We start from the raw sequence: 57,671 nt of genomic DNA, 5'->3' as shown, positions 1-57,671 counted from the left end.
GTGGGATAACATTCTGCCAGCCGAGTCTGCGGAAGCACATAAAAATCTGATCGCACAGCTACTGGCTGGTGACGTGACGCCAGAGGAGTTCTGTAAACAGATGGCGCAGCTGAAACCAACGGAGTTAAGTCTGTAGGCTAGACAGGCAAGCAAGTATAGGCTTATGCTGCATGCGCACTCTTTCGAAGTTTCTACGAAGGTTGAAAGCATATACACTTGTAAACTAGCTCTCTCTGCCACCTTCTATATAAATTGAACTATTCCTTTACACTTGAACGGAGAGGACAGAAAAAACCTGGAAAAGCGAAGCGTTCGCCTTTATCACCGGATTTTTCCCTTTAGAAAAGGGATTCGAAAAATCTGGGGATAACAGCGATTGTAAGGTTATTCTGTCATCGGAGTGGATTGTGTAAAATCATTGGTTCAACTTATATAACCATCAAAATAATGCCCAAACGAGGCGTGATCCGGGAGTTCCCGGTCACGCCTTTGAGAGGAGAAGTACAATGAACTCTGTATTTTCCAATAAAGGGACGATTGCCGTTTTTGTATTACCTACACTGATATTGTTCTGCGGCATTGTGCTGATTCCGATCTTTGTCTCCAGCTATTACAGTCTGCTTGATTGGAATGGTGTTGGGAAAGGCGCGTTTATCGGTCTGGACAACTATGTGGAGATGTTCAAGGATACCCGAGTAATTAACTCGATCAAAAATTCCCTGCTATTTGCAGGTGCCTCTGTATTCATTCAGTTGCCAATCTCACTGGTGCTGGCGCTGATTCTGGCCTCTAACATCAAAGGCGAGGGCTTTTACCGAACCGTATATTTTATTCCTGTACTGATCTCCACGGTCGTTATTGCCCAGTTATGGTCGAAAATTTATAATGCCGATTACGGTCTGTTGAATGTGCTTTTACAAAACATCGGTCTCTCCAGCTGGGCGCAGGATTGGCTGGGTCAGAAGGAAACAGCATTGACGGCCTCCTTCATTCCAACGCTCTGGCAGTACATGGGATACCATATGTTGCTGATGTATGCTGGCGCAAAATCCGTTTCCCAGGATGTACTGGAGGCGGCTCGAATCGACGGTGCTTCCCGGATGCGTGTGGCTTGGTCCATTATGATCCCGTTGATGAAGCCGATTCTGAAGGTGTGTCTTGTATTTTCCGTAATTGGGGCGTTTAAGGTGTTTGACCTGATCTATGTACTGACAGGCGGCGGGCCGTTTTACAGTACAGAGGTGCCGAGTACGCTGATGTACGCTACGATTTTTGACACGTTCCGGTACGGATACGGCAGTGCCATTTCTGTTTTTATCATCGTGGAATGTCTGGTGTGTACGATCCTTATTAATTCGTTGTTCAAGACAGAGTAGAGGGAGGGAAGACGTATGAGTACGGTTAACAATATCATGTTGCAAAAAAAGTCCCAGCCTCGGCGCTCCCTCACCGGAGCTATCGGCAAAGTGTTATTGCAGGCGTTTCTGATCCTGATCGCCGTCATTCAGATCTATCCGCTGATCTGGCTGGCACTGTTTTCCCTAAAGGACAACAGTGAAATTTTCAGCGGTGACGTGGCAGGACTGCCCAAAGCTTTTCTATGGAGCAACTATACCAAGGCACTTTCTGATGGGCATGTCCTGAACTATTTTATGAATAGCGTGCTGGTCACGGCGGTCTCCATTATTCTGGTGCTGATCCTGTCCTCGATGACGGGGTACGCGATTACAAGAATGAACTGGAAGCTCAGCGGGCTGACGATGACGTTGATTCTGCTCGGGATGATGGTGCCGATTCATGCGGCGCTGCTGCCGTTATTTATTATTTTGAAAAACCTGAGTCTGCTCAACAGTTACTGGGCCTTGATCATTCCTTATGTAGCCTTCGGCATTCCGATGGCGGTCTTCATCCTGGGTAGCTTTTTCAAAGGCATCCCGAGAGAGATGGAGGAGTCTGCCGTTATGGACGGATGCGGGATTTACCGCACGTTTTTCTCCATTATTCTGCCACTCGTAACTCCGGCGATCTCCACGGTAGCGATATTTACATTTTTGTCGTGCTGGAATGAGCTGATGTTTGCGGTCACGTTTATTAATAACACGGCGTACCAGACGCTGACGGTGGGCATGATGTCCATGGTTGGAACGTACATTACGCAGTGGGGCATCATTGGCGCGGGTCTGATGATTACGACCGTACCGACGGTTGTGATCTATCTGCTCCTGAACAAACAGGTGCAGAAGAGTATGATTGCGGGCGCGATCAAAGGCTGATCCTTGGGGCGAACTTGCTTCGCGGAAAAGGGACAGAGGACGCAATGGTATTCAGATCACCACTCCATAAAATGTGACGACTACACTAGACCCCGGCTTACAGCCGTGGAATAATAAGGGAGAGTTGATCCGAGCAGTCCGAGAGGGGAATGTGGTTACATGATGGCGCAGTTAGTTGAGCAGGTATCTGTACAGGAAAAGGTTGTAGCTTTTACGTTTGATGATGGCCCACATCCGGTATACACCCATCAAGTGCTGGAAATCTTCCGCCGCGCAGGCGGGCATGCGACATTTTTTATGATTGGCAAGGAGATGGAGGCGTATCCGGATATTGCGGCAGAGGTGCACCGTGAAGGGCATGAGATCGCCAATCATACATACACCCATCCGAACCTGACCGAACTTACGCTGGAAGAGGCCGGGGAAGAATTGCGGCAAGCAGAACGCCTTGTTCAAGAAGTCACGGGCAATGCTGCCCGCAGCTTCCGCCCGCCTTATTTTGGCGTGAATGAGGACATTCTGGCTTTGGCTGCGGAGCGTGGTTACCGGACGATCGGTGCGGTGAACGGCGGTGCACAGGATTGGGACAATCCCGGGGTTGAGCACATTTTGGAGCATACCCGTTCCGTGGTAAAACCCGGCAGTGTATTGATCTTCCATGACGGATACGGCGATCGTTCCCAGACTGTTGAGGCCGTGCGTATGCTGGTAGAAGAACTGACGGCAGAGGGATATCGGCTGGTTACGGTGAGCGAATTGTTAGACATGTAATACGTTAAAGTGAATATACAGGTATCAAAATAAAACCCGAATACTCCCCACTGAAGCGGACAGGTCATCGTAAACATGATCTTTACACCGTTCATGGGGAGTATTTTAATTTATTGTAGCCTGCCCTGTTCGCTGCCCTGTCTGTTCACAGTAATTCTGGCATGAATATATGGAGTCGATCAAAGTCAACAGCTCGGTTACAGGTGTACGTGGTCTGGCGGACTTAACCTTTGACGGATCGAAATATCCCATGTGCAGTGTACCGTCGACCTTTTGCCTGGCTTCGCTTTTAAGTCGTTCGGATTCACCCAGTGTTGTGTACTTACTGGTTATTGGTTATTGGTTATTGAACATGGGCTCTGTCCGCAGCAGATAGTTGCCTCTAACCTCAGCCGTCCAATTGGCAAAGACCTCTCTCCACTGTACACTGTTGAAAAAATCATCAACGGACTGGTTGTCAGAATCCCAATCGACGAATATGTTAAGTGGGGTAATCCCCCCTGCCCAGATACCGTTGCTGACGTCCGTTCCTGTCTCTCGTACCAGCAGGATCGGGATGCCGAATTGGAATGCCATGGCAGGTTCAATCTGCGAAAAGGTGGAGCCTTCCCAGAACGGTGTTGTCGTTGGCGGATCGCCTACATTGGAGCGAAGAATTTCCACATAAAATCTACGGAAATTGATAGCAAGCAGACCATAGCTGGAAAATACCAGCCGCCGGATATTCGTCAGAATATTTTCCGGGTATTGTTCACTAACAGGCAGTGTGCGCGGGAATAACAGCGCATCTTCAATCTCTAATACGAGACGGTTCAAAAACTGGCCCTGTACATCGTTGACTGTATTGGTTGTACTCAAAAAGATTGGAATACGAAAAGCACGATCGACACAGGTCTGGATCGAAGAAGGTGCGTCCTTCACCACCGATATCGATTTGCTGCGCGGGGTGGAGGCAAGAGCAGATGTCCGCACCTGTCCACGGATGGGCGGCAGTTCGGTTACAAAGCTGACAGGCGAATGATTTTTCATCGGAACCTGCTGTGTTTTGGTGGTTTTCACCTTACCTTTGGATTGATTCAATGTTCACATCTCCAATGCACAAGATTCGGGTTCAATTGTTAACCCCAGCCTATGCACATTAGCCCATCCGTGTGACCAGGCAAGGAATTTTACTTCGTACAGGAATCTACTCTATAATAGTAGGCTAAACTAGACTGCGTCAGGAGGAAGTTATGGATTTTATCAAAAAACAGTTAACGGAACTCGGTATGACTGAGCCTTCCCTTGGATACTTTTCCAGTGTAATTATGATTATCTTTATTGCGTTGATCTCGATGATTGCTAATTATATTGCCAAACGACTTGTACTTAAGGCCGTGCATCGGATTGTGAGTCATAACCGGTTCAAATGGGGGCATATCGTTGTTCAGAAAAAGCTGTTCCAGCGACTATCACACCTTGTACCGGCTATTATCATCTATTATACGGCTTACATTTTCCCGGGTTATCAGGCTTTGATTGAAAAAGCGGCCATGACCTACATGATTGTTATCATGATTACGGTGCTGAATGCATTGCTGAACGTGTTCGATGATATCTATCGTACCTATGAAGTGTCTAAAATCCGCCCGATCAAGAGTTATATTCAGGTAGCCAAAATTGTGCTGTTTATTATCGGCGGCATTATCGTCATCTCCAGTCTGGTCGGACAGAATCCGTTGATTATCCTCAGTGGACTGGGGGCTTTATCAGCAGTATTGATGCTCATCTTCAAAGATTCCATTCTGGGTCTGGTCGCGGGTGTGCAACTGTCTTCCAATGATATGGTGCGAGTAGGCGACTGGATTGAGATGCCGAAATACAATGCGGACGGCGATGTGATCGACATTACGCTGAACACAGTGAAAGTCATGAATTTTGATAAGACGATTACCATGATTCCGAGTTATGCGCTGATCTCTGACTCGTTCCGAAACTGGAGAGGCATGCAGGTTTCCGGTGGTAGACGGATTAAGCGGAGCATTTTTATCGATATCAGCAGTATCCGATTTTGTGACGAAGAGATGGTGGCTGAATTCGAAAAAATCCACTATCTCACCGATTATGTCACGTCGAAATTAAAAGAAATCGAAGCGTACAACGTAGAGCATCAGGTAAATCGGGAAAGCAACGTAAATGGCAGACAACTCACTAACATCGGTGTATTCCGTGAGTATATTCATCAATATTTGCGACATCATCCGAAGATTAATAAGGATATGACGATGATTGTGAGACAGCTTGCTCCGGAGGATCGCGGACTACCTCTCGAAATTTATGCGTTTAGCAATGACACCAACTGGGCTGTATACGAGAATGTGCAGGCAGATATTTTTGACCATATCTTTGCAGTTGCATCAACGTTTGGGCTGCGTGCCTTCCAGAATCCAACAGGGCATGACATTGTACAGCTCAAGGAAAATAAAGAATACGTGCGAGAATATTAATGGGGTATCCTATCCATCAAGCACTTTTTGGGAGTGACTCTCCAATTCTTGCATCGTTTCATGATGTAGCTCCAAATAGCTCCAGTAAGTAGCGCTAATATAGTTACACTACGTAGTTCAGAAGATATTTAGAATAGCCATGAACCTCTCCGGTTGATGGCTTTTAGTCTGTGATATAATAGGGCATATTTTAAGGACATAGAATGAGGCGAGTATGGGAGGATGATGAGGAATGCTAACGTTTCCCCTGAAAATCGCTATTGCTTCAATATACAGGTAAAGAATAACTCACTTCATAGAATTCGAGATACAGTACACGTACAGACAGGGGGGATGTTGATGGAGAGGATAATAGATTGGAATGCTTATATCGAGCAGTGGAGTCGAGCGACTGCACATTTACAGTCTATTCAGTCATATCATGTGAAGGGTAATCCAGCCCCTAATTTGTCCGAGCTCAAGCTTGAGGCAAGCACAGGTTTTTTCTTTATTCTTACGCGTGGAGAGATCGAGATCGGGATGTCCGATAAAATATATCGATGTCGCGCACCTTACATTTTCCACGGAGGAGCCGATAACAACATGAGTTTTGTAGTACCCAATGACAATCAGGAATGGGCTGGTTATTTGGTTTTATATACAGAGCTACCTGCATCGTCGGAGGATCAGGGGAACCTAGCTCTGTCTTACGGGTTTACACCCAATGCTATGCTGCCGATTCAGGAAAAATGTGAAGCGGTGGGAGCTCTGTTGAAAAGCAGTGAGTCGTTAGAACGGCTGCAAGCCCAATCCATTTTTTTGCCTTTGGTATACGAGGTTTTGAGCCAAAACCTCCAGACACTTGCACATACAGAGCATACTAAAATCAACATAGTGACCGACGCTATCAAATATATTCAAGCGAACTATAGGGAGTCTATTACAGCGGAGAAGCTGGCTGCTAGATATGAGTGCAGCACGAGTTATTTATCGCGTTTATTTCGCAATCAGATTGGACTAGGGCCGATCGAATATCTGATTCATGAGCGTGTTCACCGTGCCAAACAGCTACTTCTGAAGTCGGATGCACGGATTCAGGATGTTGCAAGCAAGGTAGGTTATGCAGATGTCTATTATTTCAGTCGATTATTTAAAAAACACACCGGTCAATCCCCGCTTCAATTTCGCGCGGAACATAAGCCGCGAGCCGCTGAGGTTCAGAATAATCCATTACGCCGTTTGGAATCGTCCATTGCATACCTTCCTTTTGATTCTCATAATGAGAATGAGTCTTATTATCAATTGAGTGAGGAAGGGGATACATCCATGTTTCGATTTTCAAGGCCTGCTTTTGGAGCGATGATGGTGTTATGTACATCGTTGATTCTTAGTGCATGTCAGGCAAGCAATTCCACAGGAGGGGCTGCGGCAGCTCAAGAGCCTGCAAGCCAAACAGCAACGGCGACCGCATCAGATAGCACTGCCGCGGAAACGAGAATTTATAAACACCTGAAAGGTGAGACCAACATCCCTGTGCATCCACAGCGTGTTGTCAGTTTCTTTCATCTTGGTGAGCTGATCGCACTCGGTGTGAAACCGGTGGGCACAACGACATATGTTCTGGACAACCCGCATATTAGTGACAAAACAGGAATTACCGATATCGGCATTCCGCCAGATGCGGAGAAGATTCTGTCCCTGCAACCGGATCTGATTGTAACAACACCTGCATTAGCCGAGATTGTGGAGGGTGGGTATGATGCACTGAGCAAGATTGCCCCAACCATTGTGATCGAGCAGAATAACGAACCCATCAAAGATATAGAGATGTTTGGGGATATCCTCGGAAAACAGGAAGAAGCCAAGCAGTGGAATGAAAAGTTTACAGCCAAAATCGCAGCGTACAAAGCGAAAATTAGCCCTTATGTACGTGCGGATGAAACGTTCTCTATATTAAACGTGCGTCCAGATGCCCTTTTTGTATACGGAGATACCAATATGGGTGGCAACATTATTTATAAATATCTTGGACTGAAGCCGGCAGCCAAGGTAGAGTCGGACGTCATTCATGGCGAAACGTGGGAGGTCTCCACCGAAGTCATTCCCGAATTTATCGGTGACCGTCTGTTCCTTGCGGTGAATGAGGGAGCGGAGGACAAGCTCAAGGATGTACAGAAGTTGATCGGTGCCACACCAGCGGGGAAATCAGGCCATGTGTACTCTATTGATTTTGATCAGTTCCTTCCAAGTGACCCTATTGCGGTAGAGAAACAGCTGGACATCATTACAGATCTAATTATAGGGGATGGAAAATAGAACTGGGGATGCGCCTTGATTGATTCAAGCCGACGTGAAGGGGTAGAATAACGAGAGAATGCTTTATATTTCCAGTCATGCTCAGGAAAGATCATACCGTCTTTTACAAAGGAGAGTTCTCGAATGAATCATATCCCGGAGTACACGTTGAATGATGGCTTGAAAGTGCCTGCGATTGGGTTTGGTACGTACGGCTTGAAAGGGGAAGCAGGAGTTAAGTCCATTGCGTCTGCGTTGGATGCAGGGTATCGCTTGATTGATACGGCGTATAACTATGAAAATGAAGCTACCGTTGGTAGAGCGATCAAACAAAGCTCCATCGCGAGAGAGGAACTGCTCATTACCTCTAAGCTGCCGGGCAGATATCATGCCCATGACAAAGCGCTGGTAGCGATTCAGGAATCGCTGTACAGAGCCGATCTGGACTATTATGATCTGTACCTGATCCACTGGCCTAATCCGAAGAAAGACATGTATGTGGAGGCGTGGCAAGCTTTAATCGAAGCAAAAAAACGCGGATACATCCGCTCCATCGGTGTCAGCAACTTCCTTCCTGAGCACAATGAACGACTGATCCAGGAGACGGGGGTCGCGCCAAGTCTGAATCAGATTGAGCTGCATCCGTTCTTTGACCAAACGAAGCAGCGGGAGCAGGATACCAAGCATGGCATTGTCAACGAGTCATGGAGTCCCATCGGACGTGGGAATGATGCTTTGCAGGATATTTTGAAGGACGAGAATATTGTTCGCATTGCAGAAACGCACGGCAAAACGCCTACACAAGTTATATTGCGCTGGCATATTCAGCTTGGCTCTATTCCAATTCCGAAGGCAGGTTCCTTAGAGCATCAGCAAGAGAATATCAAACTATTTGATTTTGAGTTGAACGATGAGGAGATGCAGGTCATTGCCTCGTTTAATCGTGCAGATGGGCGGTTGTGGAATCAAGACCCGAGTGAGTACGAGGAATTTTAAGAGATTACCGAGATTACGAAGTATTAAAATAGAACGCATAGAAAAAGGAGTGCCCTCGTCCATAAGGACAAGCGGCACTCTTTTTTTAATTAGAACGATAGTTTGCTAGAAGCTAAAAAGATTCCCGAAGCCATCTATACTCACACATCTTCTAGGGTTCACCAGTTTATGACAAGCTTGCTCTGCCAGATGCCCTATACGCGCGGAATACGGAACGTCAGAATCTCGTAAGGCTTGATGTCAAAAGCAATGCGAGCATTCTCCACACGGCACTCTGCTTCGATGTTCTCCAGCAAATCACATGCGTACGCTGTGACGCTTGTTCCTTCAGGCAATTGCAGGGAGGCACGACTGCGGCGGCCATGGGCTTCATAGACACGGATGATCATGTCATCGTTGTCCTCGGCTTTTTTGATCACCTCTAGCACGACATTCTCCTGATCTACGGATGCAAGTGACCACGTACCCGGCAATGTTCCGGTTTGTGATCCTAGTTCCAGACCAACCAGTGGACGGTTGAGATCATAAGCTGCCTGGATAACTCGTCCCTCACGGAAATCGCCCTGATGCGGGTAGAGGGAGTAAGTGAACACATGCTGCTCTTTGTCGGCATTTTCATTCGGATAGGTTGCGCTCTTGATCAGGGATAGACGCATAACCGAATTGTGAATGTCATATCCGTATTTGCAGTCATTCAGCAAGGCAGCCCCGTAGCCGCTCTCCGCCAGATCCGCCCATTTCTGACCACATACCTCAAAACGTGCCTGATCCCAGCTTGTATTGCGGTGTGTCGCGCGCTCCACGTTACCGTACTGGATTTCATAGACGGCTTTTTCACTCCAAATATCAAGTGGGAAGGCAACTTTGAGTAGCAGATGCTCCTGCTTCCAGTCGATGAAGGTGCGGAAGTCGATCCGCCGTGTATGTGCATAGAAAATGATGGTTTGCTCAACGACAGAGTCCAGGAATTGTCTTTTCACTTGAAGCACGGAACGCACCGGGCCGCTTTCCACCCATTCCATCGACTGTAGATCATTGATCTCCCACATATGCTGTTCGTAAAAATCATCAATGTTCCATGCCTCATACTCCGCAGGGCGATCCTCGAATACTTGCAGTACGTTGCCACGCTCGCCGGATTGAAGCAGTTCACGCCCCTCCAGCTTGTCCCACACGGATATAAATTCAGCACTTTCATTCAGGTGAATATTATACCAAGGGGTCTCGATGGACTGCTGCTCGGATTGCCACTGGGCAACCGATACACCTGCACTGCCAAGATCAGCGGCGGTATCCGGCGTGATACGGAACGTTTTGTATCCTGATGCAGGCACGTTCTCGGCAAGGAACACAAGTCCGCCTTCTGGCGTGTACTGACTTGGTACAGGACGCTCTCCATCATGTACCGTTACTTTTTTCGCAAAAGCAGGCAGCTCCACCACATCTGTCCGTGCAAAGCCGGTGCTGTTAAAGACAACAATGGCTTCGCTATCCGACGTAATCTGGCTTACAATGCCATTCAAGGCGCTGTTTTTCAACTCGTCCGTGACACGCAACACCTCTTCATATTGCTCCTGTGAATCGATGTATACTTGCTCAATGGAGCTACCTGGCAGAATATCATGGAACTGATTCAGCATCGTCAGCTTCCAAGCGTGCTCCAATGCATCGGTTGGATATACAGCCTGTGCATCCGCTTGACGTTGAATCATGGAGAACAGCTCGGCATCCGACAGCGCAAATTCGCTGTGACGGTTATACTTTTTATTACGAGCCATAGACGTGTACGTACCGCGATGATATTCCAGATACAACTCGCCTGACCAGCGCGGGACCGAACGTACGCCGTCTAAATTCTGCTCTAACTTTTCAAAAAACTCACGCACGAATGTGCGCTTCACTGTTGGTACGCCGGGGAGTCCTTTTTCAAGTCGTCTGCCGTGTTCAAGCATTTCCTCGGTTGGCCCGCCGCCACCGTCTCCGAAGCCGAAGCATTGCAATACATCGGTGTTGATGGTTTTGTTCTGGTATCGTTGCCATGTGCCCTTCACTTGGGAAGCATTGAACCGTCCGTTGTACGTCGTTTCGAAACGGTGCTTTCCGAATTCAGGGTGAGGAATATAGTCTTTAGCCGTAATAAAATGTGTCAGAACCTCAGAACCGTCAATGCCTCTCCAGTACATCGTGTCGTTTGGGATCTGGTTGGTATCATTCCAGGCAATTTTGGTCGTCATAAAATAGTCGATCCCGCTCTTGCGCATAATCTGCGGCATCGCTGCGCTATACCCGAATACATCGGGCAGCCAGAGCACACGGTTCTCTACGCCGAATTCTTCCTTGAAGAAACGTTTGCCATAGATAATCTGACGGATCATCGATTCACCCGAGATCAGGTTACAATCGGCTTCCAGCCACATCGAACCTTCTGCTTCCCAGCGTCCCTCGGCAACTTTTTCTTTGATTTTCTCATATAAAGAAGGGAAGTCGGCTTTCAAATATGCATAGAGCTGAGGTTGGGAGGACATGAAGGTATACTCCGGAAATTTATCCATCAGATAGAGCACGCTGGCGAAGCTGCGGATAACCTTCTCCTGTGTCTGATCCAGCGTCCACAGCCATGCCACGTCAATATGAGTGTGACCGATGCAGTGAACGGTCGGGATATGGTCACTGTCGGGGCGAGTTTCTCCGTAGATATGGTTTTGCAGATACTCGCGTGCTTTCAGTACGGATGCGTGAAAAGCCGCGCTGTTTTCTTGGCGTAAATCGAGCAGATTTACGGCTTCGTTAAGCTGTTCGATCAGCTTCAAACGCTCCAGATCATCCTCTCGCAGCAGGTCTGCCGCATCCAGAGCAGCCTTCAGGTCATAATATAAATTCGAAACGGGCTCATGATGCTCGGCAATATATACGTTCAGGAAAACATCGGCCGCGGACGTGCTGCAATAGGCATACAGCGCCAGCTCAAATTCTTCCCCTTTGACAGCGGAAGGTGTCAGGTCGATTTCAGTATGATTCACATCCAGACCGCATATCAGCTCTCCGTTCAGGAACGCCAGAAACTGCGGATTATCATAGTTCCAAATATCTGTGGCACCGGTAACGATGGCGCAGACGACCTTTTTTCCCTCCAGATGGTCGGGAATGCAAATGCGGGTTTTGAAGCAGCTGTGTACATCTTTGCCGCCCCAGCCGTCACCTTTGCGGAATACGTTCCATGAGGAAGGGTCTTCATGCACGAGATCCCATGTATGGTATCCGCTCTCTTTATGATAAAGCTCGGGTATATATGTCTTTGACGTTAATCGCGCACTTTCCAAGTGTTTCACAATCGTATGGATTCGGGTAGACAAGGAATTCAATTTCATATGTGTTTCCCACCTTGGTATTTAGTAAGTACAGGCTGTAAAGGTTAATCAACAACATTAGAAGCTTTGACTTGAGTTTTGAAAACGCTGACATTTTACTTCATCATATCAAATGAGAAATAATCGAAACTACGTAATGTATGCTGGAAATGCCGTATTTTTATTGCATTTCATGCTAAAATGAAGGTAGTAGTGATTAGGGCGTGTCTTGAAATCTACTGAAGTGCATCTTTTACCCCCTTTTCGCCCCCTGCTACGTCACTTCCCCTTGACGTGCCCCGGCACGCCTGCGGGAAACTTCCTTGCTTGGAACGAAAATTCGGCAAAATCTGCTTTCTTCAGCGTTTTCAGACACGCCCTAGGGAAGGAGCATGTCCATGACATCATCCGTTTTGGCATATGAAAAGGGATATGCGATCCATGTGAACCAGCCGGGGGATTCGCTTTATTATTACCTGGATTATGACGAGCGTTCACATGATCTCAATATGGAGTTTCAGCATTTTCACGATTTTTACGAAATTTGCATTCTGCTCGATCGCACGGCTGCACATATTATTGAAGGCAGTTTATACGAGATGCAGCCCTATGATATTGTGTTGCTTCGGCCTGCTCTGCTTCATAAAACCCAATATCCGAAAGGTGTGCCACCCAAAAGGTTAATGATTAATTTTGCTATGCCTCGCAGTTTACCTGGACTTGAGAACGGTTACAGCGAGCTATTTACAATATTTAATGCGCAGGTTCCCATTTTCCGCTTCTCGGAAGAACGGCGTAAGGAAGTTCTTGCGCCCCTTAACGACATTTTTGCGATATCACAGCAGTTATCTCCCATTCAATCGGTTGTTATTCATCATAAATTTGTCGAATTTCTATGTGGCCTTCATCGTTATGCTTCGGAGAATAGTTATGTACGTGAGGAAAAAGGATCTTCCATGACCCAGCGAATGTATGCTATTGCATCGTATATTCACAGTCATTATCAGCAGGAGCTGTCACTGGATGAGGTGTCCAGACGTTTTTATGTCAGTGCACATCATTTATCGCGCCAGTTCAACAAAGTCACAGGCTTCACGTTTACGGAATATGTGCAGATGACCCGGATTCGAAATGCCCAACAAATGCTGATACATTCGAGTGAGAAAATTACGGATATTGCTGCCCAATGCGGCTTCACCAGCTTTTCGCAGTTCAATCGCATATTTAATAAACAGAATGGAATGTCGCCTAGCGCCTATCGACGCAGTAGACCTGCGCAGGACGAGCGGGAGATGGTACTTGTAGGTGAAAGGCATAAAGTGACTTAACCCAGGTGAGCGGCGGGAGTGAGTAGATTAGTCTAACCTGAATTCGTTCCCGTCGGGTTTAATTTAATTGTTATGTTAACTTAAAATAGAAGCACGATAAGGCCTCCAATTCGAATTTGTTTGTGACTATTTTTCTCTAAAAAATATTGCAGCTTTACCGATTCTGTGTTCCCCACTCGCACAAATCTTCCAGCACGGGTAAGAGTGTCTGTCCTTTGGGTGTCAGTGAATATTCTACTTTGGGCGGGATCTGCGGGAATTCCTTGCGCTTAACTAATCCATCAGCCTCCAGCTCTTTGAGCTGTGCACTTAAAACCTTGTACGTAATCGCTCCAATCTGCCGTTGCATTTCATTAAACCGAACCGGTTGTTTAGCAGCGAGCAGATATAAAATAATCATCTTCCACTTTCCGCCGATGACTGACATGGTGTAGCCAAAGGGTGTATCTTGAATAGCCATATTCTCACCGTTAAAGTCGGATATGCCCATGTTTACACTATCCTTTCAGATAGTACCTATCTTTATTGTGCGTACTATCCTGATCTTTTTGCCCAGTCTATACTAGCCTTAATTTAAAGTAAAGGGGTTAGTACTATGACTACGATTCAAACCTATAATCATGATCTCTGGGATCATGGCATCTCTCAAGGCTACTGCGTCAACAATACGCTGTACATCTCTGGACAATTTTCTCACAACGTAGAAGGCAGCTTTGTTGGGGAGGGGGATATTCAGGCACAAGTATTACAAACATTAGAGAACTTGGATACCGTATTAGCACAGTTTGATGTAACCAGGTCTAATCTTGCATATGTTGAAATTTACTTGACTCAGGCGCAGAAGCACGGGGAAATCGCCATCGAAATTTTTAAAGAATATATTGGTGAGCATCGACCGGCAGGCAGTCTGATTGGGGTAAATTATCTGGCATTCCCTGAACAGTGGGTGGAGATTCGAGCTGTTGCCCATGTTGGTTAACGAAAGAAAAGCAAAGGGCTTAGCGTTAACAGGAATAAAAGGCATGTGCCTCAATCCACCCGCCAATCTTTTGCATTCAATATGGGAAACAGGTAAGAGAACGGAGCGATCACGTCATGAAACATTTGATCATCAATGCCGATGATTTCGGTCTGTCTCCAGGCGTGAACCAAGGGATTGTTAAGGCATACCAAGCTGGAGGGATCAGCAGTACAACGTTAATGGTTAATATGCCTGGCTTTGAAGATGCTGTAAGGCTGGCACGCTTACATCCGGAACTTGGGGTTGGTTTGCATTTCAATCTGACCTATGGTCGGCCAATATCTGATGTGAGGCTTGTGCCGTCTCTCGTTCAAAGAGATGGCTGTTTTTATCCAATTAGCGAGATCAGCAGCAGAGAACTGTGCGAGATCGAGATTGAACTGTTGGCCCAGTGGGAGCGGTTCATCGCTACGGGCCTGTATCCAACACACCTGGACGCGCATCATCATTTGCATCAAGTTTGTCCAGAAGTATATGAAGCTATGGCACAGTTAGCGTTCAGAGAGAACATCCCGATGCGACGATTACAGCAGCCACATCACTTGAATGGGAATCCAGCTTTGCTGCCGATAACTGCGGACCAGGTTCTGCTGGACACTTATGACGCGGATAATGGGTTACAGAAGTTGCTCTGTTATCTTCATAATCTGCCACATGGTTCGACTGAAATCATGTGTCACCCAGGATATGTAGACGAGCCATTGCGATTGATCTCCAAACTAACTAAAGAACGGGAGTTTGAGTTGGCCGTATTTTGTAATCTCGCAGTCAGCAGAACCATTCAGGCCCTTGGTATTCGTCTGATCCATTACGGTCTGCTCCAATCTGCCATGAAAGGACCTGTACCTACACGATCAGGTGCCGCTTCCGATACAGGTATTGTGCCTCCCCTTGTACCAGTACTGTCCCCGAAGCCGATCAGAACAATAGCGAAACGGAAAAGCTTTGGGAAGCGAAAGCTCAAATTCCGCTCATTGCAAGGGAAAAAGGGGCGTCAGCGGGCTTTCCCCCGAAAAAAGACACGAATGGCTATGAGGAAAAAGGAGAAAAACAGGTGAGAGCCTCGTTCTGGATTATATGATAGATGCGTGTTGGATATAAAAACAAAAAAGCAAACCCGCTAATAAACGGGTTTGCTTTTTCTAACTCTACTATGACTGTATAGGTATACGTAAAAATAGTGCTCTCTTTACACCAAATCTTTCGGTGCAAGCTCAATGGCGGAACGAATGGCGGCCAGCATGCTTTTATCGTCGGCGATGTTTTTGCCTGCAATATCAAAGGCTGTGCCGTGGTCAACAGAAGTACGGATAATGCCACCCTTCAGGCCAACCGTGATGTTCACGCCTTCCTCAATGCCCATCACTTTGATTGGGGCATGGCCTTGGTCGTGATAGCAGGCAACGACGATGTCGAAGTCGCCGCGGCCTGCGCGGAAGAAGAGTGTGTCCGCTGGCAGTGGGCCAACGACGTTAATGCCTTCCTGCTGCGCACGCTCAATGCCGGGCTGCAGCTTTTCTTCTTCTTCCCCGTTGCCGAACAGGCCGTTCTCTCCGGCATGGGGATTAATCCCGCATACCGCGACGCGTGGATTGTCAAAGCCTGCTTTTTTCAACGTATCATGAGCCAGCTTCACGACTGTATAGGTTCTTTCCGGGTTAATGCTCGCGATGGCATCAATCAGGCCCATATGTGTGGTCAAGTGAATAACGCGCAGATTCGGCGTAGTCAGCATCATGGAGAAGTCCTCGGTGTCTGTCAGGTCTGCCAGAATCTCCGTATGGCCTGGATACAAATGGCCTCCCAGGTGAAGTGCCTCCTTGTTGAGCGGTGCTGTGCAGATGGAATGGATCTGTTTCTTTTTCGCCAAATCAATGGCTTTCGCAAGAAACTGAAATGCTGCATCTCCCGCGATAGCAGATACTTTACCGTACTCCAGATCAGCAGGCACGAGATTCAGGTCGATGACATCCACTGTGCCGAATTCATATTTTGCTTCCGCTGGCTCCTGAATCGCGTTCACCTTCAACGTGGAACCGATCACGGGCAGCACACGCTCCAATATTTTGGCGTCACCGATGACAAGCGGGTTGCACTGATCATACACCTCTTGATGGCCCAGCGCTTTCATAATAATCTCGGGTCCGATGCCTGCGGCATCGCCCATCGTAATACCTACTGTGGGTCTCATACCAGAATGCCCCCTTTTAATTTTTGAATCGCTCGGATAAAGACGTCCGGTTTGCCGAATCCGCCGGCTTTGGTAATCACATATAAATCTTCAATACCCATAAATCTGGAGATCGGCACGCCGATTTCAAGCTCGTCCAGCAGTTCAAAGCCGCTGATGTTCCATTTCAGGCAAATCTGTTTGGCGGTATCGCCGCCTGTCATGGAAACCCCTTTGAAGAGGCCCTCTTCGAGCAGTCTGGCGCAAATTTCGCCTATCGCACGAACGATTTCGTTGCTGACTTGGGTGTGATTCAACCCCCGATTCTCGCCCGTTGCTCGCGCGAGTTCAATATCGATGGATTCAGCGGTGGAGTAAAGCACGACATCTTGTCCCTCCAACGCTTTCGTTCTAACCTCATTGTAGACACGCTCCATCTCCGCAGTACGATCCGCTTCTGCCGATACGGCTTTGAACGAATGAAACGATACGGACGCGATCCGGGACTGACGGAGCAAACGATACAGTTGCTCACGAGAGTTTTTATTCACGCTGCCGACGACGGTCAAGATGGGACCCGTGTTCTCCGGGATCGTGAGTGCAGAGGATTTGGATTCCAGCTCATAGTGAGCCGGGAGATAGTTCGCAATCCCCGCTGAACCCGCCCAAGCAAATGTATACGGCATGTCCTGTGTCATCTGCAAAATCTGCTCCAAATGTGTTTCCTCCGTGGAATCCACCAGTACATACGGGATGTTGTTTTGGTTGAACTGCTCCAGTTTGGCGTATACGTGTTGTTGTCCGGCTTCCAGATCACCTACGGTAATCTCACCCACGTGGTATTTTGTCTGTTGCTTGAGCAGATCAGGCAGGTAAGAGAGCGTCACGGGTGTCTTCGGATCAAGAGCAATCTCTGTCTCCGCAAGTGGCACGCCGTTCAGGTAATGAGTGCCCTCCCGAATGGTGCGGTTATTTTTCGGATATCCTGGGGCGATCATCATAAAATCAGGTTGTACAACATCATATACTGCATCAATCTCGATCCCGATATTGCCTCGCATGGTGGAATCCATTTTTTTGAAAAGCGTATCGAACCCATTCTCCGTTAGCAGCTTGGCTGCACGATACACACGATCATAAGCTTCCGCTGCTGCAACAGAACGGCTGTCTGTATCAAAAACAACGGTATCATAAGAGGCCAGAGAAGCCTCATCCATATTAAATAGAACACTCGTCTTCAGGCCATGCCGGGCTAGCTGCACCCCGCTGTCATTGGCACCGGTCAGATCATCTGCAATAATGGCCAGTTTCATGCAGTCATCCCTCCTTTAGTTTTCGTTTGTTACATTTATGTGGTCGGTCGTTCATTATATTTGGCGACGCCGCCTGATTTCTCCAGCCGTTTGGAGAGGAAGCCGATAAAGATCGGCAGTAGAATCGCCGTGGTCACAACACTTGCCGCAATCTGCACCGTAGCAATCTCCGCAATCGGGCCGAATGAAGCGTTGGCAGCGACGATGGCAGCCGGTGTACCTACTGCGTTACCCGCTGTAGAGCCTTCGGATGCGCCGACAATGGGATTCCAGCCGATGGCTTTGAAGAGCAAGTATCCAACCCCGCCTGTAAGAAGTACGGTCAGCACGCCGAGCAGAATTCCACCAAGTCCACCTTGGATAATGGAGGAGAAGTTGATGCCCATACCGAGCGCAAAGGCAAAAAACGGAACAAGCTTGTCACTGCCTTTGTGCAGCCATTCAGCCATATTGCGATCCAGATTACCAATAATGACACCAACAATCAGTGGAAGCAATACTGCAACAAAGGACATCGGAGAGAACATGCCATTAGCAAAGCCCATCGCACCAAAGATCGAGAGCGCTACCATGGTTAAAAATGGTCCGTCACTAAGTGCGAGGAACGGGTAGGCTGCCTTGTCATCTTCTTTACCGTATTGGCCCGCAAGTGCAATGTAGAGGCCGCCGTTGGAATTGGTCATGGCTGCAATAATGGCAAGCGGAGCAAGTCCTAGAAATAAGCCGTTTGAGTCGGCGAATAAAATAGCGATAAATCCAAGGCCTGCGCCGATCGCCCATTTGAACGTAAGCAGGGTCAAACCTTTGCCGACAGAGGAACCAGCTGTTTTAAATGTGATCTGTGTACCGGCAATTAACAGGAACAAAGCAATGAGTGTGCTCGCACTGTTTACAAAGAGGGCTTCTGTAAAACCTCCGATGCGCAGCGCATTCGGGAAAAATGTATTGATCGTTGCACCTAGCAACAGGGGAACAACCATCATACCGCCAGGGATGCGATCGAGCGTAGCTTTAATGTTCATAATCATAGCTCCTTATGAAGTAATCGTTTTCTTAAGCGCTTGCAGAGACTATGTTAGCTCAGAATGTTTAAATTAGCAACATTAAATTATTGTAAATTTAAATTAATTTTATAATTGTTTAAAAATGCAACACATTATCATGTGCAGTCCATATCTATTAAATGAGCACATGGAATGCTGTTCTTGAAAAAGAAGCCCGCAAAAAAGGCCCATAAAAAAAGGCGTAAACTCAAAGTTAATCTTTAAGTTTACGCCATAATGTGGCTCGGTTAATCCCCAGACGCTCGGCGGCTTTGGATTGATTGTTATTTTCTTCCTGTAGTACCCGCTTGATGACTTCCTGCTCAATTTCTTTTAATGTGCCACCAAGCTTCATTGCGCTTGCATTTGCCGCAGACTGTTGATGAAGTAAACGGGTTAAGGTTTCACTCGTAATAACATAATCCGGTGCATTCAGCGCAGCTTGTTTGATCAGATGTTTCAGCTGATTGACGTTCATCTGTGCGGCCTGATCCCGAATTAACTGTAGTGCATCCTCCTTGATTCGTACGGCCGTCGTGCCGTATTTGTGATAATACCCGGTCAGAAAGTGTTGCATCAACGGTTCAAGATCCTCCGTACGTTCGGCAAGGCTTGGCATCATGAGTGTGTTCAGCTTCAGCTGGAGTGCCCAATTCGGATCAGGCACATGCTCGCTTAGAATAAACAGGCCGATGTTGTTTTGGAGACAGGCCTCGATGAAGGTAAGGAGCTCAGGATCGTTCAGGCGTGATTCGATCTGATTCAGCTCGACCGTTTTCACCTTGGTTAACGGAATTTTGTGCAAATGGCCAGAAGGAACCTGGGAGAGATCCATTTGCAACAAAAGTCCGCCGCCAGCATGCATTTGATGCATATGTTTGACCAGAAAGGATTTACCAGAGTCGGCTTCGCCCAATAAGTATATCGCTTCATGATGCGCATAGAGTGCGCGGATATTCTTTAATACGGCCTGCATGGCAGGTGATTCGGCAACGATAGGTTCCATCGAGGAATCGGTAAACGTGGTGATGCCGAATTGTGCAAAAGCGTAAGGTTCTCCTTTTTCCAGCAGATACACCTTGTAGCTCTTGTTATCCAGCTTGGTTTCATAAGCCTGCACCGTTAATTGATAATCGTTTACCATAAACACGTTTTGAATTTTGGATTGGTGGAACTCCAGGCTTGTGTTCATCAGATATAGGTGATTATCGGTGAGTGGATTATGATCAAAATCAGCCCAGTTTTCAAACACTACTTCGTCCTGTTCGCCTAAAATGAGCAGATTCGGATGCTCTTGGGTCACGAGATTATTGAGTATGACGGATACGGTCTGATTTTTGCTTAAATACCGGTAGACTAGCTGTGCGTCCTCCATGGCTCTGAGAATGGATTCGGTGCCCGATTGAATCAATAAACCGTCCAGACCGTAGGCCTTTGCGGTATTCACGGTAATAACGTCACCCACAATCTGCTGGTACCCGGAGGCCTTCAGCTCCAGTAGTAGCCTGGCGACTTCTTCGGAGCTATGTATGGTGTAAACTTTCAGCGGCAGATCCATCAGGTCGATGATGGACTGGGCGCCGGATGTAATGTTGGAGAATCCAACGATAGCCGTATGTCCGTTGAACTGGCTCGCCAGTGTGAGGGAGCGGATCATGTCATAGCCGGATAGCTGCACATCGATGACCGGAACGGTCACCGCTTGTTTAATGAGTTGCGCGGTTCCGCCGCGGCTAATAATAATGTCTGCACCGTTTTTTTCGGCTTGAATGGCCAGCTCTACCCCTTTTGCCAAGTCACCCACATCGATCTGGATGGATAGCTCAGGATAGCGCGGTATGCATTCTTCTATAATAGGAATCATCGATTCATAAGGAGCGATGAAGTGAACTCGTGTACGCATAGTTTTCCTGCCTTTTATAAAATCATTGATCCCTTTATTATAGCTAATTTGAAGAAGAAAGGCATCTTTGAAGGGGAGTGAAGCAAGGTGCGGAGAACGATGTGACGAACTGCACTGAATCAAAACAACATGTATTTCAAAATTAAAGCATTAAGGAAGGGATTTACCTGATTGTAAAGTTAGAGCGCGTTTGCGATTATCAAAGCTAATTTATATAAAGGAGTAGAGACATATGCCAAATATACATAAAGCCGCTGATCCGGATCACATTATCCAATGTGTGGTGGAGAGATTCCCTTGCAGAGTACTGTGGAGCGAAGGCCGTCCGTGCCTGGAGTATCAGCGGCAAGAGGATGTGGCAGTGATTACGGAATACGTGCGGACTGCATATGGCGTGGAGCTACTGGATGTCTTTTTTACAGCGGTGGAGAGCCTGCCTGAGGAGGTGTAGCCAGAGCTTAGGATCATTTTAATGAAACGTATGCGGTGTTATTCATGTATTATATTCATATGAACATACCCGAAGGAGGAACAAATGGTGGGAATCTTATCGAGGTTTAGAGACGTGATGAAGGCCAATGTGAATCATATGCTGAACCGGGCGGACGATCCGGAGAAAACGGTGAACGAGTACATGCGGAGCCTGAACAGTGATTTGGGACAGGTGAAAGCCGAAACGGCCGCGGTGCTGGCAGACGAAAATCGAGCGAAGCGGGCACTGGATGAGTGCCAGGCTGAGGTGAACAAGTTGCAGCGTTATGCGGAGAAATCGGCGGAGTCGGGTGATGTGGACAATGCACGGAGCTTTTTGGAGAAAAAAGTGAAGCTGGCTGACAAACGCAATGAATTACAAGCGGCATATGACCGGGCTTCCGCCAAAGCGCAGATGATGAAACATATGAACGACAAACTTGTTGCAGATTTGGGGAAATTGGAGGCAAGACATGCAGAGCTGAAAGGGCGCATAGCTGATGCCAAGGCACAGCAACAAACCAATGAACGTAATGCGTCTGCAAGTCGTGCTGAATCTGCGTTTAAAGCGATGGAAGATCAAGCGAATCAGGCATTAAATGAAGCGGAAGCACTTGCCGAGCTTCGTGCAGGCGCACAGGAAGATGATCTGGATGAACTGATTGCGCAGTTAGAGCGGGATATGAACGCGGATGCGGGTAATAGGGAGAGGGAGAATCCAAGTCCAAGCGCGGACGAGGAGCTGGCAGCGATTCAGGAGAAGCTAGGGAAGTAAGCTTAGGATTGACATCCAATTGAGACACGGAGGTGAACAAATGCCAGTAATCGAATATAAATGTCCCAATTGCGGCAGCGGCATGATTTTTGATAGTGTGTCCGGTGCATTATCCTGTCCGAGCTGCGGGCGGCAGGACAACATTGAACAGCTCCCCGATCCCTTGAAGAAGCAGGTGTTTACGGAGGGGGAAGTGAAGGAATATCACTGCAACAGCTGCGGAGCAGATATCGTGACCGAACCGGAGACAAGTGCAACGACATGCAGTTTCTGCGGTGCGGCGGTGGTGCTGAGTGATCGGCTGACGGGCAATTTGGCCCCGGCGATGGTGATTCCTTTTTCCATCAACAAAGATCAAGCGAAACAGGCGTTCAAAAAATGGTGCAGAAACGGTCTGCTCACGCCCGGTGGCTTCATGACCGCTGATCGCATCCAGAGCGTTACCGGCATATACGTGCCTTTCTGGCTTTATGATTTACATAACCGAATTGAGGTCCATGCTCAGGGTACCAAGGTACGAACCTATACGCAGGGTGACTACCATTATACGGAGACGCAGCATTTTGATATTTATCGTAAAATTCGGTTGGAATACGTGAATCTGCCCATCGACGCATCGGAAAAAATGAACGACGAGCTGATGGATAAGCTGGAGCCTTTTCCCTACAATGAGCTGAAATTGTTCAAAACCCCGTATCTGGCGGGATATATTGCGGAAAAATATAGTTATACCGAAGATGAGCTTTTTCCACGGGCCAAGGATAAAACGAGATCCTACATTGATTCTTACATTGCCTCTACCGTATCGGGATATACAAGCGTGAGCTACACCAATAAGAATATCGATACCACGCTCAAAAATGCAGACTATGTGCTGTTACCCGTATGGATGGTCAACTATGATTACAACCACAAACAGTACACCTTTGCCATGAATGGACAGACGGGTAAAGTGGTTGGCAAACCGCCGATCAGTAAAGCCAAAGTGGCTGGATGGTTTACGGGTGTGGCCGCCGTTTCACTGTTATCACTGAAGCTGGTGTCGTGGATGATGGGAGGCGGATTCCTGTGAGCAAAAAAAGACCCATAGTTGCGATGGCTGCGCTAATTGTACTTCTAGTAACCATGCTCGCTCCGATCTTTCCGATATCATCAGCATCCGCAGCGGAGAACAAAAACCTTATCTACGATGAGGCTAACCTGTTAAGTGAACAGGATCGAAATGAATTAAATGCACTGGCGAATCAGTATTCGGCGGAGCGTCAGACGGACTTGATCATTTACACGACTAACAACGAGGAACAGAAAAGTGACAAGCTGTTAACTCAGGAGTTCTATGATAACCGTTCACCAGGATACGATAAGCCCCATGGGAATACAGTTATCCTGACAATGGATATGTATCATCGGAATGTTTATGTGGCGGGCTTTTATAAAGGTGAAGAATACGTCGACAATGGTCGAGCAGCTAAAATTACAGACAAAATTTACTCGGATTTATCAGACGGCAATTATCGGATCGCTTTTGAAAAGTTTCTGAACCTGTCTTACGAATATCTGGATCTCAAGCCTGGAGTGAACCCGGATAATATTTTGTTCAAGATATGGTTTCAACTTGCTGCATCTGTAGCGATTGGTGGTATTGTCGTTGGCGTCATGACCTATCGTTCGGGCGGACGTGTGACGGTGAACCGCGCTACTTATGAGGATTCGGATAACTCTCATGTGATTGATCGTCAGGATCGATATATTCGCACAACGGTCACGAAGACCAAAATTGAGAAAAACAATAACAACAGCGGAGGCGGCGGTGGTGGAGGTACGACCGCAGGCGGACATTCGCATAGCGGTAGTAGCCGATCGTTCTAACCTAGATCACTAGACACATCGTCAACATTTATTGAATGATGGCACAACGTAGATGAAGCTTGATAGGTTTACTATAGAAGGGACGGGGTTAAGCATGGGATTTTTCAGAAATCAGTTCTCCAACGTAGTGGAATGGGAAGAGTTTAGAGATGATATGATTTTCTGGAAGTGGAATAACCGGGAGATCAAAAAGGGCAGTAAGCTGATTATCCGCTCAGGGCAGGATGCGATTTTCCTGAATAACGGCAAAGTGGAAGGGATTTTTGAGGACGAAGGTTCGTTTAATATCGATTCGGAGATCATTCCGTTTCTGTCTACATTAAAAGGATTCAAATTCGGATTCAACAGCGGTATGCGGGTTGAGGTATTGTTTGTGAATACCAAAGAGTTCACCGTACGCTGGGGCACGCAAAGTCCCGTCTTGATTCCGACACCGCAGCTCCCAGGCGGCATGCCGATTCGGGCGAACGGAACGTTTAACTTTAAAGTGAGTGACTATGTGACTCTGATTGATAAAATTGCAGGCATTAAACAGAGCTACCTGGTCGAGGATGTCAAAATCCGCATCACGTCTGTGCTGGATCAGTTACTGATGAAGTGGATTAGCCGTGAGGGCAAGGACATGTTCAATCTACAAGCGAATGCCTCGGATATTGCACGTGGTATTCAGGAGGATCTGGATATGCAGATGATGGATATCGGAATTGGCATTACCGGCTTCCAGGTGATGAGCTTCAATTATCCGAAGGAGATTCAGGATATGATCACCAAAACGGCTTCTCACGAGATGATCGGCAATCTGCAAAAGTACCAGCAGGTGAGTATGACCGATGGGATTTCCTCCGGTAAAGTGCAGGGCGGCGGTGCAGCCTCCGATATGGCAGGCATGATGATGGGCATGAACATGGCGAATGAAATGCTGAAAAACATGAACCAGAACAATCAGAACTCGAATCATCAAAATTCAAACAACCAAGGGAACAACCAAAGCAACCAGAATCAAAGTCAACAGCAGAATAGTAATGCAGGTGCATCACCGTCTTCTGGTGGGGATGGCAAAAAGCCAAACTTCTGCCCGAACTGTGGCGCCAAAAATGAAGGAGCCAACTTCTGTCCGAACTGCGGACAAAAGCTGGGCTAATATAACAGACATATGAAGAGCCTGCTTACCAGTAAGTTATGACTACGGTGCAGGCTCTTTCTTCTTGCTTTTTGCATAGAATAGCTTTACTTGCTCGGGTTATATTAAAAGTGTTCTAACACGATTTTCCCAATCGTTGTGCCTCTTTCTAATAGGGAATGGGCTTCTCTTAGATTTTCAGCATTAATCGGGGTAAGCCGTTTGTTCAGAGTCGTTTTGATGGCTTGATTGTCGATTAAATCCGCTACTTCATTTAAAAGTCGATGTTGCTCGATCATGTCTTCTGTCTGAAACATGGATCTTGTAAACATCAGCTCCCAAACAAACGTGGCACTTTTGTTTTTGAGTACATTTAGATTTAGAGGAACCTCTGTTTCAACAATGGAGCAAATTTTTCCTTGAGGGGCAATGGACTTCGACATGTTTTCCCAATGTTTTTCGGTTGTGTTCAGGCATAGAATGTAATGAACGGTCTCGAATCCCAATGGTTTTAATTGTGGAACGAATTCTTCATAGTGATTAATGGTATGATCCGCTCCATGTTCCTTTGCCCACGCAACGGATTCAGGTCGAGAGGCTGTGCCAATAACGGTTAACCCCACACTTTTCGCCAATTGAATGGCTATAGAGCCAACTCCGCCAGCGGCACCAATAATTAAAATGGTTCTATTTTTATTTTCATCAGGATTACGACTAATGTTCATACGATCAAATAAAGCCTCATAAGCCGTAATTGTTGTTAGAGGCAGTGCTGCAGCTTGTGCAAAATCCAACGATGTTGGCTTTTTGCCTACAATCCGTTCGTCTACAAGTTGAAATTCACTATTCCCGCCTTGCCGTGTGATGTCACCAGCGTAGTAGACCTCATCTCCCGGTTGAAATAAAGTACAATCCGGCCCCGCTTCTTCAACAATGCCTGCTACGTCCCAGCCTAATATTTTAGGCTCTTTCTCCACTTTTTCTTTGGGTGATCGAACCTTATAGTCGACCGGGTTTACAGCCACGGCTTTGACGCGAACAAGTACATCCCGTCCTGTAGCACTTGGTTTACTGATCTCCACATCTAACAAACTTTCTGGATGCTCAATGGGTAAGTAACGGTACAATCCTACAGCTCTCATGGTTTCCAACATGCTTCATCCTTTCCTATCGTTTAATCACGGTTTAACGTATGACTAGCAGAGACACAACCCATGGTTACTTCTACATCTGCTATAATAGTGCAAACACTTCATTTTCGTAAGTACGCACATTTTTGTTGTATAGTATTCATTTTTATACTAATGCTTGATGGAGGTACCCATGGATAATAGTTATAACCCTTACTCCGCTTGTCCTAACCCTTACGGATGTCCTGTGGAGGCTACGCTGGATGTCATCGGAGGGAAGTGGAAGGGTATTATTTTATATCACTTGCTGTCAGGAACAAAGCGATTTAATGAATTTCGCAGACTGATGCCTGACATTACACAACGGATGCTGACTCTTCAACTTCGGGAGTTGGAAAATGACGGAATCGTTCACAGAGAAGTCTACAAAGAAGTTCCACCAAGAGTAGAGTATTCGTTAACCTCGTTCGGTTTTACACTAGAACCGATTATTATGCTGATGAGAGATTGGGGAGAAAGGTATAACAAAGAGATTGCAATGAAGAGGGGGGTTTTGGAAAGTACCGAATCTTAAATCAGAGAATCGACCTTTCAATAATTGGAGAAAGCAGATGCCTATGCACTGCTTTTTCCTTAATAACATGGTGCATTCTCAATCCGTTAGTGATGTAATCCTTCAGCTTAAATATAGAGGACAAAGTGTTTTGGACAAAAGTGTTGACAAGCGAAATCAAATCAATTATCTTTATATTAAGATATTTAATTTGAATGAAAGTGACAGTAAGGTTGACTCAAGAATATACTCAAATAAATATCTTCAATTGATTGAACAGGAGGAGAGATCCAGATGATGATTCCAACATTGACGCGAATTAATGAACTCGCGAGAAAAGCTAAAGCGGGTGGATTGACGGAGATGGAGCAAGCAGAACAGACTCGCCTTCGCCAGGAATATTTGCAGACTTTCCGTGGTTCGGTCAACGACATTTTGCTGAATGCCACCATCTACGATCCAAACGGCGATGACGTGACTCCAGATAAATTGAAACAAGAGCAGGCCTCCAGACAGAATCCTTAGAGTATGTTGCAGAAGCAGAAGGGGCATCAAAGGTTCCCTGATCGGCAGTAAACACGATAAACTGAAACTGTGCTACTCGTGCGGATGTTAGTCTCAATCCGGCACTAGTAACACAGATCATATATCTTAATTTAAAGATAATTAAAATTCATTATAAATAAGTGCACAAACCGAGGAGGAATAATCATGAACATTCAAACAACAGGAATTCACCATATTACCGCTTTTGCTGGAGATCCGCAGGCTAACGTTGACTTTTACGCTGGAGTTCTGGGACTTCGTCTGGTGAAAAAAACAGTGAACTTCGACGCACCGGATGTATACCATCTGTACTTCGGAGATGAGCACGGCAGTCCAGGCACCATCATTACTTTCTTCCCTGCGGCAGGTTCACCACGAGGCCAGATTGGCGGCGGTCAAGTCGGCATTACTTCATATGTCATTCCACCGGGTTCTATGGACTTCTGGCAAAATCGTCTGGAAGGTTTTAATATCGAAGTGACTCGAACTAACCGCTTTGATGAGGAATTGCTGCAATTCGAAGACAGCGAAGGCTTACGTCTGGAGCTGGTTGAGCGGGAAGAAGGAGTGGCAAACACTTGGGTGCAGGAAGGTATTCCTGCTGAATATGCAATCAAAGGGTTTGGTGGAGCCGTACTGTTCAGTGTGAATCCACAGCGTACGATGGATGCGCTTGAGCGTATTCTCGGATTTGTGAAGGTGGGCGAAAATGAGGAATATGCCCGTTTCCGTTCCATCGGAGACATTGGCAACATCGTGGATGTGCCTGTTACCCGCGTACCGCTTGGTATGGGCGGCGCAGGAACGGTGCACCATATTGCATGGCGCGCAGTCGATGACGCACAGCACGCACAGTGGAGCGAAGCCGTACGTGAATATGGGTATCAGCCGACCCCAGTCCGGGATCGCCAATATTTCAACGCGATTTACTTCAGAGAAGCTGGCGGCATTTTGTTTGAAATTGCGACTGATCCTCCAGGCTTTGCAAAAGACGAACCAGCCGAAGCACTTGGGCAGAAACTGATGTTGCCGGAGTGGTTTGAGCAATACCGGACTCAGATCGAGGATAATCTGCAACCGATTCAAGTCAGAACCCTTACTCCTGTCACAGATTGAGATAGAGTGAGGTAGAGATATAGAAGGAAAGCTTATGCTTGAACAGACTCCCAACGAAGTATGGGATCATATGAAAAAAGCACCCTATCTAAATGCTGGATAAGGTGCTTTTCATATGATTGTTCGTTTAGATCAGATCGGATTGCTTGAGCAGACGCTCAACGAGAACAGCGACTTCTGCGCGGGTCATGTTTGCTTTTGCATCAATGTTGGCATTACGCCCATTGATCAGCTTAGCACGAACGGTCAGCGCCAGATTGTCCTTAGCCCAGCCACTGATTTGGCTGTAGTCAGCAAAGTGAGCCAGTGCAGATGTTGTGTCAGATACAGGATTACGTTCAGCAAGACCAGTTAGACTCATCGCTTTCGCTACGATCGACATTGCTTGTTCACGAGTAATCGTATTCTGTGGACGGAATGTGCCATCTTCAAAGCCATTAATCAGCTTGTACGAAACGGCAGTCTCTACAGCACCTGAGTACCACGCATCGGACCTCACATCACTGAATGAAGTATTTCCTGCACCTGCTGGCAGTCCCAAAGCACGAACGATAATGGCTGCAAATTCCGCACGTGTGATGTTGTTATTTGGATTAAAGGTGCTATCTGTTACACCATTCACGATCATACGGGACCCCATATCGTTAACTGCTTCCTTCGCCCAATGAGTGTTCACATCAGCGAACGTCATCGGGTGCCAAACAACCGAATAATTGCTGTTTGTCAGACTGTTCAGGACAGCATAATATTTATTATCCTGCTTGATAACTCTGGTCGGGATATGATCGATCGTGTTATCATCACGCAGTACTACGCCTGTGGTTATTTTCGATGGATCAACATCATCTGGTAATTGAATCGTGCGCTCTACATAAGAATTGAACGAAGTTACATCTACCGATTTGCCATCTGTTGTTACGGTTACTTTGAAGTCATACGGAACGGTGAGCAGTGTGGCATCCTTCGACTTGCTTGCTTGAGTCATCTTCGCTGTAGTCGATTCAACAGACTTGATGATTTGCAGTAGAATCTGCATATTGTCAAGTGTAGCACCTGCCTGACCGAGCTGTATTTCTTTGGATGGCAGCTTATATGATGCCGTATCGGTTTGAAGAACAATCGTAGCCGACTTATCCTGCATATTTTTCAAAGCTTGTCCGGTAATTTGCGCCTGATTCACATCCGAACCCGAAGGAACGGGAATGGTAACAATCGCATTAGGACCTTCTGCATCCAGCTTTGCTTTTAGTTTGTCTGTATCCACATTGATTTTGGTGGTCTTGATATTGTTCTCTGTTGTTGTGATGGCTTCGCCTGCATTTTCTTGTTTACCGTTGACGAGCACGATCACATCCGTTTTCGTTGCGCCAGGTGTTGTTGAACCTGGTGTCGGTACGGTTGGCGTTGGCGAAGGACTGCTACCGCCGCCACCGGAAGAACTTCCGCCGTTGCTTCCACTACCGCCAGAGTTATCGTCCACAACGATAGCCTTAACCAGTGCAAAGCGTAATACATTGCCGTTCAGATCTGCTTCAACAACCACGATGGAATCTCCATTGGACGAACTTACCAGTCCGTTGGAAGGCAACTCGCTATAGTCACTTACTTTCGAGCCGATTTCCGGCAACATAACATTCGCAGTGCCGAAGTTCTTGAATAGCCATTGATTACCTGTGCCGGGAAGCCCAGGCGAATTGATCGTTAATAGGGTTTTGCCATTATTGCCAGAACCGGATGCATCACTTGCTGTTACAACTAATGTCTGTAGCGGATCAGCTGTAAATAGCAGTAGCGTAATGAGACCAGCTGGCTTGGACGAGGTGGCTGCATAACGTACTTTAACTTCATGTTCACCCGTCAGGGATGGCAGGTTAGAGCCGTTGTACAATACATATGCCTGTCCATCGACGGAAATCTCCATCGTAGTATCCAGACCGATGATCGTATTCAGCGTATCATCTGCCGTAACCACCGGTGCAGGTACGATCTCGGCATTCGGATCTTGGACGCCGACGACTTTACCTGTAGCCTTGGAAGCGAATGAGGTTGCTGTCGCTTTGTAGCGAACGAAGTACGTATTCACAGCGAGATGATCAATCTCATTACCGTGAATGCTATTCCACTGAATCACATCGCTAATCGTATATTCCATAGCGCTATTTACGCCGAACAACATACCGTCATGTGCCTCTGCATAGGTTGCATTGGTCACACTAATGTTCATCGGTGGCAATGGACGAGCCGGAATGATAAATGATTGCGGTTGACTATCTACGGAACCACCACTTGCCACGCGGATAACGTTTACCGTCTGATTCATCCAATAGGAAGGAATATCGACATTACCGTGCGTATCAGCAATAACGGTGGAGCCATTGATGGAGTAAGTGCTACCTGGCTCAAGTCCAGTCAGCTTTTCGTTAACATAATCAATCGCCGCTTGTGGTGTGGTGTGTGGTGCTTTGGCTTTGTAGATTGTATGAGTCTGTAACGATGAATCAACACTAAGGTTATATACGTAAGGTAACGAGTTGAGAATGAAATAGATTTGTCCAGAAGTCGAATCAGGATCATCCAGTTGAATGGAGTCTAAAGAAACAGACCAGTTTTTGCCGGAACCACTCACCGCCTGCACGGATGCCGAGCCTGATATACTGAAAATCAACATGCTTTCAGTATTGAAGCCAATCACATCTTTATCGAAAGTAAGATCGATTTTGGTCGTTGTACTTGTATCGGAACCATTCGCAACAGCAGATAACAAAGTAACTTCAGTTATCGGCGGATAGACGGCGATTTCATAATATTTAACTGTTGTACCGTTCTCTGCTGTAACTTTGACATAGAGGTAAGTTGCTTGTCCGTCAGTTTTGATGGGGATGGTATTGTTACCTGTAACTTCATTGCTTGCATAATCGGAGCTTTTGTATAGATTGACGGTAGCTGTAGTATCTTGTAACTTTAGGCTATTCAGATCAATCTCGTTTACGGTTAAAGGCATATTAAGATTCCATTTGATTGCATTTGAAATCGAGGAGCCGTTACCGCCAGATACATCAGAGCTTGCAGGTGTCTGATTAGCAACAGATTCCAATGTAGCATTGGAGCCAGGCATATATTCCAGCGCACCCAGATCAACGTTGCCACCATTGATGCGAGAATTACCATCCAGATCGAAATTGGTCAATACATACGTACTATTGCCCTGATCGATCGCCGATACAGCTTGATTGTTCAATCGATAATCCTGTGTATCCGTGTTTTTAAACAAACTGGAATCTGCAGAATTCACAATTAAATTCGGATTTACGTTCACTGCCGGAACGTCAAGCGAGGCTCTAACGAGTAAAGCAGACAAGTTCGTCTCTGCGTTAGAATTTAATGAAGAATTGGCAACGATGTTATTGCGGAACTCATTTTCAAACGGGATATTGGCCGGTCGTCCTGAGTCAGTAAGGTAAGCGATGGGAGCAAGTACGCCTCCCTGATCGTTCGTCAGGTTATTGTTAGCAAATGTATTGTTGTACCAGATCGCATCATAAGCGCCGCCGCCGGAGCTAATGGAGCCGATCCCGGTTGAGGATGTATGTGTATTGACTACATTTTCTGCAAAAAGCGAGTTGGTAATGGTAGCTTGAACAAAGCTCTGGAAAAATAACATCCCTTGGTATGTGTTATTTGTAGGGTCATTCGCCGCCAGAGAGTTGCTAAGGAATTTGACGCGGTTAATGTTGACCTTATAGGGAGCCTGTACTACGCTAAGCGAAACGATGCCGCCCCCGCTTCTGAACGCTTTGTTATTTCCGATAAAATAGATGTTGTCCAGCGTTACACTGGAATAATTATTTCCGTTAAGGGTTAAAGCAGAACCCATATAGTCGAGTCCGCCATGTGTATCAACGGTGTTGAAGTTTTTCATAATCAGATTGGACATACTGAATGTCCCGCTACCACTGGCGTAGATTCCTTGTACACCATTGCCATCGATTGTAATGGCAGGTTTGCCTTGAGCATCGGTCAGACCTTCGATCGTGAAGCTGCCGGTAGATTGCGCACCGATCTCAACGGATGCACTATCACCCGGATTCCAATGTGTCAGGCTACCCATTAGTGTAATCGTCGATCCTGCAAGAGAAGCGTCAAATATGACTTTACCATCAGGGACTTGTCCAGCCTGAGCAATCGCCCAAGCTAGTGAGCCTGTGCTGTCATCACCGTTCGTATTGACTACTGTAAAAATGTTGTTCGAAATTGGTCCTGCGAATACCGAACCAGCTGCACTTGAAAAAGAACTTAGCAGAAGAATCAAGCACAACGAAATTCTAAGTATCTTTGTTTTTGACATTGTAAGATATCTGTTCACATCATCACCCTTTTCCCTTATAAATTTGGTTTATGTCTTATGTCAGATCGTATCCTTTTTATCGGTTTTATTTTTTAAATTGCTTAGTGATTGTAGAAACATGATAAGGTATAAAAAAAATGGAAGTAACTTCATCGGAAGCATAGGTTTCACCCTTATTAAAATACCAAAAGGAGCATTGAGGGATGATGGAGAAAAAAGTCACTTGGTTGGAGCTGTTTTATGATTTGCTTTTCGTCGCGGCAGTCTCCAAAGCGGGCCATGTCTTGTTACATGCTGAGCACGGCGTCATTACATTGGAGTATTTATTAAAGTTCGTGTTAATCTTCATCCCGGTATGGTGGGCATGGGTGGGCCAGACCTTATTCATCAACCGTTATGGTCAGGATATTCTGAGCCATCGGATTTTCCTCATCCTTCAACTGCTGTCCGTACTCATAATGACGGCGAGCCTTTCTACTCATTTTGATGAACACTATCTGTCCTTCTTCGTAGGTTACATTGGTTCCAGAGCATTTACCGCGATTCAGTACCTGACGATCCACAAATCGAAAAGCGAGCATCAACAGCAGGCCGCCCGCTTCCTGGGGATCTCATTTATCATTGGTATCGTGATCTCATCCGGTTCCCTGTTCTTTGATTCTTGGGTGCGTTATGTGATTCTGTATGCAGGAATCGCCGTGGATATTATTTTGCCGCTATTGGGCCGTAAAAATCTGGTGAAGGTGCCTGTGCAGACCCATCATCTACTGGAACGTTTTGCTCTCTTTACTCTCATTCTGCTCGGTGAATCCGTTGTCAGCATTATCGCGGTATTGTCAGCCGACCAATGGGATTTGAAATCAATCTTGTTTGCTGTCTTTACGTCCCTGTTTGTCATCGCCATGTGGTGGCAGTACTTCGATAACGTGGAGAAAAAAGTGAGCAAAGAGATGCAGACCGCCGGGCAGGCGATTATCTACGGGCATCTATTTATCTACATCTCCCTGAGCATGATCGCTGCTTCGATTCAACTGCTGTATCAGAACCTGCTGAGCTATGAGTTTATGCTTGCGTTTGTATTTGGCTCGGTGTTACTGTATTTCCTGTCAACAACGCTTGTGTTTCATCGCTACAGACACCCGCATCTCCGCCTTCGTCCAGTTCATATGGTGGTCATGGTGGGACTGTTGGTGGCCTTTGTGGTGGTGGATCTAATCTACCGCGTTCCCGGATATGTGATTATGGGTGAGGATATGCTGTTCTTTCTGGTATATGCGAAGCTGACGACTTGATCTTGTTTATATAAAAAAGAAGCGAGAGCCACGGACGATTTTGTTCGTGGCTTTCATTTTTGCTATAAGAACATAAATATTTCTCATATATTTTCATGTACGCAATCTGTTAAGATGGGATTAGGTAAAAGTAAATCTGCCATATCGATAAACTTTGTTCTGTTTTTAAATGAGCTTAGTCGGTGAAAGAGCGGTATTAAGGTATTTTGCAATCGCAGAGAACTGCGGTACGATTTAATCTTGTTTATAAATAGCCGTTTCACACAGATATGGAGATAACATTTCAGGAGGGAAATCACTTGAGTACGAATCTAATTGGTGTTCCATTGGAAGGGTTTGCAGAGTTTAGCCGCACGGTAGCTGCCGAAGGGGCGGTTTTGCTTAAAAATGAAGGACAGGTGCTTCCACTTGGTCATTCCGAAAACGTTTCAGTTTTTGGCCGAGTTCAACTGAATTATTATCGTAGCGGCACAGGTTCAGGCGGGAGCGTTCATGTCGCATACACCACGAATCTGCTGGACGGACTGCGCAGTAAAAAGAACATTACCGTTAATGAAGAACTGGCAACGGTTTATGAGAAATGGATCGAGGAAAATCCGTTTGACGATGGTGGCAAAGTCTGGGCGGCTGAGCCATGGAATCAGAAGGAAATGCCACTCACGGATGAACTGGTTGCGCAGGCTAGAAGTAAATCCAGCAAAGCCATTGTGGTCATTGGGCGCACCGCGGGGGAAGATCAGGATAATGCAGATGCACCGGGAAGTTATCGTCTGACAGACGATGAGAAGGCGATGCTGAAGCATGTGACGAACCATTTTGAACATACGATTGTAGTACTTAATGTCTCCAATATTATGGATATGAGCTGGCTGAACGAAACGGTTCTACATCCGATTCAAGGTGTGATCTACTCCTGGCACGGCGGCATGGAAGGCGGTAACGCGATTGCGGACGTACTGGCCGGAGACGTGACACCAAGCGGTAAACTTACGGATACGATTGCATATTCCATAGAGGATTATCCGTCCACAAGTAACTACGGAAACGAGTTTAAGAACCTGTATCAGGAAGATATTTATGTGGGTTATCGTTTTTTCGAAACGTTTCGACCTGAAAAAGTTCAATTTGAGTTCGGTTATGGCTTGTCATACACAACTTTTGCCACACAGATCGAGGAAGCCCGTACGGTGACCGAAAATGGCGAGACGTCGATCGAGGTTCGTGTGAACGTGACCAACTCCGGTACAACCTATGCGGGTAAAGAAGTGGTTCAGGTTTATTACGAAGCACCGCAAGGAGAACTGGGACAACCCGTGAAGGCGCTGGCTGCTTTTGGCAAAACAGGACTGCTGCAGCCCGGCGATTCCGAGCTGTTAACGATCCGTTTCCCGGTAAATCGCATGGCTTCGTATGATGATGCGGGTGTAACGGGATATGCTTCCGCATACGTGCTTGAAGCTGGAACATACCGTCTGCATGTGGGTACGAGTGTGAAGCAGGTAGAGCATGTTGGCGTCGATGGCCAAGACGGCTACGTTGTGGACACGGTTCAACTGGTGGAGCAATTGCAGGAAGCAATGGCGCCAACGGAAGATTTTACACGCATGAAACCGGGTACTCGCAAGGCAGATGGAACATATGAACTGACGTATGTAGATGTGCCAAAGCGCAAAGTGTCTATCGCAGACCGCATTACGCAGAACATGCCCCAAACGTTGGACCAAACGGGAAATCAGGGTTACAAGCTGAGTGACGTGAAGGCGGGTAAAGTGAGTCTGGAGGCCTTTGTAGCTCAACTGGGCGATCAGGATTTGGCAGCAATTGTACGCGGCGAAGGCATGAGCAGTCCGCTGGTTACTTCGGGAACGGCTTCGGCGTTTGGCGGTGTGAGTGACAGCCTGTTCAATTATGGCATTCCTGTGGCCTGTACGGCAGATGGCCCGTCCGGTATCCGTATGGATAGTGGGGAAAAAGCAACACAAGTATCCATCGGAACGCTGCTGGCGGCAACGTGGAATGCAGACTTGGTAGAAGAACTGTATGTGATGGAAGGACAAGAGCTGCTTCGCAATCAGGTGGACACCCTGCTCGGACCTGGACTCAATATCCGCCGCAGTCCGCTGAATGGTCGTAACTTCGAGTACTTCTCGGAAGATCCGCTGATCTCAGGTGTATTTGCCGCAGCATGTACGAAAGGTATTATGAAGGGCGGCTCTAACGCCACGCTGAAACACTTTGCTTGCAACAATCAGGAGAAACACCGCAGTAAGGTCGATGCTGTTGTATCCGAACGTGCTCTTCGTGAAATTTATCTGAAAGGATTCGAGATTGCGGTGAAAGAGGGTGGAGCGAACTCCATCATGACCTCTTACAATCCGATTAACGGACACTGGGCTGCGTCCAACTACGATCTGAACACAACGATTCTGCGCGGAGAGTGGAACTTCGACGGCATTGTGATGACCGACTGGTGGGCCATTATGAACGATGTGGTAGAAGGCGGAGAAGCTGATCGCAAGTTTACGAACTGGATGGTTCGGGCACAGAACGACCTCTACATGGTTGTGCCAAACTATGGCGCTGAGATCAACGGCTGGGATGACAATACCATTGAATCGCTCGAAAATGGAACCTTGACCCGCGGCGAGCTGCAACGCTCCGCGATCAATATCTGCAAATTCATCATGAACGCGCCGGTATCCTCACGCAAACATGAGATTGTAGAGAACGTGGCCTCGTTCCAGGCGAACGCGTCCCTGTCAGCGGCAGACGCTCAGTCGCTGGCCGAGAATGCACAGGTGAAACCTGCAGTAGCAGAGCCTGTATATATGAAAGTGGATGAAGCAGGCCAGTACCGGATTATTGTGCAGATCATGTCACCTGAGCCTGAACTGGCACAAAGTGCATGTAATGTGCTGCTGAATGGTCAGCTTGCGACAACGATCCAAACGAACGGTACAGAAGGCAAATGGATCAGACAAAAGCTGGTGAAAGTGCAACTGGAAGAAGGGGTGTATGAACTCAAGCTGGACTTTACCAAACCGGGTCTACAGATCGATTGGATCGAATTCAAGCAGGTGTAGGTTGGTTAGGTTAAGTAGATGGGGAATAATTTTGTAAGCTCAATAGAGATAAAGTTTTATGCGAATTGGCTGTTGTTTGGGCTGGTTTTTGAAAGAAGAAGGGTTACCAAGCAGTAATAAAACTATTGTAGCGATGTAACAATGATAGAGATGATAACAAAGGACACTGCTTGCGGTGTCCTTTTGTTGTCACCAGAGAGACAGGCTGTTATGATCGAATTACGGGATCGTGGTCAAACAGAATAATGGGGTCAGGGGTGTGCTAAACGATGAAAAGATACAATTATTTAAGTCCGATTCTGCTGATTGTCGTTGCATTAATTGTGCGAGGTCTGGTTACTAACGTGTGTATGCTGTTTGGACTGTCGCAAGAGGTGTCCAGTAATATTGCGATGCTTGCCATGATTATTGTGGCTTTAATTATGTTCAACCGCATGACAAAAGCCCGGCGTAACAAGTAGATCGGTGTGGTCTGCGACGGTCAGGTAGGTAGAAAAAAGCAATCTTGAAAGCCCTTTATTTATTTAAGGGTGAGGAACATGGAAGACTGGAACATGTCACCACGGTGTTAGGATATGATACAAAGACGATGCAGAGAATCTTTTGCCTCGTCTTTTTTGCGTCATGTGTGAGAATCTCTTTATACATAAAAGAAACGGCACAGGATAATTCCTATACCGTTTCAGATTGCATTTTTCTGCTGAATTTTGCGTTTGAGCTAAACTTATGACATTGCTCCTAAAAATCATTTGTTTCGGATCGAGAAAGGAGTATGAATATATTACTCTGTTTTTTCATCATCTAATCGCCGACGAAATACCAAAGCCGAGACAGCAAATATAATAAAAGATAAAGTTGAAGCAGCAGTAACCATCTTTAACACATTTCCTATCGGTGGATTAAACAATAGAGCAACAGAGAAGATTAAAACGGCACCCGTTAAACCCATTCCTAAAATGGAAAACGCTAAAATCCTGTTCATCAAATTCTACATACTAAGTGAGAGAATCCGACCATAAAAGAATATTGTGTTGTTGGCGTGATGTTGTGGTAATGCTGTTCAGCAACTCCGAAGCTATTGATGCGTCGGTAAGGTTTCAACTCAGACGATTTTAATGTTGTATCAATCTATAATCTTATACTGTAATCATATGTTCCGTTCGCCCATCCTTTAAGAAAGATTCAAAAAAGCTCATATACGAGTATTGACGTTGCATACCTAACGTTTTAGACTGAAGACATAATTTAATAACAATATGAATAACAAAAATAACAAAAAATGTGGATAGCAAAATGGATAAAGGTATAGGAATTAAAAAAAATCAAATTAATTAAAGCCAATAATTAAGCATTACGTTCATGGAAGCCCTGGGAACCTAGACTCGTTTAACTGGATTAATGCTAGCTAACGTCTTTATTACTCCAATTTACAGGAGGCTCGCTCATGACGATTAAGGCGGAGAAACAATATGTTTTTCGGGAAGGACAGCTTTTTCAGAGCAGTCATGCGTCCACGATTGCTGTTTTGCCAGGTGGGGTGGTTATTGTGGCTTGGTTCGCAGGTTCGTATGAAAAATCCAGCGACACCGCCATCTGGATGGCTATTCAGGAGCGAGATGGCTTGTGGTCAGCGCCGCGCAAAGTAGCGGATGAAGAAGGTATTGCCCATTGGAACCCGGTGCTGTATGCACATGGGGGTTCACTTGTACTCTTTTACAAGGTGGGACACGAAATTACAGACTGGCATACTCGCATCATACGTTCGGAGGATGGCGGGCAGACATGGACGGAGGCTCGTGAGTTGGTTTCCGGTGATGTGGGTGGTCGTGGTCCGGTGCGCAATAAACCTGTACGGCTAACGGATGGAACCATTTTGGCTCCATCTTCTATTGAGCGAATGGATATGGAGAGTCCGGGCAAACAGGTGTGGGAAGCTTTTATTGATATTTCGACCGATGAGGGCAAGACATGGACAAAAAGTAAACCTGTGCCGAAGAACCTGTCTGTTTATGTGGGGGCAGATCATTGGATTGCAAAAGGTCTAATTCAGCCAGCTCTGTGGACTTCAAGTGGGGATGATGTACACATGTTACTCCGTAGTACGGAGGGGAAGATTTTCCGCAGTGACTCGGTGGATGGCGGCAGGACATGGTGTGAAGCGTACCCGACAGAACTGCCAAACAACAATAGCGGAATTGATGTCACACGCCTGGAGAGTGGCTTGCTTGCGCTTGTTTACAATCCCGTGAGCGGATATGCGACAGAGAGTCCCCGGACACCACTGGTGGTTGCTTTTTCGAATGACAATGGTGCGAGCTGGGGAGATGAATGGGTGCTTGAAGATGAGCCGGGAGAGTATTCATATCCTGCCATCGTATCTCAGGGGCAGAACCTGTACATTACTTATACGTGGAAAAGAGATCGGATTGCGTTCTGGAAACTGAACGTTCATACATGGGAATAAGCAAGGGCCGCAGAAACGCTGATCAGGCGTTTAATCGGTCCTTTCTGTCGTGGTTACTTGTGAGGAGGAGTTCCGATGAATAGGCAAGTCATTAAGAGACAACCGACTTTGGAAGTCATTGCGGTAGACGCAGTAGATGCCCAAGCGGCAGAGCAGGGTGGAGCCGATCGGATTGAGCTGGTGTCGGCTATGTCCGAAGGTGGTCTTACGCCAAGCTATGTGCAGATTGAACAGGTTGTATCCAAGGTGTCGATTCCACTGTATGTCATGATAAGGCCACATAGCCGCTCGTTCTGTTATAGCGCTGACGATCTTCAGGTGATGCTCCGAGACATACGCATGGCGCGGGAGCTTGGTGCCGCAGGCATTGTGATTGGAGCTCTCACCCATGAGGGAGAAGTAGATCGCTCTTTTTTACAAACTTGTCTGTTGAGCGCTCAGGGGCTGGGAGTTACGTTTCATCGCGCCATCGATTCGAGTGCCAACGTGGTGAGAGCACTGGACAGCATCGGTGGCAGCAATGGCGGGAGTGAGGGAAAGGGCAGGTTTGAGCATGAGAGGGAGATGAAAAGTAAGAGCGAGGAGAGTGTCGTTGAGCGCGTACTTACATCAGGAGGAAAACCTACAGCACCTGAGGGTTTACTCGAACTACAGCAGTTGCAGGAGATAGGACAGACGTTGAACATAGTGATTATGGCGGGTTCGGGTGTCACGATTGAGGGGATTCCAACCCTCGTGAGCCGAACAGGGATCACCGAGATGCATATGGGATCGGGTGTGCGGCCTGGAGGCAGTTTCGATCACCCTGTAGATGCTCAGCTTGTTGCTCAGGCCAAAGCAGAGCTGATCCGTGCAGTACAGGAGTTGCACCATCAGTGATAACGGTAGCTGTATGTACTCCATGCACTCGACAAAGCGGTGGCTATAGAAGCGAATGAATAGCAAGAACAAGAGAATAAAAGCAATAAAAGCAATAAATGCAATGAAAACAAAAGGCACTTTTCATATAAGGGAGTGTGAGCCATGAAATCAAAGCTTTCGCCAACACCAGCGGATTGGATTAAAACGGCGGCACAGGTCAGCCCATCGGAGCGCCAGATGAGATGGCAGGAGATGGAGTTTTATGCTTTTATTCATTTTACGGTAAACACATTTACGGATCGGGAATGGGGGACGGGGGAGGAAGAGCCGGCAATATTTAACCCTACTGAACTACATGCAGGGCAATGGGTGGAGGCATGTAAGGATGCCGGCATGAAGGGGCTGATTTTGACATGTAAACATCATGACGGGTTCTGTCTGTGGCCCAGCCGTTATACGGATCATACGGTTGCAGCAAGTCCATGGCGAAATGGCGCTGGTGATCTGGTGCGAGAAGTTGCCGATGCTTGTCGTGACGCCGGGTTGAAATTTGGAGTGTATCTCTCACCCTGGGATAGTCATGAAGCATGTTACGGGGATTCGGAGCGGTATAATGCTTTTTTTCTTGCTCAGCTACGCGAACTGCTGACGAACTACGGTGATATCTTCTGTGTCTGGTTTGATGGAGCATGTGGTGAGGGGCCAAATGGGAAAAGACAGGTCTATGATTGGGACGCCTATTACGCGCTCATTCGCCAGCTTCAGCCGGAAGCGGTCATCTCGGTCTGCGGCCCGGACGTACGTTGGTGTGGCAATGAGGCAGGACATACGCGCGAATCGGAATGGAGCGTTGTACCGGCGCATATGCAGGATAATGAGAAGATTCAGGAGCAGTCGCAACAGGTGGATGATGGAACTTTTGCGAGGAAAATCAACACACAGGACCGTGATCTGGGGAGTCGAAGCGTTATCCGTGATTATGCTGATCAACTGGTGTGGTATCCTGCCGAGGTGAATACCTCGATACGTCCGGGTTGGTTTTATCATGCGAGTGAAGACGATCAGGTCAAAACGCTGGAGGAACTGATTTCCGTTTATTACGGCGCCGTGGGCGGCAATGCTTGTTTTTTGCTTAACCTGCCCCCAGACAAGCGTGGTCTGATTCATGAAAATGATGTCCAGCGACTGCGCGAGTTAGGTTCAGTGTTGCGTACAACGTTCAGTGAAGACTTGGCGCAAGGCGCACAGGCCAAGGCTTCGGAGACGATGGACGGAGCACATGCAGCTTCACAAGTGCTAAATCCGGATGGAGAGCGCAAACCAAAAGCTTATTGGTGCCCACGCGAAGGAACAGAGCACGCGTGGATTGAATTGCTTTTGCCCGAAGAAAAGACCTTCGACCATGTGATATTGATGGAGCATATCCAATCGGGGCAACGGATCGAACGATTCACGCTGGAAGTATGCGGTGAGGATGGTCGGTGGCAGGACATCTATGCCGGAACGGTGGTTGGATATAAGCGAATTTGCTGTTTTCCAAAAGTGACTGCACGCCGGGTTCGGTTAACCATTCAGGAGTCCAGATGGGTTCCGACGTTATCGAAATTCAGCTTATTTTACAGTGAACGGGAGGACATATGAGATGGCAATACTGACGGTTCAGGGGTCTCGATTCATGCTGGATGGGAAACCGATTCAGATTCTATCAGGGGCCATTCATTATTTTCGAGTCGTGCCCGAGTATTGGAAAGATCGCTTATTGAAGCTGAAGGCCTGCGGATTCAACACGGTGGAGACCTACGTGCCATGGAATATGCATGAGCCGCAGCCAGGAGAATACTGTTTTGAAGGCATGGCGGATGTGGAGCAGTTTGTACGACTTGCGGGAGATTTAGGGCTGTATGTGATTGTTCGTCCAAGTCCTTATATCTGCGCGGAGTGGGAGTTTGGAGGCTTGCCGTCCTGGCTGCTTGCCGATGACCACCTGCGGCTTCGTTGTAGTGATTCGGCGTTTCTGGCGCATGTGGATCGGTATTACGATGTGCTTTTGCCCAAACTAAAACCTCTTCTGAGCACCTCTGGCGGGCCTATTATCGCAATGCAGATTGAAAATGAATACGGCAGCTTCGGGAACGATGCGAGTTATCTGCAATATTTGCGAGAGGGCATGGTGAGGCGGGGCATGGATGTGCTCCTGTTCACCTCGGATGGGCCAACCGATCATATGCTACAGGCTGGTTCCGTGTCCGGGCACTTGGCAACAGTTAATTTTGGGTCGGGGACCGAGTGGGCGTTTGCCAAGCTACGTGAATATCAAGCAGAGGAACCGCTCATGTGTATGGAGTTTTGGAATGGCTGGTTCGATCACTGGGGCGAGTCTCATCACACTCGGGAAGCGGCAGATGTGACCAAGGTGCTGGAAGAAATGCTGGAGGCGGGCGCATCGGTGAACTTCTACATGTTCCATGGCGGCACGAATTTTGCATTTTATAATGGAGCGAACTGTCAGCAAAAGGATCAATACGAACCAACCATTACAAGTTATGACTATGACTCTCTGCTTAGCGAATCGGGTGAACCGACAGCGAAATTTTATGCGGTAAGGGAGGTTCTCTCGCGCTATACTGGTTCTCAAAAAGATGATCGTGGCTCTGAACCGGGAGATTTGGTTTTACCAGAACCTGTGGGGACAGCCGCTTATGGTAGAGTCGAGATGGCGCAACACGCTAGTTTGCTTCAGCAACTGAATGCACTGGCTGTTCCAATGCACCGTACAAATCCAGAGCCAATGGAGAAGCTGGGGCAGGATTACGGGTTTATCAGCTACCAGACCCGTATTTCCGGGCCAAGAGAGCGCCAGGAGTTGGTCGTTCAGGAGGTATGTGATCGGGCACTGGTGTTTGTAGATGGCTTGTTGCAGGGTGTGCTTGAACGTGGAAAAGCTGAGGCGACAGTATCCTTTGAAGTTCCAGAGGAAGGTTCGGACTTGCTCATTCTCGTTGAGAACATGGGGCGAATTAATTACGGGCCGTATCTGAGAGATCCGAAGGGAATTACGGAAGGCGTGCGGCATGGATTTCAATTTTTATATGAATGGACGATTCATTGTTTGCCGATGAGCAATCTTTCGGGTTTATCTTTTGCTGTGCTGTCTGAGCTTGAGAGTAGCGTAAGAACAGTAACAGAGGAGCCATTTTTTTATCGAGGAAGTCTTCATATTGAACATGTGTTGGATATAAAGGATACTTTTCTTCGACTGGAGGGCTGGACGAAAGGGGTTGCATTTGTAAACGGATTCAATCTGGGGCGCTACTGGAATAAAGGCCCGCAACAGACGTTATATGTCCCTGCGCCTCTTCTCTGCCAAGGAGAGAACGAGATCATTATATTTGAGCTTCATGGGACGGCAGATGCTGCCGTCATGTTCGTGGATCAGCCGGATTTGGGCTAGAAAAGGAAAATCGGTGAGCCATGCGATTATTGGCAATTGCCCTATGGACTGGAACACGGTATAGGTTGGGTATGGACACCCATCACAGCAGAGGGAGAGGATGAGGAAGATGAAAGTTGGACTTAGCACGTACAGTCTGCAGCAAGCGCTGGATCGTAAGGAGCTAACCGTGCCGGATGCTATTCGTTGGATTGCGGAGCAGGGCGGGCAGCATGTGGAGATTGTGCCGATGGGCTTCAGTCTGATCGACAATCCAGCGTTAATTGAGGAAATCAAAGCTACGGCTCGGGAGGTTGGCATCGACATCTCGAATTATGCCATTGGAGCGAACTTTGCGGTTCAGGAGAATGCTGAGAGTTTGGAAGAAGAAATTCAAAGTGTTATGCGCCACGTAGGTGTTGCTGCCACCCTGGGAGTGAAGCTGATGCGCCACGATGTGGCTTTCCGTCCTGCACCCGAGGGGACTGTAGCGCAGTTTGAAGCCGACCTGCCCGTGCTTGTCAAAGCCTGTCAGCGAATTGCCGACTATGCCGCAGGCTTTGGCATTACAACGAGTGTGGAGAACCACGGATATTATGTGCAATCGAGCGAGCGGATTCAGCGGCTGTTACATGAGACGGGGCGGGAAAATTTCAAAACCACATTGGATATCGGCAATTTCCTCTGTGTCGATGAAGATCCGGTGAGTGCGGTGAAAAATAACATTCCTTACGCGTCCATCGTTCACGCCAAAGATTTCTACTGGCGGTCTTCCACCCGGAATCCCGGCGAAGGCTGGTTCCAGACCTCCCACGGCAATTATCTGCGCGGGGCTATCGTGGGTCATGGTGATATCGACATGCCGGAGGTGTTTCGTGTGCTGAAGCGGTCCGGGTATGACGGCTATATCTCGGTTGAATTTGAGGGGATGGAGCACTGCCAGACTGCTTCGCGCATTGCGATGGATAATGTGCGCCGTTTGTGGGATGAGGCGTGACATGGTGTGGTTAAGTGCCTTGCTATGATCCGGCATCGCTATGCTGTCCCGTGTCGATTTGTTTATGGGTGTGAGGTGCAGTGCAGTTTAGGGAGTGGCGTGGCATGGCATGGTGTACGTTTAAATAGAATTCATCCAAAGTCGGCTGTATGAAAGCAACCGCAGAGCTGAAAGGTATTCATTTTCATTTTTAACACTGGAGGGATAGTGAAATGTCCAAATTAAAAGTCGCCGTCATCGGCGCCGGTTCTATATCTGATTGTCATCTGCAAGCGTACGCGAGTAACTCGGAAGTGGAGATTTATGCGATCTGTGATCTGAACAAGACCCGTGCAACCGATGTGGCGAAGCAGTATGGGGCATCCCATGTGTTTACGGACTATAAAGACTTGCTCGCTCTGCCGGAAATCGATTCGGTCAGCATCTGTACTTGGAATGATTCGCATGCCGAGATCAGTATTGCTGCGCTGGATGCAGGTAAAAACGTGCTGTGCGAGAAACCGCTCTGCCAGACCGTGGAGGATGCATTAGAGGTAGAAAAAGCCGTTCATCGCAGTGGTAAATTGCTACAAGTAGGCTTTGTTCGCCGCTATAGTGACAATGCTCAGATTCTGAAAAAGTTCATCGACGAAGGTGAGCTGGGCGAAATCTACTATGCCAAAGCTTCCAGTCTGCGCCGTCTTGGCAACCCGGGTGGCTGGTTTGCGGATAAAAGTCGCTCCGGCGGCGGCCCGTTAATTGATATCGGCGTACATGTCATCGACATTTGCTGGTATCTGATGGGTAGACCGAAGGTGAAATCCGTTTCCGCTAACGTCTCCAATCGTCTCGGAAACCGGGCTAACATTCGCAATCTTTCATTCTATAAGGCCGCCGATTACGATGCGGAACAGAACACCGTGGAAGATATGGCGAATGCATTGATCCGTTTTGAGAATGGAGCAAGCCTGCTGGTTGATGTCAGCTTTACTCTCCATGCCAAAGCTGATGAAACAGCAGTTAAGCTGTATGGCGACAAAGGCGGAGCTGAGCTGGAGCCGGAAATCTCAATTATTGGTGAGAAGTTCGATACCATTCTGAACATGACACCGCAGGTCGATTTTAAATCCTTTGACTTTATGGGCTCGTTCCGCAATGAAATCAACCACTTTATCGACAGTACGCAGGGCCGAAAAGAAACCCTTAGCCCCGTCGAGGACGGTGTGGAAGTCATGAAAATGCTGTGCGCCATCTACGAATCCGCACGCGAGGGCAAGGAGATCACGTTGTAATTCACACGTAAATCGGAGTGCCCCAGTGTAAATCCGCCAATGCCCTTAAGTCATTTGTTCTACCCAAACGGAGGAAACAGGTAACCCGACGTAACCAGTTACCCGATCGACGAGGTGAAACCGTCTTGGCCCGTTGTAAAAATCATTTACACGTGAAACGGAGAGGTCAGAAATAAGCCGAAGAAGCGAAGCGTGCGCCTTTATCCCCGGATTTCCCCAATAGGGAAATAGTTCGAAGAAATCCGGGGGTAACAGCGCTCGGAGGATTGTTCTGACCGCGGAGTGGCCTAGTGTAAATCCACCAGTAATCTTAGGTCATTTGTTCTACCCAAAACGGAGGAAATAGGTAACCCGACGTAACCAGTTACCCGATCGACGAGGTGAAACCGTCTTGGCCCGTTGTAAAAATCATTTACACGTGAAACGGAGAGGTCAGAAATAAGCCGAAGAAGCGAAGCGTGCGCCTTTATCCCCGGATTTCCCCAATAGGGAAATAGTTCAAAGAAATCCGGGGGTAACAGCGCTCGGAGGATTGTTCTGACCGCGGAGTGGCCTAGTGTAAATTTCAACTCGTTATAACGCGAGAAATTTCAACTAAAGGAGATGATTTATTTTGACTCAAACCAACCTCCCCCTGCCAGAGCAGGAAAAGCCCATCGTTGAAGCAGGCGTACACAACTTTAGTAAAGAGGACGAGTGGGTGAAGCCGGAAGATCCCTTGCTGCTGGAGCGGCTGGAATGGTTCAAAGATCAGAAACTCGGTTTGATGATGCACTGGGGGCCATACTCGCAGCTCGGCTTGGTGGAATCGTGGGCGCTGAGCGATGAGGATGGCGACTGGTCGCGGGATGATGTGGACTGGACGGACGATATGGAGGACTTCAAGCGTGAATATTTTGACCTGAATAAAACGTTCAATCCGATTCGGTTCCAGCCCGAGGAATGGGCACAGATGGCCGCCGACAACGGCTTTAAATACTTCCTGTTTACGACCAAGCATCATGACGGCTTCTGCATGTGGGATACCAAAACGACCGATTACCGAATTACAGGCAAGGACACGCCGTTCCACAAGCACAAATATGCCGATATCTGCCGGGTGTTGTTCGATGCCTTTCGAGCGAAAGGGCTCGGCATCTCGGCGTACTTTTCCAAAGCGGACTGGCACACACCGTATTACTGGGCACCAGGCATGGAGCGCGGACGCCATATGTGGCGCGGGCCTTCCTATGATCCGCACAAGTATCCATGGATGTGGGAAAAGTTCGTGGAGTTCACCCATGAGCAGATTATGGAACTGTTGACGAATTACGGACGGATCGAGTGTTTGTGGCTCGATGCAGGCTGGGTACGCGAAGGGCGCCACGGTCAGGATATCCGGCTTGGTGAAGTGGTCGAGCGGGCGAGAAAGAGCACGCAGCCTTGGCTTCTGTCCGCAGATCGCACTGTAGGCGGGCCGTATGAGAACATCGTCACCCCGGAGCAGACGATCCCGGAGCATCCGATGAATATCCCGTGGGAGAGTTGCATTACCGTCGGGCATTCGTTTGCTTTTGGCTTCGATGATCAGTATAAATCGGGACGACAGCTTGCACATATTTTGCTTGAGGTGGTATCCAAAGGCGGTAACTTGGCACTGAATGTCGGGCCGCAGCCGGACGGACGTCTACCCAAAGGGGCAATTCGAGGCATCCAGGGACTGGGCGAGTGGCTGAACACACACGGCGAAGGGATCTATGGCACCCGCATTTGCGCACCGTTTTATACGAAAGAGTGGGCATTCACACAGAAAGAAGACATCCACACCGTCTATGCCTTTCGCATGTATCGTAACGAGAGCGAGACCCCGGAAGAGAGACTGATCATTCCTTATGCGGAAAAGGTGAAGCGTATTGAACTCATCGGTACGAATGACGTACTTTCGTTTCAGCAGACCGAAGAAGGGCTGCTCGTGGAGTTGCCACGATCCGCTGCAAGCAACCAAGCACCCATCACTCATACATTTAGATTGATCACCAAATCATAGAATCACATGTCAATTCCGGGGGAGATATCAACGCCTCCGGAATTTTGTTTTTTGTACATAGAACATAAAGAACTCCATAGTGCATGGATTCAAACGCTTGCTACACAAGGGTTTTTAGAATAAAGAGAGGTCGGAGAAAATTGCAAATTGATCAATAAGCACCTAGCGAGGTACTATCAAATCAAGAAAGCGCTACCTGATATGAATGTTAACATCGATTGGATTCAAAGCAATGAATGAGCATCAAAAACAAACATTTAAGGGAACTGAATGTAATGTATTATTACACTTGAGGCTGAGAAGGAGTGACGCAAATGAGTCGAGGTACAGAAAGCATACCTGCGAACATGGAGCTGCAACAATTACGTCAGACGGCACCCAAGAAGCAGCATCCGTTCATCAAAAGCTTCAAAAAGCACTGGGAGCTGTACCTGCTTGTGCTGCCTCCGGTGTTGTATCTACTGATCTTCAAATACATTCCGATGGTGGGTGTGCAGATTGCCTTTAAAGATTTCAGCGTGGTCAAAGGCATCTGGGGTAGCCCATGGGTGGGGCTCAAACATTTTGAAGCCTTCTTCAATTCCCCGAACTTCTGGCTGCTGATCAAGAACACCATTGGCATCAGCTTTTATTCCCTCATTGCCGGTTTCCCTATACCGATCTTGCTGGCCTTGGCGCTGAACGAGATTCGAACGGGTTATTTTAAAAAGACCGTACAGATGGTCACGTATGCACCGCATTTTATCTCCACCGTGGTCATGGTATCCATCATCATTCTGATGCTTTCCCCCCATGTGGGCGTTGTAGACAAGTTATTTAGCTGGCTGGGCTTCCCGATGACCAACTTCATGGGTATCCCTGAATATTTCAAATCGATCTATGTCTGGTCGGGTGTATGGCAGGGCATGGGGTACTCCTCGATTATTTACATCGCGGCTCTGGCCGGAGTTGATCCGTCTCTGTACGAAGCAGCCAAGATGGATGGCGCCTCAAGGTTGCGAAAAATCTGGCACATCGACCTTCCAACGCTTGTCCCGGTGACCGTGATTATGTTGATTCTAAGTCTGGGCAGCATTATGGGCGTAGGTTTCGAGAAAATTTATCTCATGCAAAATCCGCTGAATACGAGCGCATCGGAGGTCATCTCCACGTACGTGTACAAGGTCGGTCTGATTGGAGCGAATTTCAGCTTCTCCGCGGCAGTTGGTTTCTTTAACTCGATCATTAACCTGATTCTGCTGGTCGTCGTCAACAGCATTTCCCGTAAAGTATCCGAGAACAGCTTGTGGTAAAGGAGGAGCGTGTCCATGTTTAATCTGATGAATCGGAACCGAATCAAAGACCCGGTTGGCGACCGTATTTTCATGACCATCAATTATATCTTTCTGATTGCCATTCTGCTAACGGTGTTCTACCCGCTCTTGTACATCGTCAGCTCCTCGTTCAGCTCGTCACGCGCCGTGACATCCGGTCAGGTGTGGCTGTTCCCGGTTGATTTTAACATCAAGGCATACATTTCCATTTTCAAAAGTCAGCAACTCATGCTTGGGTTTTACAACACGATCATCTACACGGTAGTCGGTACGTTCATCAATGTTGCGCTGACCGTTATGCTGGCTTACCCTCTCTCCCGCAAGTCGTTCTACGGGCGTGGAGCCATCATCATCTTTATGATGATAACCATGTTTTTTGACGGCGGTCTGATTCCGACCTACCTGCTGATGAAAGACCTGCACCTGCTGGATACCCGCTGGGCGATGTGGTTGCCCGGGGCGCTTGCTGTGTTCCAGGTCATCGTTGCTCGCACCTTCTTCCAGTCTTCGATCCCCGAGGAACTTGGTGAAGCTGCCGAGATGGACGGATGCCGGGATATCCGCTACCTGATCAGCGTTGTGCTACCGCTCTCCAAACCAATTTTGGCGGTCATGACTCTGATGTACGCTGTAGGTCACTGGAATGCCTACTTTGACGCTCTCATTTACCTCCGTTCGGAGAAGCTGTTCCCGCTACAATATGTGCTTCGTAACTTGCTGATTCTGAATGCGGCTGACCCGGCCATGCTTGCGAATACAAGCCAGCAGATGCGGGATCAAGGGTTTGAGCAGGTGCTGAAATATGCGCTGATTGTAGTCGCAAGTATTCCGATCCTGATCATGTATCCTTTTGTGCAAAAACACTTCGTCAAAGGGGTTATGGTCGGTTCACTTAAAGGATAAATGGCAGTCGGCTCTTGAAAGGAGGTGGAGGCACACACCGGCTTCCGGGATTGATTTTGGAACCTATAGAACCTATAGAACCATATTAACCCGTACAGCTTGACCAAAGGTTTGCTGCTATGAATAAAAAGGAGGAGTCAGCTTGAGAAAATCCTGGATTTCAATTTTGTGTCTGATTTTCGCTTCGGTGACAATATTGTCCGCATGCAGTTCATCTGAAAAAGCGGGTACAGGTAGCGAGGGGAGCGGCGAGAGCGGCGGCCCTGTAACGATGACTTTTTTTGCTCCGCAAGGTAAAGCACCGATGGAAGACAATGAATTCACCAAGTTTATCGAAAAAAAGTTCAACGTGACCTTGAAATGGGACCTGGCCCCGACAGACGCTTTGCAGGATCGCAGACAATTGCTGCTAGCCAGTGGGGATTATCCCGAAGTGTTCCTGCACGGTAAATTCACCACCTCGGATCTTCAAACCTATGGAAAACAAGGCGTGTTCCTCCCGCTTCAAGACCTGATCAAGCAATACGGCCCGAACCTCACCAAAGTGATGGAGGAGAAGCCTTATTTCAAGGATGCCATAACGGCACCGGACGGTAATATCTATGCATTGCCTATTTTTAATGAATGTTACCACTGTACGTATGCGCAGAAATATTGGATCAACCAAGAGTGGCTGGATAAGGTGGGGCTGAAAATGCCAACGACGACGGACGAACTGTATACCGTTCTAAAGGCGTTCAAAACCCAAGACCCGAACGGCAACGGCAAAGCCGATGAGATCCCGCTCACAGGTGCACCAAACAAATATGTGTGGAACGGCAACATCGACGCCTATCTGATGAACAGCTTCATATACAACGATAACGATAAATACCTGATCGTGAACGATGGCAAGGTCAGCTTTGCCGCCAACCAAGAGGGATGGAAGAAAGGGCTGGAGTATATGCACAAGCTGTATGCGGATGGCCTGATCGACCCGGCTTCCTTCACACAGAATGACCAGGCGATTGGTCAACTGGGGAACAAAGAAGGAGATGAAGTGGTTGGTTCCATTACAACGGCACTGGTGAGCTATCTGGTGAATACGTATGACAAAAAAATTACCCGTCACCAGCACTGGGAGATCGTGCCTCCACTCAAAGGACCGGATGGTGTGCAGACGACTGGAGCAACGCAAAGTGTAGGTGAGTTTGAATTTGCCATCACGAACAAAGCGACCGAAGCACAACAGATCGCAGCGATCAAAATTGTAGATTACATGTTCAGTGAAGAGGGTGCACTCTACGCAGAGTATGGACCAACAGAGGGTAAGGGCTGGAAGAAAGCGGGCCCGGATGAAAAAAACATCAACGGCGAACCTGCCAAGTACAGCTACTACAACCTGCCTGAACGTGATCCGAACGTGGTCGTGAACGAAAGCTGGTCACAGATCGGTGCACATGATTTGTCCAACACGTTCCGTAATCTGTTTGCCGAAGGTCAAGACCCGCTGTCAGCTGAAGGATACGGTACAAGGCTTGCTCAAGCGACGAAAGTATATGCTCCATACGCTCCGAAGGAAGTATATCCAGCCAATGTATTTATTCGTCCAGAGGATACCGAGACCGCTGCTCAATTGACCACTGCAATTAAAGACTATGTGCAGACAAATATGGCTCAGTTCATTATTGGTAGCAAGAGCATTGATAAAGACTGGGATTCATACGTCAAAGGTTTTGATGGACTTGGATTAAGCAATTATCTGGATATTTATCAGCGTGCAATTGAGAAAAATTGATGCAAAAGGACTGTCCCGCCTGTCACCCGTGGCCGGGGCAGTCTTCTCCTATGACAACCCCACGTCATTCGATATAATGAACGCATAATTATGAAAACTTTGTGAACAGGGGCACGGCACAAGTGGTTTGTCGTCATGCAACATGAAATGGATTGGTGGGGGGCGCGGAGATGAACAACAATTGGTTCAGACGTTTGCTGTTATCGTATTTGCCTATTTTTTTTATTGTGACGACGATTTTATTTTTCATTTTCTTTCAGGTATTCAATGAGCAGAACCGGAGGGAAGCGCTCAAGGCCAATGAATTTTTGGCTTCACAGGTGACACAGTATCTGGATAATTCCTTGCGTTCCATTGATTTCAAGGTGTTGCGCGAGATTTTGACCAACTCTAATCTGAAAAATTATTTCTCGGTGTCGGGCGGCGAGGATGTCTATGCCGGCATCCAGGCCGTTAAGGTCATCGATGAATTGAAGATAGAATATCCGCTGATCGACTCGGTCTACCTGGTCAGGTACAGCGATAACACTGTTTTTAGCAATGGCAAGGCTGTTCCGATCAACGAATTCCCCGATGCAGCCTTTATTGCAGACAGCCGGACGAAGGATGAGCAGAAGTGGGTCGGCGCACGGTTATTCAAGGCGTTTCATTCCCAATCGGCGGAGCAGGTCATTACGATTGTGCGGAATGTCGGGAACGGCAGAGGTCTTGTAGTGACCAACGTTGAGTTGAATACGCTGCAAAAGTCCATTATGCAGATGTACGACCCTGAATTTACGTTTGTGAACATCTATAACCGATCCGGGGGAAGTCTCTGGCGTGGGGATACGCCTGATGCTGAGATGCTTGCTTCCAAGCCAGCTTCCGCTTCGGGAGAGGTTTTCTCTGAATTCACATCCAGCTATAGCGGCTGGAAGGTACAGACGGGGCTAAATAACGGGAAAATCATCAAGTTTACGCTGCAATTTTATAATATCTGGTTTATTTTCGCCGTCGCTGTTGTGCTGATCGGGGTTGTGTGGGTCGTCTATGTGACGCGTAGAAACTATAAACCGATCCAGCAGATTGTTACCCTGATTCAGACGGTCTCCTCACAGAAACCGTCAGGACTGAACTATGGCAAGGAGAATGAATTTCGTTTCATTCATACCACGCTGGAGCGCATGATCGATCAGACGAAGCAATATCAGGAGGAGCATGAAGAGAATCTGATTTTGCAGAAGAAGGTCTTCTTTCAGGAACTGCTGGAAGGTACGCGGGAATACACCTGTCATGAGTTATCTGCGGAGATGAGCAAGTTCAAGCTACCGGAATTAGAGCATCGCTGGGTGGTGATGGTGGTGGAGATGGATCGATACGACGTGTTTGTGGATGAGTATCATCAGCAGGATCAAGCTCTCCTGAAATTTGTGCTGTCGAGCATTTTGCAGGAAAGTGCAAGGCAAGAAGGTACCGAGGTATGGGCAGAGTGGGTCTCAAGTCAGCGACTGAATGCCATCCTGTGGTTACCTGAGACGGAACAGTCCGAAGAGACAGAGCAACGCTTGCTCAGCGGTTATCTGAATCAGGTGGGTCAGTATTTGAACTTTACCATAACCATTGGTGTGGGCCGGGTTGCTGTGGATATTCGCGGGCTTCGGGCTTCGCTTAAAGAGGCTGTGCATGCCCTGGAGTACAAGGCGGTTCTGGGCACGAATCGGATCATACCATGCGGAGATGTACCGAGTTCCACGAATGATGTGTATGAGTTTCTTAAGACCATCTCCTTGCTAGTACAGACGATGCGGCTATCGGACGATATTTGGGAACAGCATTTTGAACGGCTGTTTAAGCAGATTCGCGAGTCTGTTCTGTCCCGTCAGGAGATTATGAACACGGTTCAACTGCTATTCCAGCATTATAATCGTGAATTTGCCGAGCTTCCGCGTGAATATCAGGAGTCATGGGCGGCGATATTTACGCCATTGTTGCCACGGCTGGAAGGTTGGGAGACGCTGGATGATCTGCGCGAGCTGTGTCTGGAAGGGTTCCGTGAACTGGCGCGGCAGATGGAGACACTGCAATGCTCTCGTAAACATCGGTCACATATTCTGGAGATTCGCAAATATATCGAAGAGCATTACAACAATCCCGATCTGTCGCTGAATTACCTTAGTGATCTGTTCGATATCAATCCGAAGTATCTGAGCAAGCTTTTCAAAGATGAGATCGGGGAGAAATTCGTGGATCTGCTTATCAGTCACCGGATCGAAAAAGCCAAACAGCTCATGCAACAGACGGACAAAGCCATTCAGGAGATCAGTGAGGAAGTGGGCTATACCAACTACAATTCCTTCAACCGCGCTTTTAAAAATGTCGTCGGAATGGCTCCAAGCGACTATCGCAAGGCCATGTAAGGTGCTCGCACGACCAATTCACAGGCAGGAGGAGAATGTGCACATGCAAACGCAAACAGGCTACAAAGATGCATCGCTTCCCATTCAGGAGCGGGTACAGGATCTGCTCGAACGAATGACCACGGCAGAGAAGATCGGACAGTTGATCCAGCCTATGGGATGGAAAACGTACACGAAAGCGGCAGACGGTACGGTACGGGTAACCGAAGAGTTCGAGGCGGACATGGCGCTGGGCGGTGTCGGCTCGTTGTACGGTGTACTCAGGGCAGATCCATGGACGGAAGTGACGTTGGAGACAGGTCTGACACCGCGGCAAGGCGCGGTCGCTACGAATGTGATTCAGCAATATGCGATAGAACATTCCCGGTTAGGCATTCCGATTTTGTTTGGAGAAGAATGCTCCCACGGGCATATGGCCATTGGTGCAACGGTCTTTCCTGTGCCGATAACGGTAGGTAGCACATGGAATACAGAGTTATATCGCAGGATGTGCGAGGCGATCGCTGTGGAAACCCGGAGTCAGGGCGGCGCAGCCACGTATTCTCCGGTACTTGATGTGGTGCGTGACCCGAGATGGGGACGGACGGAGGAGTGTTTTGCCGAAGACCCGTATCTGATCGGTCAGTTCGCTGTAGAAGCCATCTACGGATTGCAGGGAGATCGGCTTGATTCAGACCGGACGGTGGTGGCGACACTTAAACATTTTGCAGCGTACGGCAGTTCAGAGGGGGGGCGTAACGCGGCACCAGTCCATATGGGAATGCGTGAGTTGCATGAAATTGACCTGTTTCCGTTCAAACAAGCAGTGGAAGCCGGAGCCTGCTCGGTCATGACGGCCTATAACGAGATCGATGGCGTGCCGTGTACGTCCAGTACGTACCTGCTTCATGATCTTTTGCGGGAAGAGTGGGGGTTTGACGGATTTGTCATTACCGATTTTGGGGCGATCCAGATGCTGGTGAACGGACACAACACGGCAGAGAATGGAGAGCAGGCTGTGGCACAGTCCCTTCGGGCAGGTGTAGATATGGAGATGTCCGGATTCATGTACCGCAAACATCTGGCACAGGCGCTTGAACAGGGTTTACTGGAAGAGGCAGAACTGAATTTGGCGGTGCGACGGGTGTTGGAGATGAAATTCAGGCTTGGTTTGTTTGAGCAGCCGTATGTTGATCCTGATTTTGCAGAGAAGGTTATCGGGTGTGAGAAGCATGTCGGGCTTGCACGTGAGGTGGCACAAGAGGGAATCGTCCTGTTGAAAAATGAAGACCATTTGCTGCCGCTTGCTACTCAGGCAGCCAAACTGGCTGTGATCGGGCCGAACGCTAACCATATCTATAACCAGCTTGGAGATTATACCTCGCCGCAGCCAAGAGAGCAGATTGTGACGGTGCTGGATGGTATCACACGCAAACTCGGTGGGACGGATACTGCTCAGGTGCTGTACGCGCCCGGATGTCGGATCAAGGGTGATTCGAGAGAAGGTTTTGCTCAGGCGCTTGCATGTGCGGAGCAGGCCGATGTCATCGTTATGGTGATGGGTGGATCAAGTGCTCGTGATTTCGGCGAAGGGACGATTGATCTGCGAACAGGGGCATCCGTGGTGACCAATGATCCGTGGAATGATATGGAGTGCGGGGAAGGTATTGACCGTTCTTCGTTGAACCTGATGGGTGTGCAGCTGGAACTGGTACAGGAAATACATAAACTGGGGAAGCCGGTCGTTGTGGTGTATATTAACGGGCGTCCCATTGCCGAACCCTGGATCGACGAGCACATTCCAGCCATTCTGGAAGCGTGGTATCCGGGGCAGGAAGGGGGTAATGCCATCGCAGATGTACTGTTCGGGGATGTGAATCCATCGGGACGACTGACCATATCCATTCCCAAACATGTAGGTCAGCTTCCCGTGTACTATCATGCGAAACGGACGCGCGGTAAACGGTATTTGGAGATGGATCTAACGCCGCAATATGCCTTCGGACATGGGCTGAGCTACACGGATTTCAAGTACGACAACGTTCGAGTAATACCGGAAGTGATTAGACCGGACGAAGAGGCGCAGGTTCAGGTCGAGGTGACGAATGTGGGTGCCGTAGCAGGCAAAGAGGTCGTGCAGCTGTATATTACCGATGTGTCGGCTTCCGTTACCCGGGCTGAAATCGCCTTGAAAGGTTTCAGCAAAGTCCATCTGGAGCCAGGAGAGACCCGAACCGTAACGTTTCCTGTCCAAAAAGAACATCTATCACTGATCGACTCCCGTCTCCAGTCTGTGGTAGAACCGGGTGAGTTCAAGCTGATGGTCGGACGCAGCTCTGTGGACTGGACGGCTTGCAGTCTGCATGTACAACAGGTGGAGGTGAAGGCATGATCCGAATCCAGCGGTTTATCGAGGATTTGAAGCAGCAGCAGTGGCTGGAAGCCGTTGAGCTTCCCGAATGGCAGATGAAGCGCGCCCGATATATTCGGCCGGGGGAGTACGAGTATGAGCAGGGATATGCGTATGGTCTGGAGCACGCATCTGAACAGGAAGGGAACGAGGCGATCCAGCATTCCCTGAATCCGTTGAACAGCACACACGGAACGACGTATTTTCTGAGCAAAAGAGTGCAGATTCCTGAGACGTGGCAGGGTGAGGCTATCGGATTCATTTTCGAAGCGGGTGGGGAAGGGTTGTTGAAGGTCAACGGTGTTCCTTATCACGGGCTGGACCGTAACCATACCTTCGTACCTCTTCCAAGAGAACGTGTGGGAATCTCGCCACAGCTGGAGATCGAGCTGTATGATCCCATCCCTGAACCGCATGATCCCTTGAATCGGCAAGCGGTAATTCAGCCCCCGATTCAGGGGATACGAGCGGCATTGGTGCATGTGAATCAACCGTTGCAGAGCCTGGTGTACAGCATAATGGTACTATCCGAGTCGCTGCAGGCTTTACCGGAGAAGGACTTGAAACGCATAACATTGGTTCGGGCTGTCCATCAGGTGATGGATGAGATGTACCATGA

General features: G+C 47.8%; 43 protein-coding genes (2 of these 43 cut by a window edge). 34 read left to right on the top strand and 9 right to left on the bottom strand.

All coding sequences use genetic code 11. The annotated features are described in order from the left end of the window. The 4 genes from Q9R46_RS22770 to Q9R46_RS22755 all read left to right on the top strand — a co-directional run. Positions 1–136, top strand: partial view of an extracellular solute-binding protein gene (locus tag Q9R46_RS22770; RefSeq protein WP_145335964.1) — the 3' end only. It extends 1,181 nt beyond the left edge of the window; only the last 136 of its 1,317 coding nucleotides appear in the window; its start codon lies beyond the left edge, outside the window; it ends in the stop codon at positions 134–136. A 370-nt stretch (positions 137–506) separates the two neighbouring features. Beyond that, positions 507–1,376, top strand: coding sequence for a carbohydrate ABC transporter permease (locus tag Q9R46_RS22765; protein WP_145335966.1), 870 nt, complete (start codon positions 507–509; stop codon positions 1,374–1,376). A gap of 15 nt (positions 1,377–1,391) precedes the next feature. Beyond that, positions 1,392–2,273 carry a carbohydrate ABC transporter permease gene (locus Q9R46_RS22760; protein ID WP_311281913.1) on the top strand — a complete coding sequence of 294 codons (882 nt, stop codon included), beginning with the start codon at positions 1,392–1,394 and terminating at the stop codon, positions 2,271–2,273. Positions 2,274–2,432: 159 nt separating this feature from the next. Further along, positions 2,433–3,044: a polysaccharide deacetylase family protein gene (locus Q9R46_RS22755; protein WP_311281912.1), complete on the top strand. Its 612-nt coding sequence runs from the start codon at positions 2,433–2,435 to the stop codon at positions 3,042–3,044. Between the two features lie 336 nt (positions 3,045–3,380). Here the strand turns inward: Q9R46_RS22755 and Q9R46_RS22750 are convergent, their stop codons facing one another. Next, entirely contained in the window at positions 3,381–4,124 is a 744-nt protein-coding gene (locus Q9R46_RS22750; RefSeq protein ID WP_311281911.1) for a hypothetical protein, read from the bottom strand. Between the two features lie 152 nt (positions 4,125–4,276). On the opposite strand from Q9R46_RS22750, the gene Q9R46_RS22745 reads away from it, so the two are divergent. The 3 genes from Q9R46_RS22745 (at position 4,277) to Q9R46_RS22735 (ending at position 8,800) form a co-directional block, all read left to right on the top strand. Then, on the top strand, positions 4,277–5,530 hold the full coding sequence (locus Q9R46_RS22745; protein ID WP_090924269.1) for a mechanosensitive ion channel family protein: 1,254 nt from the start codon (positions 4,277–4,279) through the stop codon (positions 5,528–5,530). Positions 5,531–5,869: 339 nt separating this feature from the next. Then, on the top strand, positions 5,870–7,825 hold the full coding sequence (locus tag Q9R46_RS22740) for a helix-turn-helix domain-containing protein (RefSeq protein WP_311281910.1): 1,956 nt from the start codon (positions 5,870–5,872) through the stop codon (positions 7,823–7,825). Between the two features lie 123 nt (positions 7,826–7,948). Continuing rightward, a complete protein-coding gene (locus Q9R46_RS22735; protein WP_311281909.1) occupies positions 7,949–8,800 on the top strand; it encodes an aldo/keto reductase in 852 nt (283 codons plus the stop codon). A 194-nt stretch (positions 8,801–8,994) separates the two neighbouring features. Here Q9R46_RS22735 and Q9R46_RS22730 read toward each other — a convergent pair whose 3' ends face one another. Next, positions 8,995–12,168, bottom strand: a complete 3,174-nt coding sequence (locus Q9R46_RS22730) for an alpha-mannosidase (RefSeq protein WP_311281908.1) — start codon at positions 12,166–12,168, stop codon at positions 8,995–8,997. A gap of 377 nt (positions 12,169–12,545) precedes the next feature. Here Q9R46_RS22730 and Q9R46_RS22725 point away from each other — a divergent pair, with 377 nt between their 5' ends. Continuing rightward, entirely contained in the window at positions 12,546–13,475 is a 930-nt protein-coding gene (locus Q9R46_RS22725) for a helix-turn-helix domain-containing protein (RefSeq protein WP_311281907.1), read from the top strand. Positions 13,476–13,629: 154 nt separating this feature from the next. Here the strand turns inward: Q9R46_RS22725 and Q9R46_RS22720 are convergent, their stop codons facing one another. Next, entirely contained in the window at positions 13,630–13,965 is a 336-nt protein-coding gene (locus tag Q9R46_RS22720) for a winged helix-turn-helix transcriptional regulator (protein ID WP_311281906.1), read from the bottom strand. A gap of 105 nt (positions 13,966–14,070) precedes the next feature. Between Q9R46_RS22720 and Q9R46_RS22715 the strand changes: the two genes are divergently transcribed. Further along, positions 14,071–14,454: a RidA family protein gene (locus Q9R46_RS22715; RefSeq protein ID WP_311281905.1), complete on the top strand. Its 384-nt coding sequence runs from the start codon at positions 14,071–14,073 to the stop codon at positions 14,452–14,454. 116 nt (positions 14,455–14,570) lie between these two features. Beyond that, on the top strand, positions 14,571–15,554 hold the full coding sequence (locus tag Q9R46_RS22710; RefSeq protein ID WP_311281904.1) for a carbohydrate deacetylase: 984 nt from the start codon (positions 14,571–14,573) through the stop codon (positions 15,552–15,554). Between the two features lie 131 nt (positions 15,555–15,685). Here the strand turns inward: Q9R46_RS22710 and pdxA are convergent, their stop codons facing one another. From pdxA to Q9R46_RS22690, 4 genes are all read right to left on the bottom strand, one after another. After that, entirely contained in the window at positions 15,686–16,687 is a 1,002-nt protein-coding gene (gene pdxA / locus Q9R46_RS22705; RefSeq protein WP_311281902.1) for a 4-hydroxythreonine-4-phosphate dehydrogenase PdxA, read from the bottom strand. Next, positions 16,684–17,979 carry a four-carbon acid sugar kinase family protein gene (locus tag Q9R46_RS22700; RefSeq protein ID WP_311281901.1) on the bottom strand — a complete coding sequence of 432 codons (1,296 nt, stop codon included), beginning with the start codon at positions 17,977–17,979 and terminating at the stop codon, positions 16,684–16,686. Before Q9R46_RS22700 ends, pdxA begins: the two co-directional genes overlap by 4 nt. 35 nt (positions 17,980–18,014) lie before the next feature. Next, positions 18,015–19,001 (bottom strand): 2-keto-3-deoxygluconate permease, encoded by a 987-nt coding sequence (locus tag Q9R46_RS22695; RefSeq protein WP_251510977.1) that lies wholly within the window; start codon positions 18,999–19,001, stop codon positions 18,015–18,017. Positions 19,002–19,236: 235 nt separating this feature from the next. Further along, positions 19,237–20,925 (bottom strand): PrpR N-terminal domain-containing protein, encoded by a 1,689-nt coding sequence (locus Q9R46_RS22690; protein ID WP_311281899.1) that lies wholly within the window; start codon positions 20,923–20,925, stop codon positions 19,237–19,239. Positions 20,926–21,157: 232 nt separating this feature from the next. Here Q9R46_RS22690 and Q9R46_RS22685 point away from each other — a divergent pair, with 232 nt between their 5' ends. The 5 genes from Q9R46_RS22685 (at position 21,158) to Q9R46_RS22665 (ending at position 25,181) form a co-directional block, all read left to right on the top strand. Then, complete coding sequence (locus Q9R46_RS22685; RefSeq protein WP_145414832.1) at positions 21,158–21,376, top strand: hypothetical protein; 219 nt, start codon at positions 21,158–21,160, stop codon at positions 21,374–21,376. A gap of 87 nt (positions 21,377–21,463) precedes the next feature. After that, a complete protein-coding gene (locus Q9R46_RS22680) occupies positions 21,464–22,171 on the top strand; it encodes a PspA/IM30 family protein (RefSeq protein ID WP_311281951.1) in 708 nt (235 codons plus the stop codon). 40 nt (positions 22,172–22,211) lie between these two features. Beyond that, complete coding sequence (locus Q9R46_RS22675; RefSeq protein ID WP_311281898.1) at positions 22,212–23,243, top strand: TFIIB-type zinc ribbon-containing protein; 1,032 nt, start codon at positions 22,212–22,214, stop codon at positions 23,241–23,243. Between the two features lie 23 nt (positions 23,244–23,266). Then, on the top strand, positions 23,267–24,040 hold the full coding sequence (locus Q9R46_RS22670) for a TPM domain-containing protein (RefSeq protein WP_397386408.1): 774 nt from the start codon (positions 23,267–23,269) through the stop codon (positions 24,038–24,040). Positions 24,041–24,134: 94 nt separating this feature from the next. Next, entirely contained in the window at positions 24,135–25,181 is a 1,047-nt protein-coding gene (locus Q9R46_RS22665) for an SPFH domain-containing protein (protein WP_311281896.1), read from the top strand. A 104-nt stretch (positions 25,182–25,285) separates the two neighbouring features. On the opposite strand, the gene Q9R46_RS22660 is transcribed toward Q9R46_RS22665, so the two are convergent. Then, positions 25,286–26,314, bottom strand: coding sequence for a zinc-binding alcohol dehydrogenase family protein (locus Q9R46_RS22660; protein ID WP_311281895.1), 1,029 nt, complete (start codon positions 26,312–26,314; stop codon positions 25,286–25,288). A gap of 169 nt (positions 26,315–26,483) precedes the next feature. Here Q9R46_RS22660 and Q9R46_RS22655 point away from each other — a divergent pair, with 169 nt between their 5' ends. From Q9R46_RS22655 to Q9R46_RS22645, 3 genes are all read left to right on the top strand, one after another. Next, on the top strand, positions 26,484–26,864 hold the full coding sequence (locus Q9R46_RS22655; RefSeq protein WP_145335997.1) for a winged helix-turn-helix transcriptional regulator: 381 nt from the start codon (positions 26,484–26,486) through the stop codon (positions 26,862–26,864). A 276-nt stretch (positions 26,865–27,140) separates the two neighbouring features. Further along, a complete protein-coding gene (locus Q9R46_RS22650; RefSeq protein WP_090924289.1) occupies positions 27,141–27,368 on the top strand; it encodes a DUF896 domain-containing protein in 228 nt (75 codons plus the stop codon). A 186-nt stretch (positions 27,369–27,554) separates the two neighbouring features. Next, positions 27,555–28,505, top strand: a complete 951-nt coding sequence (locus Q9R46_RS22645) for a ring-cleaving dioxygenase (RefSeq protein ID WP_311281894.1) — start codon at positions 27,555–27,557, stop codon at positions 28,503–28,505. 127 nt (positions 28,506–28,632) lie between these two features. On the opposite strand, the gene Q9R46_RS22640 is transcribed toward Q9R46_RS22645, so the two are convergent. Then, the gene (locus Q9R46_RS22640) at positions 28,633–32,814 is read right to left on the bottom strand and encodes an S-layer homology domain-containing protein (RefSeq protein WP_311281893.1); all 4,182 of its coding nucleotides are present in this window, start codon (positions 32,812–32,814) and stop codon (positions 28,633–28,635) included. A 239-nt stretch (positions 32,815–33,053) separates the two neighbouring features. On the opposite strand from Q9R46_RS22640, the gene Q9R46_RS22635 reads away from it, so the two are divergent. The 16 genes from Q9R46_RS22635 to Q9R46_RS22560 form a co-directional block, all read left to right on the top strand. Continuing rightward, a complete protein-coding gene (locus Q9R46_RS22635) occupies positions 33,054–34,142 on the top strand; it encodes a low temperature requirement protein A (RefSeq protein ID WP_311281892.1) in 1,089 nt (362 codons plus the stop codon). 299 nt (positions 34,143–34,441) lie between these two features. Beyond that, complete coding sequence (locus Q9R46_RS22630) at positions 34,442–37,225, top strand: glycoside hydrolase family 3 C-terminal domain-containing protein (protein WP_311281891.1); 2,784 nt, start codon at positions 34,442–34,444, stop codon at positions 37,223–37,225. A gap of 269 nt (positions 37,226–37,494) precedes the next feature. Further along, the gene (locus Q9R46_RS22625) at positions 37,495–37,686 is read left to right on the top strand and encodes a hypothetical protein (protein WP_090924244.1); all 192 of its coding nucleotides are present in this window, start codon (positions 37,495–37,497) and stop codon (positions 37,684–37,686) included. 983 nt (positions 37,687–38,669) lie between these two features. Further along, positions 38,670–39,689: a sialidase family protein gene (locus tag Q9R46_RS22620; protein WP_311281890.1), complete on the top strand. Its 1,020-nt coding sequence runs from the start codon at positions 38,670–38,672 to the stop codon at positions 39,687–39,689. Between the two features lie 75 nt (positions 39,690–39,764). Then, entirely contained in the window at positions 39,765–40,568 is an 804-nt protein-coding gene (locus Q9R46_RS22615) for a copper homeostasis protein CutC (protein WP_311281889.1), read from the top strand. A 144-nt stretch (positions 40,569–40,712) separates the two neighbouring features. Further along, positions 40,713–42,191: an alpha-L-fucosidase gene (locus Q9R46_RS22610; RefSeq protein ID WP_311281888.1), complete on the top strand. Its 1,479-nt coding sequence runs from the start codon at positions 40,713–40,715 to the stop codon at positions 42,189–42,191. 1 nt (position 42,192) lies between these two features. Next, entirely contained in the window at positions 42,193–44,001 is a 1,809-nt protein-coding gene (locus Q9R46_RS22605) for a glycoside hydrolase family 35 protein (protein WP_311281887.1), read from the top strand. A 109-nt stretch (positions 44,002–44,110) separates the two neighbouring features. Beyond that, positions 44,111–44,977: a sugar phosphate isomerase/epimerase family protein gene (locus Q9R46_RS22600; protein WP_311281886.1), complete on the top strand. Its 867-nt coding sequence runs from the start codon at positions 44,111–44,113 to the stop codon at positions 44,975–44,977. Between the two features lie 212 nt (positions 44,978–45,189). Continuing rightward, positions 45,190–46,248, top strand: coding sequence for a Gfo/Idh/MocA family protein (locus tag Q9R46_RS22595; RefSeq protein ID WP_311281885.1), 1,059 nt, complete (start codon positions 45,190–45,192; stop codon positions 46,246–46,248). 613 nt (positions 46,249–46,861) lie between these two features. Then, complete coding sequence (locus tag Q9R46_RS22590; RefSeq protein WP_311281884.1) at positions 46,862–48,274, top strand: alpha-L-fucosidase; 1,413 nt, start codon at positions 46,862–46,864, stop codon at positions 48,272–48,274. Between the two features lie 347 nt (positions 48,275–48,621). Continuing rightward, entirely contained in the window at positions 48,622–49,566 is a 945-nt protein-coding gene (locus Q9R46_RS22585; protein WP_397386407.1) for an ABC transporter permease, read from the top strand. Positions 49,567–49,581: 15 nt separating this feature from the next. Further along, positions 49,582–50,490: a carbohydrate ABC transporter permease gene (locus Q9R46_RS22580; protein ID WP_240037099.1), complete on the top strand. Its 909-nt coding sequence runs from the start codon at positions 49,582–49,584 to the stop codon at positions 50,488–50,490. A gap of 142 nt (positions 50,491–50,632) precedes the next feature. After that, positions 50,633–52,267 carry a type 2 periplasmic-binding domain-containing protein gene (locus tag Q9R46_RS22575; RefSeq protein WP_145336022.1) on the top strand — a complete coding sequence of 545 codons (1,635 nt, stop codon included), beginning with the start codon at positions 50,633–50,635 and terminating at the stop codon, positions 52,265–52,267. Positions 52,268–52,437: 170 nt separating this feature from the next. Then, entirely contained in the window at positions 52,438–54,663 is a 2,226-nt protein-coding gene (locus Q9R46_RS22570) for a helix-turn-helix domain-containing protein (RefSeq protein ID WP_311281882.1), read from the top strand. Between the two features lie 43 nt (positions 54,664–54,706). Further along, positions 54,707–57,034, top strand: a complete 2,328-nt coding sequence (locus tag Q9R46_RS22565) for a glycoside hydrolase family 3 N-terminal domain-containing protein (RefSeq protein WP_311281881.1) — start codon at positions 54,707–54,709, stop codon at positions 57,032–57,034. Next, on the top strand, positions 57,031–57,671 hold the start of the coding sequence (locus Q9R46_RS22560; protein WP_311281880.1) for an alpha-mannosidase. Its footprint extends 2,650 nt past the window's final position; 641 of the gene's 3,291 nt are visible here — the first part of the coding sequence; the start codon lies at positions 57,031–57,033; the stop codon falls past the right edge of the window. Before Q9R46_RS22565 ends, Q9R46_RS22560 begins: the two co-directional genes overlap by 4 nt.

It is taken from the genome of Paenibacillus sp. RRE4, assembly GCF_031844205.1.
GTDB lineage: Bacteria > Bacillota > Bacilli > Paenibacillales > Paenibacillaceae > Paenibacillus > Paenibacillus xylanexedens_B.
This window is presented reverse-complemented; position numbering and strand designations above follow the sequence as displayed.

Excerpts from the sequence above, each read along its gene's own strand:
- Q9R46_RS22695 (WP_251510977.1), bottom strand. The coding sequence starts at position 19,001 with ATGAACATTAAAGCTACGCTCGATCGCATCCCTGGCGGTATGATGGTT.
- Q9R46_RS22755 (WP_311281912.1), top strand. The coding sequence starts at position 2,433 with ATGATGGCGCAGTTAGTTGAGCAGGTATCTGTACAGGAAAAGGTTGTA.
- Q9R46_RS22665 (WP_311281896.1), top strand. The coding sequence starts at position 24,135 with ATGGGATTTTTCAGAAATCAGTTCTCCAACGTAGTGGAATGGGAAGAG.
- Q9R46_RS22570 (WP_311281882.1), top strand. The coding sequence starts at position 52,438 with ATGAACAACAATTGGTTCAGACGTTTGCTGTTATCGTATTTGCCTATT.
- Q9R46_RS22595 (WP_311281885.1), top strand. The coding sequence starts at position 45,190 with ATGTCCAAATTAAAAGTCGCCGTCATCGGCGCCGGTTCTATATCTGAT.
- Q9R46_RS22675 (WP_311281898.1), top strand. The coding sequence starts at position 22,212 with ATGCCAGTAATCGAATATAAATGTCCCAATTGCGGCAGCGGCATGATT.
- Q9R46_RS22720 (WP_311281906.1), bottom strand. The coding sequence starts at position 13,965 with ATGGGCATATCCGACTTTAACGGTGAGAATATGGCTATTCAAGATACA.
- Q9R46_RS22735 (WP_311281909.1), top strand. The coding sequence starts at position 7,949 with ATGAATCATATCCCGGAGTACACGTTGAATGATGGCTTGAAAGTGCCT.
- Q9R46_RS22605 (WP_311281887.1), top strand. The coding sequence starts at position 42,193 with ATGGCAATACTGACGGTTCAGGGGTCTCGATTCATGCTGGATGGGAAA.
- Q9R46_RS22585 (WP_397386407.1), top strand. The coding sequence starts at position 48,622 with ATGGAGCTGCAACAATTACGTCAGACGGCACCCAAGAAGCAGCATCCG.
- pdxA (WP_311281902.1), bottom strand. The coding sequence starts at position 16,687 with ATGAGACCCACAGTAGGTATTACGATGGGCGATGCCGCAGGCATCGGA.
- Q9R46_RS22710 (WP_311281904.1), top strand. The coding sequence starts at position 14,571 with ATGAAACATTTGATCATCAATGCCGATGATTTCGGTCTGTCTCCAGGC.
- Q9R46_RS22740 (WP_311281910.1), top strand. The coding sequence starts at position 5,870 with ATGGAGAGGATAATAGATTGGAATGCTTATATCGAGCAGTGGAGTCGA.
- Q9R46_RS22690 (WP_311281899.1), bottom strand. The coding sequence starts at position 20,925 with ATGCGTACACGAGTTCACTTCATCGCTCCTTATGAATCGATGATTCCT.
- Q9R46_RS22685 (WP_145414832.1), top strand. The coding sequence starts at position 21,158 with ATGCCAAATATACATAAAGCCGCTGATCCGGATCACATTATCCAATGT.
- Q9R46_RS22625 (WP_090924244.1), top strand. The coding sequence starts at position 37,495 with ATGAAAAGATACAATTATTTAAGTCCGATTCTGCTGATTGTCGTTGCA.
- Q9R46_RS22725 (WP_311281907.1), top strand. The coding sequence starts at position 12,546 with ATGACATCATCCGTTTTGGCATATGAAAAGGGATATGCGATCCATGTG.
- Q9R46_RS22635 (WP_311281892.1), top strand. The coding sequence starts at position 33,054 with ATGATGGAGAAAAAAGTCACTTGGTTGGAGCTGTTTTATGATTTGCTT.
- Q9R46_RS22765 (WP_145335966.1), top strand. The coding sequence starts at position 507 with ATGAACTCTGTATTTTCCAATAAAGGGACGATTGCCGTTTTTGTATTA.
- Q9R46_RS22655 (WP_145335997.1), top strand. The coding sequence starts at position 26,484 with ATGGATAATAGTTATAACCCTTACTCCGCTTGTCCTAACCCTTACGGA.
- Q9R46_RS22615 (WP_311281889.1), top strand. The coding sequence starts at position 39,765 with ATGAATAGGCAAGTCATTAAGAGACAACCGACTTTGGAAGTCATTGCG.
- Q9R46_RS22565 (WP_311281881.1), top strand. The coding sequence starts at position 54,707 with ATGCAAACGCAAACAGGCTACAAAGATGCATCGCTTCCCATTCAGGAG.
- Q9R46_RS22745 (WP_090924269.1), top strand. The coding sequence starts at position 4,277 with ATGGATTTTATCAAAAAACAGTTAACGGAACTCGGTATGACTGAGCCT.
- Q9R46_RS22660 (WP_311281895.1), bottom strand. The coding sequence starts at position 26,314 with ATGTTGGAAACCATGAGAGCTGTAGGATTGTACCGTTACTTACCCATT.
- Q9R46_RS22620 (WP_311281890.1), top strand. The coding sequence starts at position 38,670 with ATGACGATTAAGGCGGAGAAACAATATGTTTTTCGGGAAGGACAGCTT.
- Q9R46_RS22600 (WP_311281886.1), top strand. The coding sequence starts at position 44,111 with ATGAAAGTTGGACTTAGCACGTACAGTCTGCAGCAAGCGCTGGATCGT.
- Q9R46_RS22645 (WP_311281894.1), top strand. The coding sequence starts at position 27,555 with ATGAACATTCAAACAACAGGAATTCACCATATTACCGCTTTTGCTGGA.
- Q9R46_RS22715 (WP_311281905.1), top strand. The coding sequence starts at position 14,071 with ATGACTACGATTCAAACCTATAATCATGATCTCTGGGATCATGGCATC.
- Q9R46_RS22700 (WP_311281901.1), bottom strand. The coding sequence starts at position 17,979 with ATGAAACTGGCCATTATTGCAGATGATCTGACCGGTGCCAATGACAGC.
- Q9R46_RS22650 (WP_090924289.1), top strand. The coding sequence starts at position 27,141 with ATGATTCCAACATTGACGCGAATTAATGAACTCGCGAGAAAAGCTAAA.
- Q9R46_RS22730 (WP_311281908.1), bottom strand. The coding sequence starts at position 12,168 with ATGAAATTGAATTCCTTGTCTACCCGAATCCATACGATTGTGAAACAC.
- Q9R46_RS22610 (WP_311281888.1), top strand. The coding sequence starts at position 40,713 with ATGAAATCAAAGCTTTCGCCAACACCAGCGGATTGGATTAAAACGGCG.
- Q9R46_RS22580 (WP_240037099.1), top strand. The coding sequence starts at position 49,582 with ATGTTTAATCTGATGAATCGGAACCGAATCAAAGACCCGGTTGGCGAC.
- Q9R46_RS22670 (WP_397386408.1), top strand. The coding sequence starts at position 23,267 with ATGGCTGCGCTAATTGTACTTCTAGTAACCATGCTCGCTCCGATCTTT.
- Q9R46_RS22760 (WP_311281913.1), top strand. The coding sequence starts at position 1,392 with ATGAGTACGGTTAACAATATCATGTTGCAAAAAAAGTCCCAGCCTCGG.